The sequence below is a fragment of the Streptomyces sp. NPDC018964 genome (genome assembly GCF_044390325.1).
Taxonomy (GTDB): domain Bacteria; phylum Actinomycetota; class Actinomycetes; order Streptomycetales; family Streptomycetaceae; genus Streptomyces.
In genome coordinates this window covers 23407-79565 of sequence record NZ_JBIRYZ010000029.1, presented here as the reverse complement: position 1 = coordinate 79565, position 56159 = coordinate 23407, and the positions used below count along the sequence as shown (strand labels likewise).

The window sequence follows — 56159 nt, the reverse complement described above, 5'->3', positions numbered from 1 at the left end:
CTACGACGGTGCGCGACGCTCCTGGATCGAAGATCCGGCTGGGTGTCCCGCCTGAGGCGCCGACCGGAGCCGGACACGGGACTCAGCACTCCGGCAGATTCTACAGGGTGGTCAGGACCGTTTCCGACCGAGGTGCTTCCTGGTCCACTCCACCGCGTCCGCGTACCGCGCCTCCGCGCCGTGCCGGGTGGGCTCGTAGTACTCGCGGTCCTTCAGGGCGTCCGGCGCGTACTGCTGTGCGGCGATGCCCTCGGGCAGGTCGTGCGGGTAGGTGTAGCCCTTGCCGTGCCCGAGCTTCGTCGCGCCCTTGTAGTGGCTGTCCCGCAGGTGGGAGGGCACGGGACCGGCCAGTCCCTTGCGTACGTCGTCCAGGGCGGCGCCGATCGCGGTGGTGGCGGCGTTGGACTTGGGGGCGAGGGCGAGGGCGATGGTGGCGTGGCTGAGGGTGAGGGCGGCCTCGGGGAAGCCGATCATGGCGACGGCCTGGGCGGCGGCGACGGCGATCGGCAGCGCGTTCGGATCGGCGAGTCCGATGTCCTCGCTGGCGGAGATCATCAGGCGGCGGGCGATGAAGCGGGGGTCCTCGCCGGCCTCGATCATGCGGGCCAGGTAGTGCAGGGCGGCGTCCACGTCGGAGCCGCGGATGGACTTGATCAGGGCGCTGGCGACGTCGTAGTGCTGGTCGCCGTCGCGGTCGTACTTCACCGCGGCCCGGTCGACCGTCTCCTCCAGCGTGGCCAGGGTTATCTCCGGCTCGCCCTTGTCGAGCGCGGCTCCCGCGGCGGCCTCCAGGGCGGTCAGCGCGCGGCGGGCGTCGCCGCCGGCGATGCGCAGGAGGTGGTTCTCGGTGTCCCCGGGAAGGGTGACGGCGCCCTTCAGGCCCCGCTCGTCGGCGAGGGCGCGCTTCAGCAGGTCCCGGATGTCGTCGTCGGTGAGCGGTTCGAGGGTGAGGAGGAGGGAGCGGGAGAGCAGCGGGGAGATGACCGAGAAGTAGGGGTTCTCGGTGGTCGCCGCGATCAGGGTGACCCAGCGGTTCTCCACGGCCGGTAGCAGGGAGTCCTGCTGGGCCTTGCTGAAGCGGTGGATCTCGTCGAGGAAGAGGACGGTCTCCTGGCCGTACCCGCCGGAGGCGCGGCGGGCGCCGTCGATGACCGCGCGGACCTCCTTGACGCCCGCGGTGATCGCCGACAGTTCGACGAAGCGCTTGTTGGTGGCCTTGGAGACGACGTAGGCCAGGGTCGTCTTGCCGGTGCCGGGCGGGCCCCAGAGGATCACCGAGGAGGGTCCCGCGGGGCCCGACGCGCCTTCGCCGACCAGTCTGCGCAGGGGCGAGCCCGGCTTCAGCAGGTGCTGCTGGCCCACCACCTCGTCGAGGGTGCGCGGGCGCATCCGGACCGCCAGGGGGCTGCCGGTCGGGTCCTTCTCCTGGCGTTCTTCTGCTGCTGCGGTGAACAGGTCGGGCTCCACGCTGAAACCCTAAGGCACCGCACCGACAGCCCGGGGCGGGCGGTCAGCTGGTCCAGAAGTCCCACCAGCGGGTCAGGATCAGCATGCCGATGATGCCGATGTGCAGGACCGGCATGACCCAGGTGAACTCGCCGAAGAAGCTCTTCAGCCAGCCCGGGGCGGGCAGGAAGCCCTGGCGGACGTTGAACGACGTCACGTACCAGAACATGATGATCGTGGCGACCCAGGCCAGGCTGCACCACAGGCACAGGGCGTTGATCCGGTACAGGGACTGGAACATCAGCCAGGCGCAGAAGCAGACGCCGAAGAGCGTGCCCGCGTTGAAGGTGAGCCAGTACCAGCGCGGGAAGCGGGCCCGGGCGAGCAGGCTCATGCCGACGCAGACGACGATGCCGTAGGTGACCAGGCCGAGCATCGGGTTGGGGAAGCCGAAGACGGAGGCCTGGTCGCTCTCCATGACGCTGCCGCAGGAGACGACGGGGTTGAGGCTGCACCCGGGGACGAACGTCTCGCCCTTGACCTTGGCCTCGAGCAGCTTGAACTTGTCGAGCGTGATCACCCACGCGGCGAGCACACCGGCGGCGCCGGTGATCACCAGGAGCAGGGCGAACGCCCGGCTCGCGCCCTCCGTGCGCGGCGCGGAGGCGGCCCGCTGCGGTGCGGCCGGGGGTTCGGGATCCATGTCGACGTCCCTGACTGTCGTCTTGCTCATCACGCCGATTCCGTCACTGGGGTGTGGACCTGCTTCGGGCAGGGGCCATTGTGCCGTACGGAGCTGTGGTCCGCCGTTGAGCGGACATAAGAACGTACCGGTGTTCGCCCGTGAGCGTGCGGTTTCGGCCGATGTCCGTGGGACGGCCGTACACACGCTCCCCTCGGGCCGTCCTGCCGGGTGAAGCAGCCCGTGCGCGTCGACGACGAAGGCGCCGGTGCCCCGCGCGGGCATCCGGCGCCTTCCTCCACGGGCGAGGGGTCAGCCGAGCCGTGACTCCAGCTCCGCCACGATCTCGTTGACGCCGACCGCCGTCTGCTCGCCGGACTCCATGTCCTTGAGCTGGACGACGCCCTCGGCGAGGTCGCGTTCGCCCAGCACCAGGGCGTAGCGGGCACCCGAGCGGTTGGCGGCCTTCATCGCGGCCTTGAGGCCCTTGCCGCCGTAGGAGAAGTCCGCCGCCACACCGTTCTTGCGCAGTTCGGTGACCTTGGCGAACAGCACCCGGCGGGCCTCGTCGCCGAGCGGGACGGCGAACACGCTGGTGGTGGCGGGGAGTTCGAGATCGACGCCCTCCGCCTCCAGGGCCAGCACGGTGCGGTCGACGCCCAGGGCCCAGCCGACGGACGGCAGCGCGGGGCCGCCGATCATCTCGGACAGGCCGTCGTAGCGGCCGCCGCCGCCCACCGCGGACTGGGAGCCCAGGCCGTCGTGGACGAACTCGAAGGTCGTACGGGTGTAGTAGTCGAGGCCGCGGACCAGCTTGGGGTCGTCCTCGAAGACCACGCCCGCCGCCGTGATCAGCTCGCGGACCTCCTCGTGGTACGCCTTGCAGGCGTCGCAGAGGTAGTCGCGCAGCAGGGGCGCGCCGGTGAGCTGCTTCTGCACCGACTCGCGCTTGTCGTCCAGGACGCGCAGCGGGTTGATCTCCGCGCGGCGCAGCGTGTCCTCGTCCAGGTCGAGGCCGCGCAGGAAGTCCTGCAGCGCGGCCCGGTACACCGGGCGGCACTCCTTGTCGCCGAGGCTGTTGAGCAGGATGCGGAAGTTCCGCAGGCCCAGCGAGCGGTACGCCTGGTCGGCGAGGATGATCAGCTCGGCGTCGAGCGCCGGGTCCTCCGCGCCGATCGCCTCGGCGCCGACCTGGGAGAAGTGGCGGTAACGGCCCTTCTGGGGGCGCTCGTAGCGGTAGTAGGAGCCGGAGTACCAGAGCTTGACCGGGAGGTTGCCCGCCTTGTGCAGGTTGGCCTCCAGGGCCGCGCGCAGCACGGAGGCGGTGCCCTCGGGGCGCAGGGCGAGCCGGTCGCCGCCCTTGGTCTCGAAGGCGTACATCTCCTTGGTGACGATGTCGGTGGACTCGCCGACACCGCGTGCGAACAGCTCGACGTTCTCGAAGCCGGGCGTCTCGATGTAGCCGTAGCCGGAGCCCCGCAGCGGGGCGGCGATGGCCTCGCGGACGGCGAGGTACTTGGCGCTGTCCGGCGGGATCAGGTCGTACGTGCCCTTGGGGGCCTTGAAGGTGCTCACGGAAGTCTCTCGTCACATTCCTCGTCGGGGAGCCTCGGTGGTGGCTCCCTGGCCGGCGGCCACCTGCCGCAGATACGGGTTGGTGGCGCGCTCCTGGCCGATGGTCGTCTGGGGGCCGTGGCCGGACAGCACCACGGTCGAGTCGTCGAGCGGCAGGCACACGCGGGCCAGGGACTCGAGCATGTCGTCCATGGAGCCGCCCGGCAGGTCGGTGCGTCCGATGGAGCCGGCGAACAGCAGGTCGCCCGAGAACATGACCGGCGGGACGTCCGCCGCCTCGGGCAGGCCGAAGGTCACCGACCCCTTGGTATGGCCCGGCGCGTGCGCGACGGAGAACGTGAGGCCCGCGAGGTCCAGCCGCGTGCCGTCGGTGAGTTCCCTGACGTCGTCCGGCTCCCCCACGGTCAGCTCGCCCATCAGCGGCATGCCGATGGCGCGGCCGATGCCCTTCTCGGGGTCGCGCATCATGTACCGGTCCTCGGGGTGGATCCAGGCCGGCACGTCGTGCGCTCCGCAGACCGGGACGACCGAGGCGACGTGGTCGATGTGGCCGTGGGTGAGGACGACGGCGACGGGCTTGAGCCGGTGCTTGCGGACCGCCTCCGCGACGCCGTCGGCGGCCTGGTGGCCGGGGTCGATGATCACGCACTCCTCACCGGCGGCGGGGGCGACGAGATAACAGTTCGTCCCCCAGGCCCCGGCGGGGAACCCGGCAATGAGCACGATCGTCCTTCGTTGTGTCGATACGAGAGGCTTGCGACGGGGCTGCGCCCGCCGTCAGAGCCTACCGGCGCTGCCGATTCCTCAGCGAACCCATATACGGTACGGGGCACACGCAGGCGGTCGGCTCACCGCACGCACGCACGCGTACCGGCCGGCACACGAGACGCATGAGGAGAGAACCCGGTGGTCAGCCAGGAACAGCGGCGGCGTCAGCTCGCCCGGGAGAAGTTCTTGCGGCAGCAGCAGCGGCGCACCGAAGCGCGGCGCAAGTCGCGGATCCGCAACTCGGTGGTCGCGTCCGTGCTCGGTGTGGTCCTCGTGGGCAGCCTCGCGCTGTACACGACCGGGACGCTCAAGCAGGACGACGACAAGACCAACGCGAACGCGGAGGTCACGCCGAGCGCCTCGGCGCCGAGCAAGGCGCCCGACCCGTGCGACAAGCCCGCGGAGGGCAAGGTCAAGTCGGAGACCTGGAAGAAGGAGCCGGCGGTCACCATCGACAAGTCGGCGGACTACACCCTGAAGCTGGACACGACCTGCGGCGGGATAGACGTGGCGCTGAAGGCGTCGGCGGCCCCGCACACGGTCAACTCGTTCGACTTCCTGGCGAAGAAGGGCTACTTCGACCACAGCAAGTGCCACCGGCTCACCACGAACGGCATCTACGTGCTGCAGTGCGGTGACCCGACGGGCACCGGCACCGGCGGTCCCGGCTACACGATCCCGGACGAGAACCTGAAGGACAAAAGCCTGAAGGACAACATCTACCCGGCGGGCACGGTCGCGATGGCCAACACCGGGCAGAAGGACAGTGGCGGCAGCCAGTTCTTCCTGGTCTACCAGGACAGCCAGCTTCCGCCCAGCTACACCCCGTTCGGCACCATCTCGGACGCCGGCATGAAGGTGCTGAAGAAGATCGCCGACGCCGGGGAGAGCACCGGAGCGGGTGACGGGGCGCCCAACGCGACGGTCGTGATCGACAAGGCGACCGTCACCAAATCCTGATCCCCAACTGCGAAATTTCGGTCGCGCGGGATGCGGACAGGCATCCCGTCGGTCGCCTATGTTGGCCGTGACGAAACTGTGGACGATGCCCGGGGGAGCTTCGAGGCCCCCTCGACGGCATCATGTGGAGGAGGCGCTGTGAGCAGCGACCCGTGGGGCCGCGTCGACGAGACGGGGACCGTGTACGTGCGTACGGCCGACGGCGAGCAGGTCGTCGGTTCCTGGCAGGCCGGCTCCCCCGAGGAGGCGCTGGCCTACTTCGAGCGCAAGTACGAGGGCCTGGTTGTCGAGATCGGCCTCCTCGAGAAGCGAGTGAAGACCACCGACCTGTCGTCCAAGGACGCCCAGACCGCGATCGGGCACCTGCGCGAGCAGGTGGACGCGCACCACGCGGTCGGTGACCTGGACGCCCTCAGGGCCCGGCTGGACAAGCTCGTGGAGCTGGTGGAGACGCGCCGCGAGGAGCGCAAGGCACAGCGGGCCAAGCAGTCCGACGAGGCGCGTCACGCCAAGGAGGCGCTGGTCGCCGAGGCGGAGGAGCTGGCGCGGTCCGACCAGTGGCGGGCCGCCGGTGAACGGCTGCGGTCCCTGGTGGACACCTGGAAGGGTCTGCCGCGGCTGGACCGCAAGTCGGACGACGAGCTGTGGCACCGGTTCTCGCACGCGCGGTCGGCGTTCTCCAAGCGGCGCAAGCAGCATTTCGCGCAGCTGGACGCGCAGCGTGAGGACGCCCGCCAGGTCAAGGAGCGGCTGGTCGCCGAGGCCGAGTCGTTGTCGAACTCGACGGACTGGGGGGCGACGGCCGCCCGCTACCGCGAGCTGATGGCGGAGTGGAAGGCCGCCGGCCGCGCCCAGCGCGAGCACGAGGACGATCTGTGGAACCGCTTCCGCGGCGCCCAGGACGTCTTCTTCGCCGCCCGCGGTTCGGTCTTCGCCGAGCGTGACGCGGAGCAGGCGGAGAACCTCAAGCTCAAGGAGGAGCTGGCCGAGGAGGCCGAGAGGCTCCTGCCGATCACGGATCTGAAGGCCGCGCGGGCCGCGTTCCGCGGGATCAACGAGCGCTGGGAGGCCATCGGCCATGTGCCGCGGGACGCCCGCCCGAAGGTCGAGGGCCGGATGCACACCGTGGAGCGGGCCCTGCAGGAGGCCGAGGAGGCCGAGTGGCGCCGGACGAACCCGGAGGCGCGCGCGCGTGCCGAGGGTCTCACCGGTCAGCTCCAGGCCGCCGTGGACAAGCTGAGGGGCCAGGCCGAGCAGGCCAGGGCGCAGGGCAACACCGCCAAGGCGGAGAAGCTCGAGCGGGAGCTGGAGGGCCGCCAGGCCCTGCTGGACCAGGCCCTGAAGGGTCTGCAGGAGTTCGGCGGCTGACCTCTCGCACGACACACGGAAGGGGGCTCCCGCACCGAGGTGCGGGAGCCCCCTTCCGTGTGTCCGTCGTCCGCTAGGTGCGGTTGCGGGCCGAGGTGACCCGGTAGACGTCGTAGACGCCCTCCACGCCGCGTACGGCCTTCAGGACGTGGCCGAGGTGCTTGGGGTCCCCCATCTCGAAGGTGAAGCGGGAGGTGGCGACGCGGTCGCGGGAGGTCTGGACGGCCGCGGAGAGGATGTTGACGTGCTGGTCGGACAGGACGCGCGTGACGTCCGACAGCAGCCGGGACCGGTCGAGGGCCTCGACCTGGATGGCGACCAGGAAGACCGAGGACTGGGTGGGCGCCCACTCGACGTCGAGGATCCGCTCGGGCTCCCGGGACAGCGAGTCGACGTTGACGCAGTCGCTGCGGTGCACCGACACGCCGCTGCCGCGGGTGACGAAGCCGATGATCGGGTCGCCGGGCACCGGTGTGCAGCAGCGGGCCAGCTTCACCCAGACGTCCTCGACGCCCTTGACGACGACACCGGGGTCGGCGCTGGAACGGCGCTTGCGGCCGCGGCCACGGGCCGGCGGCACCGACTCGTCGATCTCCTCGGTGGCCGCCTCCTCGCCGCCGAGGGCCTGGACGAGCTTCTGCACGATGTTCTGCGCGGAGACGTGGCCCTCGCCGATCGCCGCGTACAGCGCGGAGATGTCCGAGTAGCGCATCTCGTGCGCCAGCGTGACCAGCGAGTCGCCGGTGAGGATGCGCTGGATCGGCAGGTTCTGCTTGCGCATCGCGCGGACGATGGAGTCCTTGCCCTGCTCGATGGCCTCGTCGCGGCGCTCCTTGGAGAACCAGGCGCGGATCTTGTTGCGGGCGCGCGGCGACTTGACGAAGCCGAGCCAGTCGCGGGAGGGTCCGGCGCCGGCCGCCTTGGAGGTGAAGACCTCCACCAGGTCGCCGTTGTCGAGGGTCGACTCCAGCGGGACCAGGCGGCCGTTGACCCGCGCCCCTATGGTGCGGTGGCCGACCTCGGTGTGGACGGCGTACGCGAAGTCCACCGGCGTGGCACCGGCGGGAAGCGCTATGACGTCACCCTTGGGGGTGAAGACGAAGACCTCGTTGCGGGACAGGTCGAAGCGCAGCGACTCCAGGAACTCGCCGGGGTCCTCGGTCTCCTTCTGCCAGTCGAGGAGCTGCCGCAGCCACGCCATGTCGTTGATGGCGTCCTTGTCCTTGCCGGACGACTTCGGCGCGTCGGTGCGGATCTTGGAGGCGCCGGCGACGGCCTCCTGCTTGTACTTCCAGTGCGCGGCGATGCCGTACTCGGCGCGGCGGTGCATGTCGAAGGTGCGGATCTGCAGCTCGACGGGTTTGCCGCCGGGGCCGATGACCGTCGTGTGCAGCGACTGGTACATGTTGAACTTGGGCATCGCGATGTAGTCCTTGAACCGGCCGGGGACCGGGTTCCATCGCGCGTGCACCGTGCCGAGGGCCGCGTAGCAGTCGCGGACGGTGTCCACGAGGACGCGGATGCCCACCAGGTCGTAGATCTCCGCGAAGTCACGGCCGCGGACGATCATCTTCTGGTAGACGCTGTAGTAGTGCTTGGGGCGTCCGGTGACGGTCGCCTTGATGCGGGCGGCGCGCAGGTCCTGCTGGACCTCGTCGGTGACGATGGCGAGGTACTCGTCGCGCTTGGGGGCGCGCTCGGCGACGAGGCGGACGATCTCGTCGTACATCTTGGGGTAGAGGATCGCGAAGGCGAGGTCCTCGAGCTCCCACTTGATGGTGTTCATGCCCAGGCGGTGGGCGAGCGGCGCGTAGATCTCCAGGGTCTCGCGCGCCTTCTTCTCCTGCTTCTCGCGCTTGAGGTAGCGCATGGTGCGCATGTTGTGCAGGCGGTCGGCGAGCTTGATGACCAGGACGCGCGGGTCCTTGGCCATGGCGACGACCATCTTGCGCACGGTCTCGGCCTGCGCGGCCTCGCCGAACTTGACCTTGTCGAGCTTGGTGACGCCGTCGACGAGGAGGGTGACCACGTCGCCGAAGTCGCGGCGCAGGTCCTCCAGGCCGTACTCGGTGTCCTCGACGGTGTCGTGCAGCAGTCCGGCCATCAGGGTGGCCGGGTCCATGCCCAGCTCGGCGAGGATGGTGGTCACCGCGAGCGGGTGCGTGATGTACGGGTCGCCGCTCTTGCGCTTCTGGCCGCGGTGCCAGCGCTCGGCGACCTGGTAGGCGCGCTCGATCTGGCGGAGCGTGGCGTTCTCGATCTTGGGATCGTTGCTGCGCACGATCCGCAGCAGCGGCTCGAGGACCGGGTTGTACGGGTTCGCGCGCTGGACGCCGAGCCGGGCGAGGCGGGCGCGGACGCGGTTGGAGGAGCCGGAGCGCGGCTGGCCGGTGTTGGGGCGGGCCAGGGTGGCCGAACGCTCGGGAGGGGCCGGCTTGGGGCGCGGCTGCTCGGGCTTGTCGACGGGCGCCGACTGGGCATGCTGGACCGGCCCGCGCGTGTCGTTCTTCGCGTGGGGCGCGCTCGGCGCGGGCTTGGCCGCGGCCGCCGAGGCGGACTCGGGCTTGGCGGCGGTCAGGTGCTGGGCCTCGTCTGGCAAGAGGGCTCCTCGTGCGCGATCCGGGTCCCCCGGTCAGGCTCCGGACACCCCATGGTAGCGATCCCGTGGCCGCGGATCGCCTGCGGGCGGTCGTGAGGACGGTCTGCCCCGGAAACACCCGAGGCGGACACCGGATTCCTCCGGGCCCACCCGAACGGTGTCCCCCGTACCCGATCCGCGCACATTGCCACAGGCCGGACGGCGAACAACGCCCCCGAAGAACGGTCTGCCCCCGGAAACACCCGAGGCGGACACCGGATTCCTCCGGGCCCACCCGAACGGTGTCCCCCGCACCCGATCCGCGCACATTGCCACAGGCCGGACGGCGAACAACGCCCCCGAAGAACGGTCTGCCCCCGGAAACACCCGAGGCGGACACCGGATTCCTCCGGGCCCGCCCGAGCGGTGTTCCCTGTCCGCGGTTCGCGTGCGGCACCGCTGGTCAGACCGTGAGCAGCGCCTCCAGCGGGGCGCCGGCCAGGGCCGGCTCCAACCGGGCTCGGCCGCCGAGGAAGCCGAGCTCCATCAGTACGGCCAGGCCCGCCACCTCGGCGCCCGCCCTGCGGATGAGCTGGACCGACGCCTCGGCGGTGCCGCCGGTGGCGAGGACGTCGTCGACCACCAGGACGCGGTCGGCGGCGTTCAGGTCCTCGGCGTGCACCTCGATCTCGGCGGAGCCGTACTCCAGGTCGTAGGCCTGGCTGAGGGTGGCTCCGGGGAGCTTGCCCGCCTTGCGCACGGGGATGAAGCCGAGGCCCGCGCGGACGGCGACCGGGGCGCCGAGGATGAACCCACGGGCCTCCAGGCCGACGACCTTGGTGGCGCCGGTGGCGCGGGCGATGTCGGCCAGGGCGTCGCTGAGCGCGGCGAACGCCGCCGGGTCCGCCAGGAGCGGGGTGATGTCCTTGAACATCACGCCCGGTTCCGGGTAGTCCGCCACGTCCCGGATGCGGCTGAGCAGCAGTTCCCTGATCCCCGTCATCGGCGCTTCCCGGAGGAACGGCCCCGGCCGCGAGTGGGGGCGGCCGACTGGTCGTGCGGGCCGACGACCGCGGGTGCGGCGTCCTCGGACTCGTCGCCGTAGTCCTCGTCGGTGACCGGGGACTCCTGCGTCCCGCCCGCGGCCGCGCCCTGGGCGCGCTTGGCCAGGACGCGCTTCTTCAGGGACTTCATCGACGGCTCGAGCTCCTTGAGATCGGCCACGAGCGGGGTGGCGATGAAGATCGAGGAGTACGCACCGGCGGCGAGGCCGACGAACAGCGACAGCGAGATGTCGTTCAGCATGCCGGCGCCGAGGACACCGCCGCCGATGAACAGCAGGCCGCCCACCGGCAGCAGCGCGACCACCGTGGTGTTGATGGAGCGGACCAGGGTGCTGTTGATGGAACGGTTGGCGATCTCGCTGTACGTCCAGCGGGTCTGCTTGGTGATGTCCCTGGTCTGTTCCTTGAGGCTGTCGAAGACGACGACCGTGTCGTACAGCGAGTAACCGAGGATGGTCAGCAGACCGATCACCGTGCCCGGTGTGACCTCGAAGCCGACGAGGGCGTAGATGCCGACGGTGATGGTGATGTCGTGGATCAGGGCGACGAACGCGGCGAGTGCCATGCGCCACTCGAAGGCGATCGCCAGGTAGATCACGACCAGGATGAGGAAGATGCCAAGGCCCTGCCAGGCCTTGTTGGCGATCTGTTCGCCCCAGCTGGGACCGACCAGTTCGGCGTTGATCTGCTCGCCGTCGACCTTGAGGTCCTCGGCGAGCGTGTCCTTGATCTTGTCCGACGTGTTGGTGTCGATGCCCGCGACCTGGATGCGCAGGCTGCCGTCACCGAGCTGCTGGACGATCGCGTCGTGGCCGGAGGCGTCCTCCGCGTACTCCTCGGCCTGGGCGACCGAGACGCTCATGTTCTTCGGGGTGGTGAAGACCGCTCCGCCCTGGAACTCGATGCCCATGTGCAGGCCGCGCACCGCCAGGCCGACGATGGCCGTGATGGTGATCAGGATGGAGATGCCGTACCAGATCTTGCGGTTCTTGACGAAGTCGTAGCCGACCTCGCCGTGGTGCAGTCGGGCGCCGAGGGTGCCGAGCTTCGACATCTCTCACGCCTCCTTCGTCTGGGCAGGGGCGGAGGGACGGCGGGTACGGCGCAGGGGCGGCTTCGCGCCCAGCGCCTTCGGGTCGAGACCGGACCACTTGTGGCCGCTCGCGAAGAACTTCCGGCGGGCCATCAGCGTGAGCAGGGGCTTGGTGAAGAGGAACACCACCACGACGTCGAGCACGGTGGTCAGACCGAGCGTGAACGCGAAGCCCTGGACCTTGCCCACGGTGACGATGAAGAGCACCGCCGCGGCGAGGAAGGACACGAAGTCGGAGACCAGGATGGTGCGCCGGGCGCGCGGCCAGGCCCGCTCCACGGAGGGACGCAGGGTGCGGCCCTCGCGGATCTCGTCCCGGACCCGTTCGAAGAACACGATGAACGAGTCCGCCGTGATGCCGATCGCGACGATGGCACCGCACACGGCCGGCAGGTTCAGCGCGAAGCCGATGGTCGGGCCGAGCAGCGACATGATCACGTAGGTGAGGGCCGCGGAGACCAGCAGGGAGGCGATGGCGATGAAGGACAGGCCGCGGTAGTAGACCAGCAGGTAGATGATGACCAGGGCGAGGCCGATGGCGCCGGCGATCAGACCGGCCTTCAGCTGCTCGCCGCCGAGCGCGGCGGTGACGGTGGTGACGCTGTCCTCGCGGAAGGTCAGCGGCAGGGCGCCGTAGGACAGCATGTTGGCCAGTTCCTGCGCCGACTGCTGGTTGAAGTTGCCGGAGATCTCCGCGTTGCCGCCGGTCAGGGCCTGGCTGACGTACGGGTCGGAGACGACCTCGTTGTCCAGGACGATGGCGAACTGGTTCTGCGGCGACTGGTTCTGGGCGAGCTGACCGGTGATGTCGGCGAACTTCTTGGCGCCCTTGTCCGTGAAGTCCATGGTGACGACCCAGCCGGCACCGGTCTGGGTGTTCAGGACGGCGCTGGCCTCGTCGACGTCCGTGCCGTCGACCGCGGCGGGGCCGAGGATGTACTTCTGCCACTGGCCCTGGGAGTTCTGGCCACAGGCCACGGTGGAGTCGGTGGACTTGGAACCGTCACCGGCCTTGGCGCGGACGCTCTCCTTGGTGCAGTCGAGCGCGGCGTACTGCGCCTGGAGCTTGCTGTCGGCGTCGCCGGAGGTGCCGCCGGTCGCGGACGGGGAAGGGGCTGCCTCGTCCTCGGCCGTGCCGCTCGGGGAGGCGGACGGCGTCTCGTCGGCCTTCAGGGCGTCGGTGACGGCACGGCCCTGGGTGGTGGCGCTCGCCGACGGGGAGGAACCGTCGGTCGCCTTCTCCGAGGCCTTGTCGGTCGCCTTGTCCTTGTCGGTCGCCTTGTCCTCGTCGGAGTCCTGTGCCGAGCCGTCGCCGGTCGCGCTGGGCGTGGGCGCGGCGCCGCCGCCGGCGAGCTCGGTGGCGATGACGGGACGGAAGTAGAGCTTGGCGGTGGTGCCGACCTGTTCCCGGGCCTGCTCGGAGTTCGTGCCCTTGGGAATGTTGACGATGATGTTGCGGTCGCCCTGCGTCTGGACCTCGGCCTCCGAGACACCGAGACCGTTGACACGCCGCTCCATGATGGAGACCGCGGTGTTCATGTTGGTCTTGTTGATCGCGGACTCCTGGCCTGCCTCGGGGACCGCCGCCAGCGTGATGCTCGTACCGCCGGCCAGGTCGATGCCGAGACGCGGAGTGGTGTGCCCGGAGGCGAACATCCCTCCGGTGAGCGCCACGATGGCGATCAGGATCAGAGCGAGCGAGCGCCACGGCTTACTCGTGGCGCTCGCGTTCCGTCCCTTTTTGGCTGCTGCCACCTTCTCGTACTCCCTCTCGGGCCGCCTCGCGCCGGATCGGCGGGCGGGCGGCCATGACATGGTGTCGGGACTCCGTGCGAGTCGGGCATGTCCCGGGGCGCGCGGGCGGCACCCGCGCGCCCCGGGCCACGGCTACTTCGCGTCGGAGTCGCCGTCGGACTTCTTCGACTGTGCGTCCGCCTTCACTTCGTCGGCGTCGGCCGGCTCGTCGGCCACGTCCTTCTTGCCGAGGTCGACGGGCGTGTCGTCGGAGGCGGCGGCAGCGTCGGAGGAGTCGTCGGTCTCGGTGAGGGAGGAGGCGTCGTCGGGAACGGCGTCGGCGTCGGACTTCAGGTCGTGCTCGATGCCGTGGACGATGCGGTTGTACTCCTCGTCGCTCAGGACGGCACCGATCGAGTTCTTGGCGAACAGCAGCTCCACACCCGGGCCGGCGTCGAGGAGGACCGTGTCCTCACTGACCTCCTTGACCGTGGCGTACATGCCCCCGATGGTGCGGACGCCGGAACCGGGCTGCATCTGGTTCCGCATGTCGATGGCCTGCTGCTGCTTCTTCTTGGCCGACCGGGTCATCAGGAACATGGCCCCGATGAGCACGATGAACGGGAGGAGGGTCACGAGACTCACGGGTCGGAACTTCCTTCACACGACCGCGATGGTGAACGGCCTGATGGTTGGGGGGTATGTGCTGCCGTCTACAAGGGCGGCATCGGCGGAGTCTAAGCGAGTCCGCGCGCAGGGAACAACGCTCAGCATCGCACCGGGGTTCCTGCCTGGGCCAACGTCCTCGCCGTCACGCCCCGAACAGGTCCCCTTGTCCGTTTCCGGGGGTCCCTGAGCGGGGCGGCGTGAGGCCGAGATGCGCCCATGCCGCAGGGGTGGCGACCCTCCCGCGCGGGGTGCGGGCGAGCAGCCCCTCCCGTACGAGGAAGGGTTCGGCCACCTCCTCCACGGTCTCACGTTCCTCCCCGACCGCGACGGAGAGCGTGGACAGGCCGACGGGTCCGCCGCCGAAGAGCTTCAGCAGGGCCTCCAGCACGGCCCGGTCCAGCCGGTCGAGGCCCCGGGAGTCGACCTCGTAGACGGCGAGGGCGGCCGCGGCGATGTCCTCGGTGATCAGTCCGTCGGCCTTGACCTGCGCGTAGTCCCGGACGCGGCGCAGGAGGCGGTTGGCGATGCGGGGCGTGCCGCGGGACCGGCCGGCGATCTCCGCGGCGCCGGCCGGGTCGATCTCCACGTCGAGGAGGCTCGCCGAGCGATGGACGACCCGCTCCAGTTCGGCGGGCTCGTAGAACTCCATGTGCGCGGTGAAGCCGAAGCGGTCGCGCAGCGGGGGCGGCAGCAGGCCGGCCCGGGTGGTGGCGCCGACCAGGGTGAAGGGGGGCAGTTCGAGGGGGATGGCGGTGGCGCCGGGGCCCTTGCCGACGATCACGTCGACGCGGAAGTCCTCCATCGCCATGTAGAGCATCTCCTCGGCGGGCCGGGACATGCGGTGGATCTCGTCGAGGAAGAGGACCTCGCCCTCCTGGAGGGAGGAGAGGATCGCCGCGAGGTCACCGGCGTGCTGGATGGCGGGGCCCGAGGTGATGCGGATGGGGGCTTCCATCTCGGCGGCGATGATCATCGAGAGGGTGGTCTTGCCGAGGCCGGGGGCTCCGGAGAGCAGCACGTGGTCGGCGGTGGCCCCCCGGGCGCGTGCGGCGCGCAGCACGAGGTCGAGCTGCTCGCGGACCTTCTCCTGGCCGATGAACTCGCCCAGGTCCTTGGGGCGCAGGGCGGCCTCGACGGCCTGGTCCTCGCGGTCGGCGGACGCACCGACGAGCCGCTCCTCGGCGGAGGTGTCGGTGGTGTCGTCCCAGTTCATGTGCGTGTGCCTCAGCTCTTCGTACGGGCCAGGGGGCGCGGGCTATCGGGCGCGGTTGAGTGTCTGCAGGGCCGCCTTCAGCAGCTGCCCCACCTGCGGGGTACCCCCGGCGGCCTCCGCCTGGGGGGCCACGGCGGACACGGCCTCGTCGGCCTCGCGGGTCGCGTACCCGAGGCCGATCAGGGCGGCGTGCAGCTGGTCGCGCCAGCCGCTGGTGACCGGTGCGCCGACGGCGGGGGCGCCGAGCGGCTCGCCGAGGCGGTCCTTGAGCTCCAGGAGCAGCTTCTGGGCGCCCTTCTTGCCGATGCCGGGGACGGCGGTCAGCGCCTTCTCGTCCCCGGTGGCCACGGCTCTGCGCAGGGCGTCGGGGGTGTGCACGGCGAGCATCGCCTGGGCCAGCCGGGGGCCCACGCCGCTGGCGGTCTGGAGCAGCCCGAAGACCTGGCGCTCGTCGTCGTCGGCGAAGCCGTACAGGGTCAGGGAGTCCTCGCGGACGACGAGGGAGGTGGCGAGTTTCGCGGGCTGTCCGACGCGGAGCGTGGAGAGCGTGTTCGGGGTGCACTGGACGGCCATGCCGACCCCGCCGACCTCGACCACCGCGGTGTCGGGAGCGAGGGCGGCGACCGTGCCGCTGACGAAGGCGATCATGTCGTACGGCCTTTCGATGCGCGCGGGGCGTGTGGTGTGCGGGGGGTTCTGGAGGCGTGCAGGGCGGCGGCCTGCTGGAGCCGGTTCTGCGCGGGGGCGCGCCAGATGTGGCAGATGGCGAGCGCGAGGGCGTCGGCGGCGTCGGCGGGCTTCGGCGGCGCGTCCAGCCGCAGCAGCCGGGTGACCATGGCGCCGACCTGGGCCTTTTCGGCGCGGCCCGAGCCGGTGACGGCGGCCTTGACCTCGCTGGGCGTGTGCAGGACGACGGGGATGCCGCGGCGGGAGGCGCACAGGATGGCGACGGCGCTGGCCTGGGCGGTGCCCATCACCGTCCGCACGTTGTGCTGGCTGAAGACGCGCTCCACGGCGACGACCTCGGGCCGGTGCTCGTCCAGCCACTGTTCGAGGCCCTGCTCGACGGCGACGAGCCGGTGGCCGAGGTCGGCGTCGGCCGGTGTGCGGACGACGCCCACGCCGAGCATGGTGAGCGGCCGCCCGGCGACGCCCTCGACGACGCCGACACCGCACCGGGTCAGCCCCGGGTCCACCCCCAGTACGCGCACGTGCCGGCCCTTTCCCTCGATCACCTGTTCGTGCAGGCTATCGGGTGCCACTGACAGAGCGGCGGGCCGGCGGAAGTGTCCCGCCGGCCCGCCGAGCAGTGGACGCGTTACGCGTCGACCTTCTCCATGATCTCGTCGCTCACGTCGAAGTTGGCGAAGACGTTCTGCACGTCGTCGCTGTCCTCCAGCGCGTCGATGAGCTTGAAGATCTTCTTGGCGCCCTCCTCGTCCAGCTCGACCTGCATGGTCGGGACGAAGTTGGCCTCGGCGGAGTCGTAGTCGATCCCGGCGTCCTGCAGGGCGGTGCGCACGGCGACCAGGTCGGTGGCCTCGCTGAGCACCTCGAAGTTCTCGCCGAGGTCGTTGACCTCCTCGGCGCCCGCGTCCAGGACGGCGGCGAGGACGTCGTCCTCGGTCAGCTCGCCCTTGGGGACGATCACCACGCCCTTGCGGTTGAACAGGTAGGACACCGAGCCCGGGTCGGCCATGGAGCCGCCGTTGCGGGTCATCGCGACGCGCACGTCCGAGGCCGCGCGGTTGCGGTTGTCGGTGAGGCACTCGATGAGCACCGCGACACCGTTCGGACCGTAGCCCTCGTACATGATCGTCTCGTAGTCGGCGCCACCGGCCTCGAGACCGCCACCGCGCTTGATGGCGGAGTCGATGTTCTTGTTCGGCACCGACTGCTTCTTGGCCTTCTGGACGGCGTCGTAGAGCGTGGGGTTGCCGTCCAGGTCGACGCCGCCCATCCGCGCGGCGACCTCGATGTTCTTGATCAGCTTCGCGAAGAGCTTGCCGCGCTTGGCATCGATCACGGCCTTCTTGTGCTTCGTCGTGGCCCATTTAGAGTGGCCGGACATCTGCCTGTCTCCTTCGCGTAACCCATCTCTGCAACGAACGCAGGAATCCTACAAGGACTCGGCCGCCCGGTACGCGCGCACCATGTCGACGAAGAGGCCGTGCACGCGGTGGTCGCCGGTCAGTTCCGGGTGGAACGACGTGGCCAGCGCGTTGCCCTGGCGGACGGCGACGATGTGGCCGTCGTGCTCGGCGAGCACCTCGGTCCCGGCGCCGACGGACTCCACCCAGGGGGCGCGGATGAAGACGCCCTCCACGGGAGGGCCCTCGACTCCCCTGACGTCGACCGCGGCCTCGAAGGACTCGTTCTGCCGGCCGAAGGCGTTGCGGCGCACGATCATGTCGATGCCGCCGACGGTCTCCTGGCCCGAGCGCGGGTCGAGGATCTTGTCGGCCAGCATGATCATGCCGGCGCAGGTGCCGTAGACGGGCATGCCCTCGCGCACACGCGCGCGAAGGGGCTCCATCAGGCCGAAGAGGACCGCCAGCTTGGAGATCGTGGTGGACTCCCCGCCGGGGACGACCAGGCCGTCGACCTCGGCGAGTTCCTCGGGACGCCGGACCGGCCTGGCCACGGCGTCGGCCGCGGCCAGGGCGACGAGGTGCTCCCGTACGTCGCCCTGGAGGGCCAGGACACCGATGATCACGGTCACCAGCCGCGGTTGGCGTAGCGCTCGGTCTCGGGGAGGGTGTCGCAGTTGATGCCGACCATGGCCTCGCCGAGGTTGCGGGACGCGTCCGCGATGATCTTCGGGTCGTCGTAGAAGGTGGTCGCCTTGACGATGGCGGCGGCGCGCTTGGCCGGGTCGCCGGACTTGAAGATGCCGGAGCCGACGAAAACGCCCTCGGCGCCGAGCTGGCGCATCAGCGCGGCGTCGGCCGGGGTGGCCACACCGCCGGCGGAGAACAGCACGACAGGGAGCTTGCCCAGCTCGGCGACCTCCTTGACCAGCTCGTACGGGGCGCGCAGCTCCTTGGCGGCGGCGTACAGCTCGTGGTTGTCGTAGCCGCGCAGGCGGGCGATCTCGTTCTTGATCTGGCGCAGGTGGCGCACGGCCTCGACGACGTTGCCGGTGCCGGCCTCGCCCTTGGAGCGGATCATGGCGGCGCCCTCGGCGATGCGGCGCAGGGCCTCGCCCAGGTTGGTGGCACCGCAGACGAACGGGGTGGTGAACGCCCACTTGTCGGAGTGGTTGACCTCGTCGGCCGGGGTGAGGACCTCGGACTCGTCGATGTAGTCGACGCCGAGGGACTGCAGCACCTGGGCCTCGACGAAGTGGCCGATGCGGGACTTGGCCATCACGGGGATGGAGACGGCGTCGATGATGCCCTCGATCATGTCCGGGTCGGACATCCGGGCCACGCCGCCGTCCTTGCGGATGTCGGCGGGGACCCGCTCCAGGGCCATGACGGCGACGGCGCCGGCGTCCTCGGCGATCCTGGCCTGCTCCGGCGTGACGACGTCCATGATCACGCCGCCCTTGAGCTGTTCGGCCATGCCGCGCTTCACGCGAGCGGTGCCGGTCTCGGGACCCTGGTTTTCGGAGAGCGTGCTGGACACGAATGACCTCACTGAGGGGAAGGAGGGGGTTTCTGCAGCACTGAGGAAACGTGAACGGACCAGGCCACAGCAAGGGCCAATGAGAAGCCGGTGGATCCTTTTCGGTCGGCGGCGATCCGGCCGGGTGGCCGGATCCCTCCGTTACGCGGCCCGCTCGACCAGGGCGGCCGGCGGCTCGTCGTCCATCTCGAAGGCCATCGGGAAGGGCGCGTGTCCCGCCAGCCGGAACCAGCGCACCTTGCGGTGCCGTCGCAGCGCCCGTGCCGCCCGTACGGCGTCGTTGTGGAAGCGGCGGGCCATCGGCACCCTGCGCACCGCCTCGGCGAGCTCCAGGGCCGCCTCCTCGCCCCCGGGCGCCTCCCTGACCGCGTCCACCTGCTGCGCGTCGCCGAACACCGCGCGCAGTGCCTGGCTGAGCTCGCTCTCCGCGACCTCGCGCTGCTCCTCGACCGCCTGCCGCGCGGCGTGCGCGGCCTCGTAGAGCACGATGGACGCGGCGGGGTCGAGCACGCCCGAGGTGGCCAGTTCCTGGGCCACCGAGGCACGGCGCAGCAGCTGGGCGTCGAGCGCGGCCCGGGCGGCGTCGATACGGGCGTGCAGCCGGTCCAGGCGTCCAGCGGTCCAGCTCAGATAGAGGCCGACGGCGACGAGGGCGACGAGGATCCAGATGAGGGTTGCGGTCACGGGCGGCAAGGCTAGTACCGCCGGCCGCGGATCCCGCCCCTGGGGCCGGGCGCCTCCCGCCCGGCCGTCAGTCCCGCGCCAGGCCCAGCCGGGCCCTCAGCCCCGTCGCGCGGTCGTCCGTCGCCACCGCCGCCGCGCCCGCCGTCACCGTCTCGTAGACCGACAGGATGTCCGCGCCGACCGTCGACCAGTCGAAGCGGCGGACGTGGGCGCTGCCGCGTTCGCGGAGCTCCGCGCGGCGTTCCGGGTCCTCCAGGAGCCGTACCGCCGCCCGCGCGAGCGCGTCCGGGTCCTCGTTGGCGAACAGCTCGCCCGCCGCTCCCCGGTCGAGGACCTGCGCGAACGCGTCCAGGTCGGAGGCGAGCACCGGCGCGCCCGCCGACATCGCCTCGACCAGGATGATGCCGAAGCTCTCCCCGCCGGTGTTGGGCGCCACGTACAGGTCGACGCTGCGCAGGAAGCGGGCCTTGTCCTCGTCGCTGACCATGCCGAGGAACTCCACGCGCGGGCGCAGCTCGCGCGGCAGCGACGCGACCGCCTCCTCCTCGTCGCCGCGCCCGGCGACCAGCAGCCGCGCCCGCGGCCGGGCGGCGAGGATCTTCGGCAGGGCCTTCATCAGCACCGGCAGGCCCTTGCGGGGCTCGTCGATGCGGCCGATGAAGCCGATGGTGTCGCCCTGCCACTCCGGTCTGGGCTCGGCCTTGGCGAAGAAGTCGACGTCGACGCCGTTGGGGATGACCACCGCGTCGCCGCCCAGGTGCTCGACGAGGGTGCGGCGGGCGTACTCGCTCACCGCGATCCGCGCGCTGATCTTCTCCAGGGCGGCCTGGAGGATCGCGTACGCGGCGATCATCGCGCGGGAGCGCGGGTTGGAGGTGTGGAAGGTGGCGACGATCGGCCCCTCGGCCGCCCAGCAGGTCAGCAGGCCCAGCGAGGGCGAGGTCGGCTCGTGGATGTGGACGACGTCGAAGGCGCCCTCGTGCAGCCAGCGCCGTACCCGCGCGGCGGACAGGAAGCCGAAGTTGAGCCGGGCCACCGACCCGTTGTAGGGCACCGGCACCGCGCGGCCCGCCGAGACGACGTACGGCGGCAGCGGGGTGTCGTCGTCGGCCGGGGCCAGGACGGACACCTCGTGGCCGAGGCGGATGAAGTACTCGGCCAGGTCGCGGATGTGGAACTGGACTCCCCCGGGCACGTCCCAGGAGTACGGGCAGACGATGCCGATCCTCACGAGGTCCCCTCCCGGTCCCGCCCGGGGGCCTTCGCGGGGTCCCGCGCGGGATCGAGATCCCTCAGCCACAGGCGTTGCAGCATGTGCCAGTCCTCCGGATGGTCGGCGATCCCCGTGGCGAAGGCGTCGGCCAGCGCCTGTGTCATGACAGACGTCTTCTCGACGCGCGTGCCTGTCCCGGGGACCTCGACCGGCGGATGGACCCGGCCCCGCATCACCGGCGAGTCGTCGTACCAGAGGGTCACCGGCAGCAGCCGGGCCCCGGTCTGCTGGGCGAGCAGGGCGGGACCGGCCGGCATCCGGGCGGTCTCACCGAAGAAGTCGACCTCGACGCCGGAGGAGGACAGGTCGCGGTCGGCGACCAGGCAGACCAGTCCGCCGTCGCGCAGCCGCCGGGCCAGGGTGCCGAAGGCGGAGCCGCCGCTGTGCGGCAGCACCTCCATGCCGAGGCCCTCGCGGTAGGCGACGAAACGGTCGTACAGCGTCTCCGGCTTCAGCCGCTCGGCGACGGTGGTGAACGGTATGCCGAGCTTCGTGGTGACCCAGGCGCCGGCCAGGTCCCAGTTGGCGAGGTGCGGCAGCGCCAGGACGACGCCCTTGCCGGCCGCCATGCCGTCGGTCAGGTGGTGGAGGTCCTTGACGTCGACGCCGTCCGCGATGCGCCCGGGGCTCCAGGAGGGCAGCCGGAAGGACTCCATCCAGTAACGCAGGTACGACCGCATGCCCGCGCGGGAGAGTTCGGCCAGCCGCTCCGGGCCCGCGTCCGGCACGACGCGCGCGTAATTGCCCTCCAGCCGGAGCACGCCCTTGCCGCGCCGCTTCCACGCGAGGTCGGCGATGGTCCGGCCGAGGCGCGCGGCGACCGGCTCGGGGAGTTTCCTGACGGTGCCCCAGCCGGCGCCGTACAGGGCGTCGGCCAGCCGCTCCTGGGCGCTCACGTCGCGGCCTCGCTCCCTCGGGCCTCCTGCCGCTCGGCGGCCTCCGCCTCGGCGGACTCGCGGCGCACGGTGACCACCCGCTGGATCAGCGTGACCAGGCTGCCGACGGCGACGATCCACAGGGCGACCGGCAGCAGGTACTGGATGCCGGGTACACCGAACGCGTGCAGGCCCGCGAGACCTGCCGCGACCAGCGAGACCACCAGCCGTTCGGCCCGCTCGACCAGACCGTTGACGGCGACCGGCAGGCCGATCGACTCGCCGCGCGCCTTGGTGTACGACACCACCTGGCCGCTGGCCAGGCAGAAGATCGACACCGCGCACAGGGCGATGTCGTCACCGCCCCCGGCGTACCAGAGGGCGAAGCCGCCGAAGATCGCCCCGTCGGCGACCCGGTCCAGGGTGGAGTCCAGGAAGGCACCCCAGCGGCTGGAACGGCCCAGCTGGCGGGCCATGTTGCCGTCGACCAGGTCGGAGAAGACGAACAGCGTGATCACGACCGTGCCCCAGAAGAACTCGCCCCTGGGGTAGAAGACCAGCGCGCCCGCGACCACTCCCGCGGTGCCGATGAGCGTGACCGTGTCGGGGCTGACCCCCCGCCGGATGAGAAACGCGGCGAACGGTGTGAGGACACGCGTGAAGAATGCACGCGCGTACTTGTTCAGCATGGCCTTCCCGACGGTCGGTGGGGCCGCGCGGCCCCTGCTGGCCACCCGGCGGGCCCAATCGTAGCCACGCGCACACGCGGGCGGCCGCGGGGCACCCGTACGCCCGTACGAAGGCGGGCCCCGCCCGGCGGATCGGATGCCGCGGGCGAATCCCGTCACAGGACCCTGAGAGGGGAGCGATGCTCCAGGCGACGCACCGCGTGTGCGCCGTTCTGCCTGCGGAATCGCTTTCCTCGTCGTCCGCGCGGCAGGTACCGGCAGCCGCCGGGCGGATGCGCCGACAGCACCGGCGGATCGTGCCGGGGACGCGCTCTCCCCCGGGTACCCCGGCCACGCTGTCGTCACGCGCCGGCTCCCCCACGCCCGGCTCCGCCCGCGCGGTGGGACTCCCCCGCCCGGCACCACCCCGTCATCCCGCCCACCCCGGCCGCGGGGCACCGCCCTGAGCAGGGCCGGACGCCGGGATCACGTCCTTCGTATGGACGCGCCGTGAAGGGAGTGGAAAGCTCGAAGGACCGCGGGCGTCGCCGGAGCCGCACCGCACGCGGATTCCGCGGGTCCGCGCCCACAGTGACCTCACCGTGCACGGGAGGCAGGATCATGGGCGACAAGGCGCACACACACCCCGGAGCCGCCGGCAGGGCGCAGGCGGCCGGCCATCCCACGTCCGTACGGAATGTGGTGCTGGTCGGCCACTCCGGATCGGGCAAGACGACCCTGGTGGAGGCCCTCGCGCTGACCGCGGGGGCGGTGAACCGGGCGGGCCGCGTGGAGGACGGCGGCACCGTCTCCGACTACGACGACATCGAGCACCGGCAGCAGCGCTCCGTACAGCTCTCCCTGGTGCCCCTCGAATGGGACGGCATCAAGGTCAACCTCCTGGACACCCCCGGATACGCCGATTTCGTCGGAGAGCTCAGGGCCGGTCTGCGGGCGGCGGACGCGGCCCTCTTCGTCGTCTCGGCCTCGGACGGTGTGGACGGCTCGACCCGCATGGTGTGGGACGAGTGCGCGGCGGTCGGCATGCCGCGCGCCATCGTCGTCACGCACCTGGAGGCGGCCCGCGCGGACTTCGAGGAGATGACCCGCGTCTGCGCGGAGACCTTCGGCGGCGACGACCCCGACGCCGTGCTGCCGCTGTACCTGCCGCTGCACGGCCCGGAGGGGCCCGACGGACACGCGCCCGTGACGGGCCTGACCGGACTGCTGTCGCAGAAGCTGTTCGACTACTCCACCGGCGAACGCAAGGAGTCCGAGCCCGGCGAGGACCAGCTGCCGCGGATGGAGGAGGCCCGCGGCCGGCTCATCGAGGGGATCATCGCCGAGAGCGAGGACGAGACCCTCATGGACCGCTACCTCGGCGGCGAACGGATCGACGTCGGGACGCTGGTCGAGGACCTGGAACGGGCGGTCGCGCGCGGGGTGTTCTTCCCCGTCCTGGCCGCCGCTCCCGCCGCCGACGGCGCCCGCCAGGGACTCGGCACGGTCGAGCTGCTCGAGCTGATCACCGGCGGCTTCCCGACCCCGCTGGAGCACGGCGCCCCGAGCGTGACCACCGTCGACGGCAGGCCGCGCGAGCTGAAACCGTGCGACCCGGACGCCCCGCTGGTCGCGGAGGTGGTGAAGACCTCCTCCGACCCGTACGTCGGCCGGCTCTCCCTGATCCGGCTCTTCTCCGGCACCCTGCGCGCCGACCAGACCGTGCACGTCTCCGGACACGGGCTCGCCGACCGCGGCCACGAGGACCACGACGTCGACGAGCGGATCGGCGCCCTGTCCACGCCGTTCGGCAAACAGCAGCGGCCCGTCTCCCACGTCATCGCGGGCGACCTCGCGTGCGTGGCGAAGCTCAGCCGCGCGGAGACCGGGGACACCCTGTCCGCCAAGGACGACCCGCTGCTCATGGAGCCGTGGGACATGCCCGACCCGCTGCTGCCGCTGGCCATCCAGGCGCACAGCAAACCCGACGAGGACAAGCTCTCGCAGGGCCTGTCCCGGCTCGTGGCCGAGGACCCGACGATGCGGCTGGAACAGAACCAGGACACCCACCAGGTGGTGCTGTGGTGCCTGGGCGAGGCGCACGCGGACGTGGCCCTGGAACGCCTGCGCAGCCGCTACGGCGTCCAGGTCGACGTCGTACCGCACCGGGTGCCGCTCAGGGAGACGTTCGGCGGCAAGGCGTCCGGGCGCGGCCGGCACGTCAAACAGTCCGGCGGACACGGGCAGTTCGCCATCTGCGAGATCGAGGTGGAGCCGCTGCCGAACGGCTCCGGCATCGAGTTCGTCGACAAGGTGGTCGGCGGCGCGGTGCCGCGCCAGTTCATCCCCTCCGTCGAGAAGGGCGTACGGGCCCAGGCCGGCAAGGGGGTCGCCGCCGGACATCCGCTCATCGACGTGCGGGTGACCCTGCTGGACGGCAAGGCGCACTCGGTGGACTCCTCCGACGCCGCGTTCCAGACGGCCGGCGCGCTGGCCCTGCGGGAGGCTGCCGCGGACGCGAAGATCCACCTGCTGGAGCCGGTGGCCGAGGTGAGCGTCCTGGTCGGCGACGACTACGTCGGCGCCGTGATGAGCGACCTGTCCGGCCGCCGCGGCCGGGTGCTCGGCACCGAGCAGTCGCCCGGCGGACGCACCCTCGTCAAGGCCGAGGTCCCGGAGATCGAGATCGGCCGGTACGCCGTCGACCTGCGCTCCCTCTCGCACGGCACCGCCCGCTTCAGCCGCCGGTACGCACGGCACGAACCCATGCCGGCGCACGTGGCGGAACGGGTCAAGGAGGAGGCACGTGCCGCCTCGTAGCCGACGCCGGGCGCCCCCGGAAGGACCCGGCGGACGCCCGCGTACGCGCCGCGCGCCACAACCGTTTCGGAATGCTTCACTTCGTGGTGGCGGACGGCTTCGGCCGTCCGCCGACGGACGACGGCGGGTACGGATACGCTGAATACCTGATCAACAGGTGTGCGCAGCAGGGAAGTCGGGAAGGCCGCAAGACGACAGTCGCGGCGATCGGGGGCGGGAATGACCGTTGAGAGCGGTTACGCGGAGTTCTTCGGTCCGCAGGTGCCGCGTACGGGCGACGAGGGGCAGACGCCGACGTTCGCGCTGGCCTCGGCGGCCTATCGGGACAACGAGGCCGAGGAGATACTCAAGGCCGACAGCGAGTGGCACAAGTCGGCCGTCAGCAAGCCGAGGTTGAAGCTGTTCCGGCCGAACCTGGGCGAGGCGTTCTCCCGGGCGATCATCGACCGGATGCTCGGCGCCGGCCGCGCGCCGCTCATCCAGTCCTTCGGCATCCAGCCCCAGGTGGTGGTCGAGCACTCGCTGGCGGCGCACCGCATCCGCCGCGAGCGGGACAACTGGCTGAGCGCCGTCATGGTCCTGTGCGGGCTGCTCTTCCTGCCGGGCCTGCTGGTGTGGCTGCTGGTCTTCCAGATCCGCACGACGATGGCCAGGCGGGAGGACAAGCGGGCCGGCCTGCTGGCCACCACCCTGCTGGTCGCGGTGGGCGCCCTCGCCGTGCTGTTCCTGATCCGCATGCCGTTCGGCGGGTTCTGGGGCTGGTACGCGCGCGCGTCGGTGGTCGCCCCGGTGGTGGGCTGGTTCTGGGCCAAGCGGATCTGCGAGCGCACGGCGAGGGACCTGCGGGAGCGGTGGAGCAGCCTGCTCTCCGGCAGCAGCGTCGGCGCCAAGGTGCCCGAGGCGGTGCCGAGCAGCCCCGGCGAGACGGCGGCCGAGCAACTGCGCCAGTCCCTGGCCCGGCTCAGCGCCGAGCAGCAGTCCAACTCGGTCTTCTACGCCGGGCCCAAGGGCATACTCGGCATGGGCACCCGCTGGGGCAGCTGGCAGCTCGCCGAGGACCTGGTGCCCGCCGACCCGGGCCGGGAGATCAACCCGTTCCGCAGCTGGGACGTCATCAAGGCCATCCACGACCGGCTGCGGATGCTGGAGCGCGGGCCGCTGCACACCGGAGGCTTCACCAAGCCGTCGGTACGGCACTGGATCGTCACCCCGATCGGGGAGAACGCCGGAGGGGTGTCGCGGCCCGAGGGCGCGGACGTCGAGGCGTACCAGATCAAGCCGCACGCCATACAGGAGATCTGCAACAAGCAGCAGTTCGGCGCGGGCGACCGGCACTACCTGGGCGTGCAGTGGGCGCTGTGGGACGGCCAACTGGTGATCACCATGCTGATCACCGTGACCGTGCTGCACGAGACGCTGCGCATCGAGGTGACCGGACACGCGCTGGGGCCGGTGCACTCGCTGTTCACCAGCGGGCCCGCGGCCAAGGAGAAGGAGGTCCAGAAGTCGATCAGGTTCTGGGAGACCCGGAAGGTCAAGCTCCCGCTGGTCGACGCGGACGAGGTGGTGCGCCTGGCCGCCCGGGCGCCGCTGACCTGGTACCCGCCGCTGCTGTACTGGCTGGGCGGCAAGCTGAGCCTGCCGGAGCCGTTCGGTCTGCGGCACGTGTGGGCGGACAAGCCGTGGCGGCACCGGTTCATGGCGGACGACGCGTTGCGGGCGGCCACGCCGGTGCTGCGGGTGGTGCACTCGGCGGCGATCAAGGTGCTGGAGGAGAACGGGGTGGACACCACGAAGTTCGGTGCGCGGTCGTCGTCCCTCAGCGCCGCGGTGCAGGAGGCCGCGCCCAAGAAGGCCGACGTGTACGACGCGTAGGCGTCACGTAGGCGGGTTGCGGCTGGGCGGGGGTGGGTGCGCGGCTCGGCGCTGACGAGGTGCCTCCCCCACTCTCGGCTTCGCTCGAGCGGGAGGTACCCCCGTCGCCCACCCGTGCCGCCCTGGGGGTACCTCCCAGGCTCTTGAGGCACTGGGGAGGCACGACTGCCCGCAGTTACGTCGGCCAGGCCTCCGACAGCATCTTCCTCGTGTCGGCCAGAAGCTGCGGCAGCACTCTCGTGTGGCCGATCACAGGCAGAAAATTGGTGTCGCCACCCCAGCGGGGCACGATGTGCTGGTGAAGATGGGCGGCGATGCCCGCGCCGGCCACCGTGCCCTGGTTCATGCCGAGGTTGAAGCCGTGCGCGCCGGACGCGGTACGCAGGGCCGTCATCGCCTGTTTGGTCAGCTCGGCCAGCTCGGCCGTCTCCGCGTCGGTGAGATCCGTGTAGTCGGCGACATGCCGGTAGGGCACAGTCATCAGGTGGCCGCCGTTGTAGGGGTAAAGATTGAGCACCACGTACACCTGCTCGCCCCGCTTGATAATCAGACCATCTTCGTCGGACTTGGCCGGGAGGGAGCAAAACGGGCAGCCCTCGCCGGCATCGGGGCTGCTCGGCTTGTTCTCACCCTGGATGTAGGCCATCCGGTGAGGCGTCCAAAGACGCTGGAACGCGTCGGGCGTTCCCACTCCCCACTGCTGCTCCGGCTCACTCGTCATGAGATGCAGCATATGGCGTCGGTTCCGCGAGTATGAAAAGGCCCCCGGGACATTCCCTTCCCGGGGACCGATCCCCGCGCATGCGGGGAGCAACAGCACCTTCGTGTGTCCGACAACGGGTATGAACGGACCATCCCCGCGTTGGCGGGGAGAGCGTCAGACCTGAACCCGACGCTCCACCACATCAACGAGCTTCGCCAGCGCCTGGTCACGCGGAATGCCGTTCTCCTGCGAACCGTCGCGGTAGCGGAACGACACCGTGCCCGCGTGCATGTCCTCGTCACCGACGATGATCATGAACGGGACCTTCTGCTTCTGCTGCGTGCGGATCTTCTTCTGCATCCGGTCCGAGGAGGAATCCACCTCGACGCGCAGCCCCTTCCGCCGCGCCTCGCCCGCGAACTCCTCCAGGTACTGCACATGGGCGTCACCCACCGGGATGCCCACCGCCTGGACCGGGGCGAGCCACGCCGGGAACGCGCCCGCGTAGTGCTCCAGGAGCACCGCGAAGAAGCGCTCGATGGAGCCGAAGAGCGCGCGGTGGATCATGACCGGGCGGGTCTTGGAGCCGTCCGCGGCGGTGTACTCCAGGTCGAAGCGCTCCGGCAGGTTGAAGTCGAGCTGGATGGTCGACATCTGCCAGGTGCGGCCGATGGCGTCACGCGCCTGGACGGAGATCTTCGGGCCGTAGAAGGCGGCACCGCCCGGGTCCGCCACGAGCTCCAGGTTCTGCTTCTCGGCGACCTGGCGCAGCGTCTCGGTGGCCTCTTCCCATGCCTCGTCGGTTCCGACGAACTTCGTCTCGTCCTTGGTGGACAGCTCCAGGTAGAAGTCGGTCAGGCCGTAGTCGCGCAGCAGGTTGAGGACGAAGGTGAGCGTCTTGTCGAGCTCCTCCGACATCTGCTCGCGGGTGCAGTAGATGTGCGCGTCGTCCTGGGTGAAGCCGCGGGCCCGGGTCAGGCCGTGCACGACGCCCGACTTCTCGTACCGGTACACGGTGCCGAACTCGAACAACCGCAGGGGCAGTTCACGGTAGGACCGCCCGCGCGCGTCGAAGATCAGGTTGTGCATCGGGCAGTTCATGGGCTTGAGGTAGTAGTCCACGCCCTCGTCGAGCTGCATGGGCGGGTACATGCCGTCGGCGTACCAGTCCAGGTGGCCCGAGGTCTCGAAAAGCCGCCCCTTCGTCGCGTGCGGGGTGTAGACGAACTCGTAGCCCTCCTCCTCGTGCCTCCTACGGCTGTAGTCCTCCATGACCCGGCGGATGATGCCGCCCTTGGGGTGGAAGACGGCGAGGCCGGAGCCGATCTGCTCAGGGATGGAGAACAGGTCGAGCTCGGAGCCGAGCTTGCGGTGGTCGCGCTTCTCGGCCTCGGCGAGGAACTCCAGGTGGGCCTTGAGCTCGTCCTTGGTGGGCCAGGCGGTGCCGTAGATGCGCTGGAGCTGCTTGTTCTTCTCGCTGCCGCGCCAGTACGCCGAGGCGTTGCGCATCAGCTTGAACGCCGGGATGTTCCGGGTGGTGGGCAGGTGGGGGCCGCGGCAGAGGTCCTTCCAGCACAGCTCGCCGGTCTTGGCGTCCAGGTTGTCGTAGATCGTCAGCTCGCCGGCGCCGACCTCGACGTCCGCGCCGTCGTCGTGCGAGGCGGAGCCCTTGAGGCCGATCAGCTCCAGCTTGTACGGCTCGTCGGCGAGCTCCTCGCGGGCGGCCTCGTCGGTGACCACGCGGCGGGAGAAGCGCTGGCCGCGCTTCTGGATCTCCTGCATCTTCTTCTCGATGGCCTTGAGGTCATCGGGGTGGAAGGGCTTCTCGACGTCGAAGTCGTAGTAGAAGCCGTCCTTGACCGGCGGGCCGATGCCCAGCTTGGCCTCGGGGAACAGCTCCTGCACGGCCTGGGCCATGACGTGCGCGGTGGAGTGGCGCAGGATGTTGAGACCGTCCTCGGAGGAGATCTCGACTCCCTCGACGGTCTCGCCGTCCTTGACCTCGTAGGCGAGGTCCTTGAGCTCACCGGCCACGCGCGCGGCGATGACCGAGCGCTCGCCGGCGAAGAGCTCGGCGGCCGTAGTGCCCGTCGTCACCACGCGTTCTTCCCGCTCGGAATCGCGTTGGATGATCACACGGACGTCTGACACCGGTCTCTCCTGACTGAAGGCTGTGGTCGCGGCGCCATACCGGAGCGCACGCATGGGTGCGATCGTACCGACCCCGGACCGCCCACCGCGAAATCATTCCCCGCCGCAGGCCTCCTCGAAGAAGCCGAGGTCTTCCTGGAGCGCCTTCATCAGACGGTCCCGCTCCGCGTCGTCGACCTGTACGGGCACCACCTCGCCCGCCCCGGTGAGGCGCCGGAAGCCGCCCCGGCTCTCCAGCCTGCCGTGCACCCGGACCGGCAGTCCGACGAGGTGGGCGTGCCCGGCGATGCGGTACGCCTCCTCCTCCAGGGCGATCCGGACGTGCGGGACCTCGGCGCCGGCCAGCACCCGCAGCCGTACGGTGCCCGCGCCGCGCGGCCCCGACCTGCGCATCCGCACCACCGTGCCGGTGATCCGCACCGGCACGGACGGCTCGGCCCGGAGGTAGCGCAGGCCGGCCTCGCGCAGGGCGGGCAGGTCGCCGGGGGAGAACTCGACGGGCTCGGCCGGGGCCGCGCAGCCTTCGGGGACGCCGGCGGCCGGCGCCCATTCCACGGCGATCCGGGCGCCTTCCGAGCCCTGTACCAGGGCGACCAGCGCCTCGGTCAGTTCGTGGCTGACCCCCGCCTCCACGGCGGAGTCGAAGGCGTCCATGCCGCCGGTGGCCCGCCGGTAGTCGACGGCCTCGCGGGCGGCGTGCAGCGCCTGGTGCAGGCATACGGCGAGCGGGCGGCCGGTGGCGACGGGTACGAACGCGGTCAGCCGGCGGCCGTCGGGCGCGGGGCCGACCAGGACGTCCGCCAGGGTGGCGGCGGCGGCGCGCCGGTGCCGGGCGCCGTGGTAGCCGGCCCGTGCGCGCGTGGTGAGCGCGGCGGCGAGCAGCACGGCGCGGGCGGCGGTGCGCAGCCGCTCCTCGACGGTCCAGGGGGTGGCGTCCCCGGGGCCGGACGGCACATCGCGCCACCAGCGGATCTCGTCGCTGGGGACGGCGAGGGCGAGGAGGACCTCGCGGGCGGAGGGCGTGCCGCCGCGGGTCAGGGCGAGCAGGGCCTCGCCGAGCAGGTCCTCGCTGTCGGGGAAGGCACGGCTCTCGGGCACCAGCAGGCTGGTGCCGGAGCCGCCCGGTCCGGGCGGTGTCCAGCGGCCGTAGCGGCCGGGGGCGCCGCCGCGCCGCTGCCAGCCGTGCCGCCGCAGCAGGGCGGTGAGCACGGCCGGGTCGACCGCGCCGGGCTCGGGCGGCGCGGCCTCCCAGGTGGCGTCGGCGGGATGGGGACGCACGGGCCTCAGGGGTTCGTCTGTCGAGCGGTGCGTCACGGTGTCCCTCCCGTCCCGACCCGCGTCATGATCTCGCACAGCGCCCGGTCGTCGAAGATGCGTGAGGTGGGTATCCGCACGGTCGTGCGGCGGCGGCCGGTGACGGGCTGTCCGGCGAGGTTGGTCCAGTAGCAGCAGTGCCTCAGGTCGAGCCGGTCGTGGCCGGCGCGCAGCCACTGGTCCCGCGAGCGCGGGACGATCATCACCACGAGGATCTTGTGCACCGACACGGGCGTGCGGGCGAGTTTCGTCAGGTGGTCGTTGTCGAGGGTGAAGGAGAAGAAGCGGCCCGGGGGGTCCGGAGGGATCTGGTACGTGGCCTTGAGCTGCACCTTGATGGTCACCTCGTCGTCGACGGTGTGTCCGGGCGCGCTGTGGCTGACGTGCCAGTCGATGCCGTTGTCCGGGAACGGCTGGGACAATGAGCAGCCGGCCGCGGCCGCGACGGCGTGCAGATAGCCGACCTGCAGTGTCTCCATGCAGGCGGTGGTGGCGAGAGAGCCGCGAGCGGGTGCGGCGCGCTCCGGCAGCAGCCCGCCCCGCTCGGGCTGCGCTATGGCCATGGCCAACAGCCTTCCCAACTGGTGTATCCCCGCTGCGGACCGCTGAACTGCGCGGACCCGTACTCCTGTTGTCTCCTTCCGGCGTACGGCGCAAACAGGCCGGGTATCACCGTTTCGGGCAGCGGACGGTGCGTCGACTGCCGAGGGTGAACGAGGGGTTGTTGGGTATGGCGTGCTGGTACGAAGGGCCGTTGGCCGCTTTCGACACGGAGACGACGGGTGTGGACGTCGAGACCGACCGGATCGTGTCGGCCGCCCTCGTCGTGCAGGACGCGCCGGGCACCCGGCCGCGGGTGGTCCGTTGGCTGGTGAATCCGGGGGTGCCGGTGCCGGCCGGGGCGACGGAGGTGCACGGGCTGACGGACGATCACCTGCAGCGCCACGGCCGTTGGCCGGCGCCGGTGATGTACGAGGTCGCGGAGGCCCTGGCGGAGCAGGCCAGGGTGGGCCGCCCTCTGGTGGTGATGAACGCGCCGTTCGATCTGACGCTGCTGGACCGGGAGTTGCGCCGGCACCGCGCGTCGTCGCTGGGCCGCTGGACGGAGCGGGCGCCGCTGCTGGTGCTGGACCCCTGGGTGCTCGACAAGCACCTGGACCGCTACCGCAAGGGCCGGCGCACGCTGAGCGACCTGTGCGCGCACTACGGGGTCGCCCTGGAGGGGGCGCACGACGCGGCGGCGGACGCGATGGCCGCGCTGGAGGTGACCCGGGCGGTGGGGCGGCGTTTCGCCTCCCGGCTGGAGCGGCTCTCCCCCGCCGAGCTGCACACCCTGCAGGTGGTGTGGCACGCGGCGCAGGCGCGGGGGCTCCAGGCGTGGTTCGCGCGCACCGGTGCGGAGGAGGTGGTGGACCCGTCGTGGCCGCTGCGTCCGGATCTGCCGACGGCGGCCTGAGGGCGCCCCGGGGATGAAAGAAGCCGGTCCGTCGGGGACGGACCGGCTTTCCCGGTGGGCGATACTGGGTTCGAACCAGTGACCTCTTCGGTGTGAACGAAGCGCTCTCCCACTGAGCTAATCGCCCGGGAACGCACTGAACAATACAGGTCCGGGGAGGGTTCCTTCAAACCGCTTCCAGGTGGGCGGCCAGGCCGCGCCGGCCGGCCCGCATCATCAGGGCGTGGTTGGCGCGGAGGACGGGCCGTCCCGGCACGGCGAGCAGGCGCAGCAGCGGCTTGCGGACGTCGACCTCCTGCTCGTAGTGGACGAGGCAGCCGTGGGGTCCCAGGCGGGTGACGGTCCAGCGGGCCCAGCCGTCGATGTCGCCGGACAGGCCGGCCTCCAGGATCCCGGTCTCCGGGTCGCGGCGGCCCTCCCGCACGGTCGAGGTCAGGTCGTACGGCAGGAGGGAGCGGATCGTGACGATCCCGCTGGTGTCGTCGAGCCGGGTGACGTCCCGTACCTGGGGCCACCACAGGGGGTAGTCCTCGATCCGCTCCAGGGTCCGGTAGACCACGGGGGCGGGCGCGGACAGGGTCCACAGACTGCGGAAGCGGTGATGGTTCCAGTCCATGGACGTCGTGTTCCCGTCCGCGCCCGTGATGTGCCTACGGCATCCGGTCCCCCAGCAGCGACAGCAGCTCGATGGCGGCGAGGCCGTAGAGCGCGGTGTCGTTGGTGGACACCCAGGTGGCCTCACTGCCGGCGACCAGGGCGGTCGGGCCGTTCACCTTCTCGGTCTTCCAGGGGGCCGACTCCTTGTAGCCGTCGGAGTTGTAGAACTTGTCCCAGGCCCGCTCGGCGAGCTTCTGGTCACCGGTCCGTACGGCGGCGTAGGCGTCGAGGCGGGAGTGGCCCTGGAAGAGGATCAGGCTGCCGAAGTGGGAGCCGTAGCGTGCCGCCTGTTCGGCCTTGGTGGCGTTGAAGTAGCGGCAGTAGTCGTAGTACGCCTCGTTGAACTCCGGCATGTCGACGAGGTCGATGAGTTCGGCGCAGAGTTCGTTCAGGCCGAAGACGGCCGACAGGTGGGAGACGCCCACCACGGGTTCGTCCGCGATCGCGAACTTCCCGGTGTCGAGGTCGTACAGGCCGGTGCCCTGGACGAAGCCGTTGGGCTGGGCGGCGATGGTCTCCATGGTGGACAGGACGCGGGCCCTGGCCTTCTCCCACTTGGGGCCCTTGCGTTCCCACTCGGTGAGCCAGGCGGAGACCAGTCCGCTCCAGTCGGTGCCGAAGCCGATCGACAGGGCGTTGCGGTCCGGTGTGTACGGCTCGGTGCGGATCTTGCGGATGGGGTCGAGGGCGAGGAAGGTCTCGTCGGAGTCGACGCATGCGTGCATGAGGTCGCCGACGCGTTCGTCGGCGGTGAGGAAGTAGTAGTAGCGGCGGTAGGTGGTGTTGGCGATGCGCTGCTGCTTGGCGCTGTCGGCGTAGTGCTGGACGCCGTGGCGGGTGCCGAGGCCGGCCCACTCGCCGATGTGGTAGACGTCGACCTCGCCGGTGTGGCGGGTCATCGCCTCGGCGAAGCGGAAGATGTCGGCGCGGCCGGAGCGCAGGTACGCGTACCAGAGCCACAGGTCGGGTGAGAGTTCGGAGTTGTCCCAGGCGTAGCCGCCGACGTCGTAGCGCCACTGGTGCCGGACGGTGTCGTAGGTGTGCATGATGTCGCCGTAGTCCCAGAAGCCGTACCAGCGGCGCTGCTCCACCTGGTCCTTGTAGTAGGTGAAGAGGAAGTCGAGGTGGTCCTCGATCTTCGCCTTGGCGGGGGTGGAGCGGTCCGGTTCGGAGAAGAGGCCCTTGCCGAAGACGCCGGCGTCGATCAGCTGCTTGGGCGGGGCGGCGAGTTGCGGGAGGACGCGGACGGCCTCGACCTGTTCGGCGAGCTTCTCGGCGCTCGGGGTGGAGTCGTTGGCCCAGAAGAGGAGTTCGGAGGTGCGGGCGATGCCGTACGGGGTGCCGAACCCGGGCTCGTAGTCCTCGTAGGTGATGTTGAGGCCCTCGAGCTGTTCGGGGAAGGTGTCCTGGCCCATACCGTCGTGGTAGAAGCGCAGGTCCATGGGCTGGGCCTCGGGTGACCAGAGCCAGAGGGTGACCTCGGCCTCGTCGGTGTGGGCGTCGCGGATGTCGAGCTGGGCGGGGTGCTTCTCCCAGAAGTCGCGCAGTCCGAAGGAGAGGCCGCCGCCGACCCCGCCGACGTAGCCGAAGCCGGAGGCGCGCCGGCCGCCGCCGGCGCCGATCCAGCCGTGGCCCTTCTTGGTGCGCTTGCGCACGGTGAAGCCGTCGGCGGAGAGCTGGGAGAGGGTGTAGTCGCCCCATTCCGGGATGTACTGCAGGCGGGTGGTGACCCGCTGGTCCCAGGTGGCGGGGTCGGGGAGCTTCTCGCCGGCGAACTGGGCGGCCTGGACGGCGGCACCGGGGTCGCGGCGCAGTCCGGTGATGCCCTTGACGGCCTCGCGGAGCAGGCCGGTGCCCTCGCCGCCGAGGCGGATGTGGCGGTCGTAGGACTCGTCGCGCAGGGGGACGGTGAAGCGGACGCCGAGACCGCGGATGAAGTCGCCGCTGGCCTTGCCGGGCTCCTGCTTCCCGTCGTAGGTGATGGTGTGCACCATGCGGAAGGAGTCGGCGCCGGCGTAGAAGTAGAGGCGGACGGAGAAGGGCAGCAGGTTTTGGTGGCCCTTGCGGTGCTTGCCGTCGATGCGGACGACCGCGCGGACGGGGCCGTCCTGTTCGACGGTGACGTCGGTGACGGCGCCGTCGAAGCGTTCGGTCCTGACGGTGGTCTGGTCGCCGTCCTCGTACTCGGGCTGGCGCAGGACGACGAGGCGGCCGTCGCGGGCGATCTCGGTCGAGCCGCGACGGACCGATCTGACGATCGTGGAGCCGGACGTGCCGATCCTGGCGGTGATGACGCCGGTGGAGACGTCGATGGTGCCGCCGCGCCGGTCGACGGTGACCTTCTTCTCGGGCGCGGCGGGTGCCCCGGTGGTCAGGGTGAGCTTGCCGGAGCCCGAACTCACGGCGTGCGCGGTCCACTTGAGGGAGCCGTCGGGCCAGTAGGCGAGCGGCCAGGACTGGACGGGTACGGATTTCCCGTCGGCGTCGGTCAGTGCGAAGGTCTGGTCCTCCTGGTGGACGCCCTTGGGCCAGGGCACGCCGACGGTGGAGCCGGGGGCCGCGCCGAGGCCGCCGTCCTCCAGCCAGTCGAGGGTGACCGGGTCGGCGTCGGCGGCTTCCGCGCGGGGCGCGGCGGCGGCGTTCTGGGTTCCCAGGGCCCAGCTGAACTGGGCGGCGGCTCCGGCGACGGTGGCCGCCTTGAGCAGGGATCTGCGGGGGATGGGGGACATGGCCTTTCCTTTCCGTTGCGACACCGCAAGGTGATGTCAAGGGCATGACAGACGGAGGTCCGGCGCCGGAGCACCGGCCTCGAGAAGGGGCACCGCCCGTCAGCGGTGCCGGTACCGCTCCTCCACGGCGACGGCCGCCGCCGCGACGGCCCCCAGGACGGGGACCGCCAGCGGCGGGACGAACCCCGCGGACAGGGCCACGACGGCCAGTCCGCAGACGACCAGGAAGGACCCGGCGGGGTCGAGCACGGTCCGCCGCCCGGCGTCCGCGAGCAACGTCCGCCAGGTGGTGCCGGGCGCCCAGACGGCGGCCGCCCGCAGCAGGGCCACGGCGGCCCCGATCAGCGCGAGGACACCGACGGCCCCGACGAGCGGCCCGCCGGGGAGTCCGGCCCGTACGGCCAGGACGTCCACCCACACCGCGGCGGCCACCGCCCACCCGGCGAGCCCTACGGCCCACCCACCGCGCACGGCCGTGCGGAAGTCCAGGACGAACTCCCGCAGGCCGCCGCCCTGGTGGGTGGTGCGGCGCCGCAGGTGCCGCGCGCCGGCGGCGAAGGCCGCGGGGTAGGTGACGACCCCGAGGCAGGCCACGGCGATCCACACGCCGGTGAGCAGGCACTCGGCGAAGACCGCGAAGCGCTCGCCGAACACGGACTCCCTGCGCGTGGTACGGGCCTTCACGCGTGCTTGCGCCATGGTGACCGCCTCAGCCCTTCAGTCCGGAGGTCGCCATGCCGTCGATGAGGTAGCGCTGGAAGGCCATGAAGAAGGCGATGACCGGCACCAGCGCCACCAGCGACATCGCGATCATGCTGCCGTAGTTGGAGACGCCCTCCTGGTCGCGGAACATCATCAGACCGAGCGAGACGGTGTACTTCTCGGGGGTGTTGAGGTAGATCAGCGGCCCCATGAAGTCGTTCCAGGCGTTGATGAAGGTGAAGATCGCGCTGGTGATGATCGCGGGCCGGCTCAGCGGCAGCACGATCGACCAGTAGGTGCGCAGGTGCCCACAGCCGTCGAGCTTGGCGGCCTCGTCCAGTTCCCTGGGCAGTCCGCGCATGAACTGCACCATCAGGAAGACGAAGAAGGCCTCCGTGGCCAGGAACTTGCCCGCGACCAGCGGCACCAGGGTGTCGGTGAGCTCCAGGTTGCGGAAGAGCACGTACTGCGGGATGAGCAGCACGTGGTAGGGCAGCAGCAGCGTGCCGATCATCAGCGTGAAGAGCAGGTTCCGCCCGGCGAAGCGGATCTTGGCGAAGGCGTACGCGGTCAGCGAGCTGGACAGCACGACACCGGCCACGGCGAGGAGCGCGTACACCAGCGAGTTCCAGAAGAAGCTGCCGATGGAGATGCCGGAGATGCCGTCGGCGAGCCCGGAGAAGTTCGCCCAGACCGGCTCGGTGGGCAGCAGGTCGAGGCTGGCGATGATGTCCTTGCTCGGCTTGAACGAGGCGCCGACCACCCAGATCACGGGATAGAGGACGACCGCGAGGACGAGGAGCGCGCCCACGTGCCAGGCGATCGATCCGAGGCGCCGCCGTCCGCCGGCGGTGGGCAGGGCGGGGCTGGTGGCACTGGTCACTTGGCGGCCTCCTCGTAGTGCACCCACTTCTTCTGCGACCAGAACAGGACCGCCGTCACGAGCGCCACCGCGACCACCAGCGTCCAGGCCATCGCGGAGGCGAAGCCCATCTGGGCCTCCTTGAAGCCCTTCTGGTAGAGGTAACAGGTGTAGACGAGCGTGGCGTCGGCGGGCCCGCACCGGGTGTCGGAGACGACGTAGGCGGAGCCGAACACCTGGAACGCGTGGATGGACTCCAGCAGCACGTTGAAGAACAGCACCGGGGAGATCATCGGCAGGGTGACGTTCCAGAACCTGCGCAGCGGTCCGGCACCGTCCATCTCGGCGGCCTCGTACAGCTCCTGCGGGACCTGCTTGAGGCCGGCCAGGAAGATGACCATGGGGGCGCCGAACTGCCAGATGCTGAGGGCCACCAGGGCGTAGATGACGTAGTCCGGGTTGCCGATCCAGCCGCCCACGTCGAGACCGAAGACCTTCTGGGTACGGTCCACGACCGCGTCGTCGGAGAACAGCGCCCGCCACACGAAGCCGACGGAGACGCTGGCGCCGATGAGCGAGGGCATGTAGAACGCGGCCCGGTACAGGCCCTGGCCGCGCCGCTTCTGGGCGAGCAGCAGCGCGACGCCGAGCGCGAGCAGCAGTTTCAGGGGGGTCGCCACGACGACGTACTTGAGGGTGACCTCGACCGACTTCTGCCAGCGCGGGTCCTGGAACATCGTCGTGAAGTTGTCCAGGCCCACCCACTGGGGCGGCGTGAACAGGTTGTAGCTGGTGAACGCGTAGTAGAGCGACGCGATCATCGGCCCCGCCGTGAGCAGCAGGAACCCCGCGATCCACGGCGACATGAACAGGTAGCCCGCGAGGGTCTCGCGGCGCCGCCCGTGCCGCCCGGCGGCGGGGGCGGCGGGCCGCTTCCCGGCCGGGCGCGCGGGCGCTTCCTTGACGAGCGTCATGGTGGTACGTCCCCTCAGCCGGCGAACGCGGCCTTGGCCTCGCCGAACAGCGCCTTGGCGGCGTCGGCCGGCTTGGCCTTGCCCTGGGCGACCTCGCCGCCGATGCGCAGGAACGCCGCCTCGATGACGTCGGCGCCCGACGGGTGCGGGGTGATCTCGCCGAGGACGCCGGCCGCGGCGACCTCTTCCTCGTACGCCTTGACGCCCTTGTTGTTGTCGTCGGTGGGCGTGAACGCCTCGTACTGTTCGGTGGTGGCGAGGATGCCGCGGTCGTAGCCCATGATCTTGCCGACCTCGGGGTCGTGGACCATGAAGTCGATGAACTGGGCCACTTCCTTGGGGTGCTTGGTCCCCGAGAAGCCGCTCAGCATCAGCGAACCGAGGTACTGGCCGGTGGCCTTGCCGTCCGTGGTGGGGATCGGGGCGAGCCCGTAGTCCGACTCGCCCTCGCCCTCGTAGCGGATGGAGAAGTTGTCCCAGGTGAACTCGGACGCCGCGAGGCCCGCGGAGAGCGCCGACTTGGGCTTGACCTGCTCGACCTTCTTCGGGTCGGCGACGAGCCCGGACCGCACGCGCTTGTAGCCGTCCTCCCACCACTGCGTCAGGTCGTCCTCGGTGAAGCCGAGATCGGTGTCGGTGAAGAAGGCCTTGCCGTTCTGGCGCAGGTAGAGGTCGTAGAGGTACATGATGCTGAAGTAGCCGGTGTCACCGGCGATCTTCAGCTTGTCCTGGATCGTCTGCAGCGCGTCGAAGTACTCGTCCCAGGTCCAACCGAACTTCGCCTCCACCCCGGCCTTCTCGAAGGCCTTGAGGTCGATGACGAGCGACATGGTGTTGGCGCCGACGGGGACGGCGATCTGCTTGCCGTCGACCTGACCGTTGGCCAGGACGCCGTTGCGGAAGTTGTCCAGGCTCAGATTTCCGGCGTCCGCCTGCGACTTGAGGTCCAGCAGAACACCGCGCTTGTCGTACTTGCGCAGGAAGCCGACCGCATTCTGGAAAACGTCCGGCGGATTCCCTCCGGAGGCCTGGGTCTGGAACTTCTCCCAGAACGCCTCGTAGTCGGTGAATTCAGGCTTGATCTTGATCTTCGGGAACTTCTTCTCGAAGAGTTCGATCGTCTTCTTGATGGCGATGGTGCGCGGCTCGCCACCCCACCACGCGTAGCGGAGCGTCACCGTCCCGTCCCCGGATCCACTGCCGCCGCCGCACGCGGTGGCCGTCGCGCCCAGCCCCGCGACAGCCAGCGAGGCCCCCGCCGCTTTGAGGATCGCCCGCCTCTCCACATTCCCACCCTGCTGCATATGAGCCTCCCCAGCGACGTTCGCTTCCGCCTCATGAATCGTTTCAAGTAAGCGCTTGCTGGCACAAGTTACGGAGGGCCTACGGGCACGTCAATGATTCGGACAGGAATTCATGGGCGCCGCGCCCCGGCACCGGCGGCGGCCGTCCCGCCCGCGGGGCCCCGCCCGACCGCGAACGCCGAGGTGGAGGCCCCGTGACCGACCGATCGAACGCGACGGGGCCGGCCGGGAGAAGCACGGCGGAAGGTCACGGTTGGATGAAGGCGACCGGAAGCGGAACGTCCCGGAGACACGGGAGGAGGCCGCGCCCGGCTGCGCCCCGCCGCGAACGCGCGACACCGGCCGCACACGACGAGGCGGCCCGGCTCACCATGGGTGAGCCGGGCCGCCTGATGATCCGGTGGGCGATACTGGGTTCGAACCAGTGACCTCTTCGGTGTGAACGAAGCGCTCTCCCACTGAGCTAATCGCCCGGACGCAGGAAGAACATTACCCCATGTCAGGGGGTGCCCGTGACCCGTGGGGAGCGGTGCGCCCGCTCCCCGCCTCCCGTCACTGGTCCTCGATCTTCCAGGGGAGCACGAGGCCGAACTTCCACAGGTAGGCCCCGGCCAGACCGGCCGCGATCACCACGCCGACCGAGGTCAGGATGATGTTCCGGCGCCGGACCCTGGGGTCCAGGGCCCGCTGGGCCGCCTCGGTGACCTTGCGCTTGGTCCAGCGCAGCACCAGCTGGGCCCAGACGAACTCGGTCGCCCAGATCGCCATACCGCCGAAGATCACGACCCAGCCGGGGCCGGGCAGCACCAGCATCGCGGCACCGGCCGCCACCACCGCGAGGCCGACTATGAAGACGCCGACCTGCCAGCTCAGGTGCAGCGCGCGGCGCGCCCTGACGAACTCCGGCGCACGCGATCCGAGCCCCCGCTCCTCACGGTTCTCGCTCTCGTCCACCGTCACCCCGTGGGCCGCCACCACCGCGGCCTCGCCAGCCTTGTCACTCCCCGTGTTCATACAGCCAAACACTACCCGAGCGAAACACATCACCGGAATGGTCGCAGGGCGCGAACGATCTCTCGGCCGGAAGAGTTACGTAAACCAACGCAAAACACTCAGAGGGGTTTACAACGGCACCGTAGGTGGCATGTCGATTTGGCCGACGTGCGAATCCCCGAGCGCACACTGAGCGAAAGGCCCTGGCGCTTATGAACACCACGGTCAGCTGCGAGCTGCACCTGCGCCTCGTTGTGTCGAGCGAGTCCTCCCTGCCTGTCCCCGCAGGCCTGCGGTACGACACGGCCGACCCCTACGCCGTGCACGCCACCTTCCACACCGGAGCCGAGGAGACCGTCGAGTGGGTGTTCGCCCGCGACCTCCTCGCCGAGGGGCTCCACCGCCCCACGGGCACCGGTGACGTCCGTGTCTGGCCGTCGCGCAGTCACGGTCAGGGCGTCGTCTGCATCGCCCTGAGCTCACCGGAGGGGGAGGCCCTGCTCGAGGCCCCGGCAAGGGCCCTGGAGTCCTTCCTGAAGCGCACCGACGCCGCCGTGCCGCCCGGTACGGAACACCGGCACTTCGATCTCGACCAGGAGCTCTCGCACATCCTGGCGGAAAGCTAGGCGAGGCTCACGAAGCCGCCCGGCGCCGTCGACTCGGGGAGACGGCTCGGGCCCGGACAGCCGCATACGGACAGCCGCATACGGCTCACACACAACGGCGCCGACACCGCGGGGTTCCGCGGGCGGCGCCGTTGCGCTGGGCGCCTCCGGGCCGGTACCGGCCAGACGGGTGATCGGGAACGACGGCCGAGGTCCGCGCGTTGCATTCGAAGCCATGTGCGGATCGGGGAGGTGCGGAGCGCGCCGGAGCCACTACCATCGGCCAGCATCGGCGGGCGTCCGCCCGACCCCCAGGCCAGGGAGCGAACTGTGCTGATCACCCATGACACCCGGTGCGCGCTCGACACCGTGGTGGATCTGGTGAACTCCGCGCCGGAGGACGACACGACACCGGAGGGGCTGCCGGACGTCGCGGCCCTCGAGGAGTTCGTGCGGCAGCACGAGATCAGCGAGGTCGGGGTGCTCACGGAGCTCGACCTGGCCGCGGTGCGCAAGATCCGCGGCCGGTTCGCGGCGGTCTTCGCCGCTCCGGACGCCCGCGCGGCCGCCGCGCTGATCAACGAGCTGGTCGCGGCCGCGGGCACCACGCCCCGGCTCACCGACCACGACGGCTACGACTGGCACGTGCACTACTTCGCGCCCGGTGCCTCCGTGGCCGACCACCTGGCCGCCGACTGCGGGATGGCGCTGGCGTTCTTCGTGGTCGCCGGGGAGCAGGAGCGGCTGCGCCGCTGTGAGGCCCCGGACTGCCGGCACGCCTTCGTCGATCTCTCCCGCAACCGCTCGCGCCGCTACTGCGACAGCCGCACCTGCGGCAACCGTCTGCACGTGGCCGCCTACCGGGCGCGGCGCAAGGAGGCGGCGGGCTGACCTCCCGGGGGCGCTCCTCGGGCGGCGGAGCAGCCGTTCGATGCCGTGCCGACGCGGTCCCGACGGGTGACGCCGGGTACCGCGGGTACGGCTCACAGCCACAGCAGATCGTGCAGGGCAGCCGTGAGCAGCAGACACCCGATCACCGCCAGGAAGATCATCAGCGGTGGCTGGGAAAGGGCGAAGAGGCATCCACGCGGCTCGTCCTGCTGCGGCGCGGCATCGCTCTGTGTCGTGTCCAGCATCTCGCGGTGATGATGACGCATCGGGAGCACCCGACGCGATCAACACTCACGGAGTGCGTGCGTGTTCGCCGATTCCGCGATCTACGGTTCGGGTTGTGATCACTTCCGGGCGCTCCGGGACGCCCTGTGACGTTTCTGCCGGTCGCACACGCATTCACCCACGGTGCGCCACCGTCATATGCCGTGCTTCTTGAGGATGGCCTCGATGTCGCTGAAGTCGTCCTCGCCCCGGGAGGCTGGAGCGGGACGGGCCGCCGGACGGGCTCCCTGGCTCAGGGAGGGCGCGGAGGCCCCGGGTGCCACCGCCTCGGGGCGTGCCGCAGCCCGCGCGGCCTTGCGCTCCTTGCGGGTGCCGCCGCGCCGGCGCTCCACGGTGCGGGTGGTCGCGAACAGCACCCAGGACAGGCCGAGCACTCCGAAACCGGCCCATGCCGTCGGGCTGAAGGCGGTGTCGGCCAGCCATTCGACGGCGCCGGTCATCACCAGGCCCAGGGGGACGAGCGAGTAGGCGGCGATGCGGGCGGCCGTGAGGAAGCGTTTGCGGTAGGCCGTGATCACCGCGATGCCCAGGCCTGCCGCGGAGACGGCGGAGCAGACGGTCTCGGCAATCATCCGGTCCTCCAGGCAGGTGGGGCGCTGTGGCGCTTCGTCCCTTCCATCCTGCACCTGCGGGGCTCCGCGGGGCCATGTTCCGGCCGGACATCAGGGACATCTCCGGGTCGGCACTCCTCCGCGGGTGCCGGTGAGCCCCCTCCCCGGTCCCAGGTCCCGGGCGGGCCCCGGCCTCGGGCCCGGGTCCGCTCCGGAGCGTCCTGCCTCCGATTGGGTGGCGGGCGGCCCGGCTGGGAGACTGTGACCATGAACGACTCCTCCCCCGCCCGTCCCGCCGCCCCCGTCCTCGACGTCTGGTGCGAGCTGCAGTGTCCGGACTGCCGCACCGCCCTCGACGACCTCCGTGCCCTGCGGGCCCGTTACGGCGACCGCCTGGAACTGCGGCTGCGGCACTTCCCGCTGGAGAAGCACAAGCACGCCTTCGCCGCCGCCCAGGCCGCCGAGGAGGCGCTGGAGCAGGGGCGGGGATGGCCGTACGTCGAGGCCGTGCTGGAACGAGTCGAGGAGCTGGACCGCCGGGGAGAGGGCTTCCTCGTCGAGGTCGCCCGGGAACTCGGTCTGGACGCCGAGGAGTTCGACACCGCGCTGATCGACGGACGGCACATCCTGATCGTGGACGCGGACCAGGCCGAGGGCAAGGCGATCGGGGTGACGGGCACCCCGACGTACGTCATCGGCGGTGAGCGCCTCGACGGCGGCAAGAGCCAGGAGGGCCTGCGCGAGCGCGTCGAGGAGATCGCGGACCGGCTGCTGGCCGGGCAGGAGGGCTGACCCCGGGCCCCGCGGGGTCCCGCCCGCCGTCACAGGAGCGGCTTGTACATCGAGTACTGCGTCGTGCCGTAGCCGAGTGAGTCGTAGAGCCGCTCGGCCGGGGTGTTCCCGGCGAACACGTTGAGGCCTATGAGCCGGTTGCCCGCGGCGACCGCCTGGGCCTCGGCGAGCAGCATGAGCGCGCGTCCATGCCCCCGGCCGCGGTGGGCGGCGTCGGCCTCGACGTCGAAGACGTAGGCCCGTTCCCCGCGCACCGACAGCCACAGGGTGCCCACGGGGGTGCCCTCGTGTTCGAGGACGCTGAAGAGCATGTCCTCGGTGGCGCGGCCGTCGGGCAGCAGCGCGGCGTGGTCGTCCGCCGCCTTGGCCCGCGCCTCGGCCTCCGGTACCCCGCGCCGGATCCAGTTCCCCGCGTAGTCCTCCCGGCCCCTGGCCGACCAGGGCCCGAACTCGTCCTCGGTCATGGGCCGGGCCACGCTGCCCTCCGGAAGCACGGGCGGGGTGTCCGCGAGGGTCTTCTCCATGGTCCGGTTGCGCACGACGTAGCCGAGCGCCGTGGCGAGCCCGAGGGCGGCCCGGGCGTCGGCGGGGACCGTCACCTCGATGCGGCGGCACCCCCAGCCGCGCGCCACCTCCTCCGCGGCGAGCGCGGCCACCGTGCCCCGGCCGCGCCTGCGGTCCGGCTCCTCGATGCGCAGGCTCGTGATCCGGGCCACGGCATCGCCGAAGACGGGATGCGTGCCGAGGTGGACCGCCCCGACGGGACGGCTGTTCACGCACACCTGGTAGCGGCGTGAGCGCGTGCCGTCGGGATTCCGCTGAAGCGGCTCGTCCGGCCGCAGGGTGGTGGTCATCGAAGGTTTCCTACCCGTCTTCCCGTCGCCCGCCACCGCCCTTGTCCGAGGGCCCTGTGGCCCTGTGGTCCTGTGGGCTCGCCTCTTGCGTCCGCGTCCCGGATCGGCCGGATTCCGGGTCCGTCACGGATCGAGGTCATCCGTCACGGATCGAGGTCGGTCCCGGAGCGCTCGTCGAAGATCCGCATGGCCTTGGCGGTCACCGGGCCGGGGGCGCCGGGCAGTTCGCGGCCGTCGACGCGGTGCACGGCCTGGACGTCGCGCAGGGTGGAGGTGAGGAAGACCTCCTCGGCCCGTTCCAGCACGTCCAGCGGCAGGTCGGTCTCCTCGGCGCCGGTCCACTCGACGACGAGGGCCCGGGTGATGCCGGCGAGGCAGCCGGAGGCGAGCGGCGGGGTGTGGAGTCGGCCGTCGAGGACGACGAAGACGTTCGACCCGGTGCCCTCGCAGAGCCGTCCCACGGTGTTGCCGAACAGCGCCTCGGACGCGTCCCGCTCACGGGCGCGGGCGAGGGCGACGACGTTCTCGGCGTACGAGGTGGTCTTCAGGCCGGTGAGCGCGCCGCGTTCGTTGCGGGTCCAGGGGACGGTGATCACAGAGGTGGAGTCGGGGCGGCGGGTAGTCTCCCCGAGCGCGACCACGAGGGTCGGGCCGTGCTCGCCGCGGTCGGAGCCGAGCGGGCCGTGGCCGCCGGTGTAGGTGAGGCGCAGCCGGCCGAGCGGCATCGGGTTGGCCTCGAGGACGGCGGCGCAGGCGCGGCGCACCTCGTCGAGGTCGGGGTCGGGCAGTCCGAGCCCGCGGGCCGAGCGGGTCAGCCGGTCGAGGTGCCGGGTGAGCGCGAACGGACGGCCGTCCACGGCCTTCACCGTCTCGAAGACGCCGTCGCCCACGGTCAGTCCGTGGTCGAAGACGGAGACACGGGCGGACTCGGTGTCCCGCAGCCCGCCGTCGATCCAGATCCTCACCGCTGGGTCCCTCCGATCGTCTCGTACGTTCCCGACGCTACCGCGAGCAGCCGGGAGGCCTTCAGTTCGGTCTCCCGCCACTCCCCTTCGGGGTCGGAGCCCCAGGTGATCCCGGCGCCGGTGCCGAACCGCAGGACGGCGTCACCGCCCGCGGTCCGGTCGATCCAGAAGGTGCGGATGCCCACCGCGAGCACGCCGGTGCCGCGGTCGGCGTCGACCCAGCCGACGCCGCCGCAGTACGGGCCGCGGGGCGCCGTCTCCAGCGCGTCGATGATCCGCAGCGCGCTGGACTTGGGCGCGCCGGTGACGGAGCCGGGCGGGAAGGCGGCACCGAGCAGCTCGGGCCATCCCGCGCCGCCCCGCAGCTCGCCCCGCACGGTCGACACGAGGTGGACGAGTCCGGGGTGCTTCTCGACGGCGCACAGGTCGGGCACGGTCACCGTGCCGGTGTCGCAGACCTGTCCGATGTCGTTGCGGACCAGGTCGACGATCATCACGTTCTCGGCGTAGTCCTTCTCCAGCAGGTCGGCCTCGGTGCGCCCGGTGCCCTTGATCGGCCCGGACTCTACGACCCGCCCCTCCCGCCGCAGGAACAGTTCGGGTGACGCGGTGGCGATCTCCACCCCGTGACCGGGCAGGCGAATCGTTCCGGCATACGGCGCCGGGTTGCCCCGGGCGAGCAGGGCGGTGAGGGCGTCCACGTCGGCGCCGGACGGCACGGGCGCGGACAGGACGCGGCAGAGGTTCGCCTGGTAGACCTCGCCGGCGGCTATGCGGTCGCGGATGCGGCGTACGGCTGTCGTGTACGCGTCACGGTCGAGCGAGGAGGTCCAGTCACCGGCCGCCGGCCCCCGCCAGGCCCCCGGCACGGGGGCGGGAACCGGCTGCTCCCGGACCTCCCGGAAGCGGGCGCAGGTCAGCCGGCCCTCGAAGTCGGCGGCGACGGCCCAGAACCCCGTGGAGTCCAGGGCGGCGGGGTCGTCGGTGACGTCGAGGAGACCGGTGGCGACGCGGTCACCGAAGCGGGCGAGAGGAGGCAGGTCCGGCACACGACGAGTCTATGGCGGGCACGGTTCCGGTGACCTGGGCGTGTCCGTGAGCGGGCGCAGCGCAGCACGCTGCACAAACGGGTTTTTGTACTGGCCCCGGAATCCGCTAGAGTTCAGTTCGTCGCCGGGACGCGCAAGCCGACCGAAACGACAGGCGGACGTAGCTCAGTTGGTAGAGCGCAACCTTGCCAAGGTTGAGGTCGCGAGTTCGAGCCTCGTCGTCCGCTCGAAGGAAGAGGGGGCTTCCCGGTCCCCTACACTCCTGGTGGAGTGGCCGAGAGGCGAGGCAACGGCCTGCAAAGCCGTCTACACGGGTTCAAATCCCGTCTCCACCTCCAAGGACGATTAGCTCAGCGGGAGAGCGCTTCCCTGACACGGAAGAGGTCACTGGTTCAATCCCAGTATCGTCCACTGGATCTTCGGATCCTGGATCTCCGGATCCTCCGCGCGATTAGCTCAGCGGGAGAGCGCTTCCCTGACACGGAAGAGGTCACTGGTTCAATCCCAGTATCGCGCACGCAGTACGCACGACCCGCTCCACGGAGTGATCGTGTTCCCGAGGACGATTAGCTCAGCGGGAGAGCGCTTCCCTGACACGGAAGAGGTCACTGGTTCAATCCCAGTATCGTCCACACCGCCCGAAGCCCCCGGTCCTCCGACCGGGGGCTTCGTCGTGCGCCCGTCAGCTGGAGAAGAGCATGTGCCCGAAGCTCTTGTGCCGGTGGTGACCGTGGTGGCCGTGGCCGGCGTGCGGGGCGCCCCAGGCGGGAGCCGGGGCGGCCGGGTAGGCCTGCGGGGCGGCGGGCGGGGCCGGCGGCGCGGGCTGCGACCACTGGGCCTCCAGCCGGGTCAGCGACTCCAGCTCGCCGTAGTCGAGGAAGATGCCCCGGCACCCGCTGCACTGCTCGATCTGGACACCGTTGCGGTTGTAGGTGTGCATCGGTGCATGGCACTTCGGACACTGCATGATCGGTTCAACTCCTGGCCGGTCGTTCCTGCTTCGCGTATCGCCTGGACAGACTCTGTCCGGCTACGGGTCGGTTGCACCCTACGTCGGGAAACTTCGGCTCACCCCGTCGGGGAGGCGGGGCTGACGGAACCCATGCGTGCGCAGGCGTCGACCAGTGACCGCTCCACCTCGTCCAGGGGCCGGCCGGCCACGACGGCCTTGGTGACGGCGCGGGCCGCGGTCTGGACGGTGAGGGCGCGGGCCGGGACGTCCAGCGCGGTCCAGGGGTCGCCGTCGGACGGCACGGCCGGGCCGCCGGCCGCGCGGTAGGCGGTCAGGAAGCGGTGCCACTCGTCGGGGGTGAGCAGTCCGCAGGCGTACCAGGCCGCCGGACGGGCCAGGTCCCACGCCGGTACGCCCGTGCCGAGGTCGTCGACGTCGATGAGCAGCCAGGGGCCGTCGGGCGCGGGATGGCGTACGAGCTGGCCGAGGTGGAGGTCGCCGTGGCAGAGGGTGACGGTGTCCGGCATGGGGGTCTCGCCGCGGGCCCAGGGCGGGAGGGCGGTCCAGGCCCGCAGGACGGGGGCGGTGGCGGGGTGCCGGGGGGCGGTGGTGCGGAGGAGGGCGATGGCGTGGGCGGCCTTGGCGGGGCCGCGCATGGGGGGTACGGCGGTGGGGGCGGGGGCCTGGTGGAGACGGGCGAGGAGGGTGGCCGCGGCCTCCCAGGGGGCGGCGTCCGGGTCGTCCGGGTCCACGGGAGTGCCGTACGGCCAGTGGGTGACGAGTCGTCCGTGCAGCTCGGCGGGTGTCGGGGTGAGCGGGGAGAGGAGGATGCCGGGGAGCCGGGCGGCCACGGTGAGACGGACGGTCAGCCCGGTGGGGTCGGCGTCGGGGGCGTGGGCCTTGGCGACGGTGCCCGCGTGCCGTACGACGGTGGCGTCTTCGCGGGCGGCGAGGGTGGCGGTGGTGCAGCGGCAGGTGTGGGGGCTCGCGTGGGCCGTTGCCGTGACGTGGGCCGTCAGGGCGGGGAGGAGGTCCGTGGTCACGGGGTGAGGGTACGGGCGGTTTTGGTCGCGGGGTTGCACGGTCCGGCGGCGACGGGGTACCGGTGCGCCCACCCGGACGGTGGGGTTGGGCGGTACACGGTGCGGTGGCTGGGCAGGGGTAAGTCACGCACCCGGCGTGTGCACGTGCGCCGCGTGGGTGCGGGCCGGGGGTGTTCGCGCAGCCCGGTGCGGGCGGGGTGCCGTCGCGCCCACCCGTGCCGCCCTGGGGGTACCTCCCAGGCCCTCAAGGCACTGAGGGAGGCACGATTGCCCGCGGATGGCGGATGGCGGATGGCGGCCTGCAGGGGCACGGAGCGCGGGCAGAGCAATGCCGGCGCAGCTCCCCAGCTGCGCCGGCATTTTGCCGTCCGCCGCACCCCCGTCCCCACGGGGTTTCATGGGTGGATGTCCCCGCCCGGACCGCTCTTCCGGGCCTGGGGTCGCCGTTCAGCGCCCCAGCATCTCACCCACGGACGACGCCTGTGTGGCCACCGTCTCCCACCCGTCGAAGACGAGGAGGAGCAGGACCGCCAGGGGAAGGGCCATCAGCGTCGCCACCAGCGGATGGCGACGCCCCTCGCCGCGTTCCCGCGTGCGGACCAGTGTCCGCGGTGCCGTGTACGCCATGGTCCCTCTCCTGACCGTTTCTGTTGTCGTTGACAGCGGCGGGCGTCTGACCTCGGGGGACGAGTGCTGCACCCGCCGCTTGACCTCAAATCTAGGCGCCGGGCCCTCCCCCGGCGTCATGCCCTCGTACCGATTGCCGGGCCTCCCGGAGGATGAGCACCTCCCGCCGGTGTACTCCCCTGGGTGGAGACGGAGTCCTACGCCTCGGGGACATCCCCGAAGGGCCGCCCGCTCTGCCCCGTTTTCTCCGAGCGGTCCTCCCGCGGCACCGGCTGCTCCACCAGCGCGAGCACCCGGTTCGCCATGAACCGGGCCGTCCGCACCACGGCCCCGGTTCGGGTGACTTCGCTCACTTCCACCACCCCCCGCCGCACCGCCGTCTCCACCCGGCGCCCGGCCCTGCTCGCCACCACCTCGTACGTGCGCGTCGTGTCCCCCGCGTCCACGACGATCTCCACACGGTCACCCTTCATGCGATCAATCCCCCTTCGCCGTCGGGTGGTTGGGATCACCGGCCGCGCGAACCAGGTTTGCCCGCGCGCTCCCTGACCACTCTTCAAGTCTCCCACCCCCCACTGACAATCCACCGCCCCGAGAGGGCGCGGCCTCTGCGCGCGGGCGGCCGTGGAAACGTAAGCTGTGGCACGTCACAGGACCGGGCAGCGGGGATGAACATGGCGATGATGCGCCTGAGGCGCGAGGACCCGCGCGTCGTCGGCTCTTTCAAGCTCCACCGACGGCTCGGCGCGGGCGGGATGGGCGTGGTCTACCTGGGCTCCGACAAGAAGGGGCAGCGGGTCGCGCTGAAGGTCATCCGGCCCGACCTGGCCGAGGACCAGGAGTTCCGCTCACGGTTCGCGCGCGAGGTGTCGGCGGCCCGCCGCATCCGCGGCGGCTGCACGGCCCGGCTGGTGGCCGCGGACCTCGACGCGGACCGTCCCTGGTTCGCCACGCAGTACGTGCCGGGACCCTCGCTGCACGACAAGGTCGCCGACGAGGGGCCGCTCGGCGCGGCCGACGTCGCCGCCGTCGGCGCGGCCCTCTCCGAGGGGCTGGTCGCCGTGCACGAGGCCGGTGTGGTGCACCGGGACCTCAAGCCGTCCAACATCCTGCTGTCCCCGAAGGGGCCGCGGATCATCGACTTCGGCATCGCGTGGGCGACCGGCGCGTCGACGCTCACGCACGTCGGCACGGCGGTCGGCTCGCCCGGTTTCCTCGCCCCGGAGCAGGTGCGCGGCGCGGCCGTCACCCCGGCCACGGACGTGTTCTCGCTCGGCGCCACGCTCGCGTACGCGTCGATGGGCGACTCGCCCTTCGGGCACGGCAGTTCCGAGGTGATGCTGTACCGCGTGGTGCACGAGGAGGCCCAACTGCGCGGCGTCCCGGACGCCCTGGCCCCCCTCGTCCGCGCGTGTCTGGCGAAGAACCCCGAGGAGCGGCCCAGCACGCTCCAGCTGTCGCTGCGGCTCAAGGAGATCGCCGCGCGGGAGGCCCAGGGCCTCGCCGACGTGCGTCCGCCGGCCCCGCGCGACGCCGGGACGGAGCGGCCGACCGGACGCCTCGCGGACACCTACCCGGAGCGGGCGCAGCGCCGGCAGGGCGGTCAGGGAACCCCGCCGCCGCGCGGACGCGGCCCCGCGCCCAGGAACACCGGCTCGTCCCCCGGACGGAACAACCGGAGCGTGCCTCCTTCGCGGAGCGGCGGCCCGCGCGACAGCTCCCCGCACGGAGGCGCTCCGTCCCGCAAGGGGCCGCGTCCCACGCCGGCGTCCCGGAACACCACCCGGTCCGGTACCGGCACCGGTGCCCGTCGTCCGGGGCCCCGGACGACCGGGACCGGCCTGCGGCCGGCCAATCCGCGCCTGCTCAGGCAGCGGCTGTTCGTGTTCGTCGTCGTGACGCTGGTGGTGGCGCTGGGCATCGCGCTGGTGCAGGGCTGCCAGGGCCCCGGCTAGGGACCCGGCGACCACGGCGTCCGGGCCGCTACTCCCGCGGACGCCCCGTGGCCACCGCGTAGAAGGCGACCGCCGCGGCGGCTCCCACGTTGAGGGAGTCGACGCCGTGCGACATCGGGATGCGGACCCGTTCGTCGGCGGCGGCCAGGGCCCGGCCGGACAGACCTGATCCTTCGGCGCCCAGCATCAGAGCCACCCGGTCCATGCGGTGCGGTGCCACCTCGTCCAGGGCCCGGGCCCGCTCGTCGGGGGTGAGGGCGAGCAGCCTGAACCCGGCCTCGCGCACCGCCTCCAGTTGTCCGGGCCAGGTGTCCAGGCGGGCGTACGGCACGGAGAAGACCGCGCCCATGGAGACCTTGACGCTGCGGCGGTAGAGGGGGTCGGCACAGTCCGGGGAGAGCAGGACGGCGTCCATGCCGAGGGCCGCCGCGGAACGGAAGATCGCGCCGATGTTGGTGTGGTCGTTGACCGACTCCATGACGACGACGCGGTGGGCGGTCCGGAGCACGTCGGCCGCCGCGGGCAGCGGTGTGCGCTGCATGGAGGCGAGCGCGCCGCGGTGCACGTGGTAGCCGGTGACCTGTTCGGCGAGCGCGGGGTCGACGACGTACACCGGGGCGGTGGCCCGGTCGATGACGTCGCGCATGACGTCGACCCACTTCGCGGACAGCAGCATCGACCGCATCGCGTAGCCCGCTTCCCCGGCGCGCCTGATGACCTTCTCGCCCTCGGCGATGAACAGGCCCTCGGCGGGTTCGCGGCGGCGGCGCAGTTCGACGTCGGTCAGGCCGGTGTAGTCGTGCAGCCGCGGGTCGGCGGGGTCGTCGACGGTGATGAGTCCGGCCATGTCACGCCGTCCCGCGCGGGCCCACGGCGACGACCTCGCCGATGACGATGACGGCCGGCGGCCTGACTTCCTGGGCGACGACCGTCTCGGCGACCGTGGCGAGGGTGGCGTCGACGCGGCGCTGGGCTGCCGTGGTGCCCTCCTGGACGAGGGCGACCGGGGTGTCGGGGGACTTGCCGCCGGCCATCAGGGTCTCGGCGATCCGGCCGATCTTGTCGACGCCCATGAGGACGACGAGGGTGCCGGTCAGCTTCGCCAGGGACGCCCAGTCGACCAGGGAGCGCTCGTCGTCGGGGGCGACATGGCCGCTGACCACGGTGAACTCGTGCGCCACGCCGCGGTGGGTGACGGGGATGCCGGCCGCGCCCGGGACCGAGATGGAGCTGGAGATGCCGGGGACGACGGTGCAGGGGATGCCCGCTTCGGCGAGCGCCTGGAGTTCCTCCATGCCGCGGCCGAAGACGTACGGGTCTCCGCCCTTGAGCCGGACCACGGACTTGCCCTGCTTGGCGTGCTCGATCAGCGCGTTGTTGATGGCCTCCTGGGCCATGAACCGGCCGTAGGGGATCTTCGCCGCGTCGATCACCTCGACGTGCGGCGGGAGTTCGGCGAGCAGGTCGCGCGGGCCGAGCCGGTCGGCGATGACGACGTCGGCCTCGGCGAGCAGGCGGCGGCCGCGCACGGTGATCAGGTCCGGGTCGCCGGGGCCTCCGCCGACGAGGGCGACGCCGGGGGTGCGGGTGCGGTGGTGCGGGGCGACCAGGGTGCCGTCGCGCAGGCCCTCGACCACGGCGTCGCGGATGGCGGCGGTGTGGCGGGGGTCGCGGCCGCGTGCCTTCGTCGTGAGGACGGCCACGGTGACGCCCTCGCTGGAGCCGGTGGCAGGGGTCCACGCCGTGGCCGCGTCGGCGTCGTCCGAGCGGACACACCAGACGCGGTGTGCTTCCGCCTCGGCGGAGGCGCGGGTGTTCGCCTCGGGGTCGCTGGTGGCGATGAGGGCGTACCAGGCCTGCGCGAGGTCGCCCTCGGCATAGGGACGGCGGTGCCAGGTGATCTCGCCGGCGTCCGCCATGGCCTCCACGGAAGGGGTGGCCGCGGGGGACACCAGGTGGATGTCGGCACCGGCGGCGATCAGGGCGGGGAGGCGGCGTTGGGCGACCTGGCCGCCGCCGAGGACGACGACCCGGCGGCCGGTGAGGCGGAGGCCTACGGGGTAGGCGGGGTGTTCGGCCATGCGGGACGGCTCCTCTTGCGGCGTGCGGTAGCCCTGACGTGCGAATTTTAATGGTGCGGGGGTTTCGGCGGGTCCGGTGTCCGGTGGGTGGGCGAGGGGCGCCGGGTGCCGGCTGCGGGGTGATCGTGCCCACCCGTTCCGCCTGGGGTACCTCCCGGGCCCTCAAGGCACTGGGGGAGGAACGACCGCCCACGACCACCGGCACGCCGACTGGGCGCCCGACGCCACCCCTGACCACCCCGGCCTCGAAGGGGCGCCCCTTACTTCTCGGTGACGCCCGCCGAATCGAACGTCGCCACCTCGTGCATGGCCCGTGCCGTGCTCTGCACGAGCGGAAGGGCCAGGAGGGCGCCCGTGCCCTCGCCGAGGCGGAGGTCGAGGTCGACCAGGGGGCGCAGGCCCAGTTTGTTGAGGGCGGCGACGTGACCGGGCTCGGCGCTGCGGTGGCCCGCGATGCAGGCGGCCAGGACCTCGGGGGCGATGGCCCGGGCCACCAGGGCGGCGGCGCCGGCGCTGACGCCGTCCAGGATCACCGGCGTGCGCAGCGACGCGCCGCCGAGGAGCAGGCCGACCATGGCGGCGTGCTCGAAGCCGCCGACGGCGGCCAGCACGCCGACGGGGTCGGCCGGGTCCGGCTGGTGGAGCTCCAGGGCACGGCGGACGACCTCGGTCTTGCGGGCGAGGGTCTCGTCGTTGATGCCGGTGCCGCGGCCGGTGACCTCCGCCGGGTCGGCGCCGGTGAAGACGGAGATGAGGGCGGCGGACGCGGTGGTGTTCGCGATGCCCATCTCGCCGGTGAGGAGGGCCTTGTTGCCGGCGGCGACCAGGTCGCGGGCGGTCTCGATGCCGACCTCGATGGCCTTCTTGGCCTCCTCGCGGGTCATCGCGGGCCCGGTGGTCATGTCGGACGTACCGGCGCGGATCTTGCGCGGCAGCAGACCGGGGGTGGCCGGGAGGTCGGAGGAGACGCCCACGTCGACGACGCAGACCTCCGCGCCGACCTGGGTGGCGAAGGCGTTGCAGACCGCTCCCCCGCCGAGGAAGTTGGCCACCATCTGCGCGGTGACCTCCTGCGGCCAGGGGGTGACGCCCTGGGCGTGCACCCCGTGGTCCCCGGCGAAGATCGCGACGGCCGCGGGCTCCGGAATGGGCGGCGGGCACTGGCGGGACAGGCCGGACAGCTGGGCGGAGATGATCTCCAGCATGCCGAGCGCCCCGGCCGGCTTGGTCATGCGCTTCTGCCGCTCCCACGCCTCACCGAGCGCCTTGGCGTCCAGCGGACGGATCTGTGCGACGGTCTCGGCGAGCAGGTCGTGGGGGTCCTCTCCGGGCAGGGCACGACGGCCGTACGTCTCCTCGTGCACGACCCAGGACAGCGGGCGGCGCTTGGACCAGCCGGCCTGCATCAGCTCGGGCTCGTCCGGGAACTCGTCGACGTAGCCCACGCACAGGTAGGCGACGACCTCGAGGTGCTCGGGGAGTCCCAGCGCGCGGACCATCTCGCGCTCGTCGAAGAAGCTGACCCAGCCGACGCCGAGGCCCTCGGCGCGGGCGGCGAGCCAGAGGTTCTCCACCGCGAGCGCGGAGGAGTACGGCGCCATCTGGGGCTGGGTGTGCCGGCCGAGGGTGTGCCGGCCGCCGCGGGTGGGGTCGGCGGTGACGACGATGTTCACCGGGGTGTCGAGGATGGCCTCGATCTTCAGTTCCTTGAACTGCTTCGCCCGGCCCTTGGGGAGGGACTTGGCGTAGGCGTCGCGCTGGCGCACGGCCAGTTCGTGCATGCTGCGCCGGGTCTCGGCGGAGCGGATGACGACGAAGTCCCAGGGCTGCGAGTGGCCGACGGAGGGCGCGGTGTGGGCGGCCTCCAGGACGCGGAGCAGCACCTCGTGCGGGATGGGGTCGCTGCGGAAGCCGTTGCGGATGTCCCGGCGTTCGCGCATGACCTTCAGTACGGCCTCGCGCTCGGCGTCGGCGTAGCCGGGGGCGGCCGGACCGGTGGGCCGCGCGGCTTCCGCGTCCACGCCGGCGCCCCGGGTGTCGAGGTCGTCGGGGCTCTGCGCGGGTTCGGCGTCCGCCTCTCGCGGTTCCCCGGTGGGGACGGCCACGCCCTGGGGCGGGGTCGGCGCGGGGTGCGGGGTGGCGGGCACGGTGCCGTCCGCGGGGACGGGCTCCCCCACGGGCCGGGCCGGCCCGGGCTGCGGGGGGACGGTGCCGGTCAGGGGGGTGGCGGGAGTCTGCTGGGGGCCCTGGACCGGGGCCGTTTCGGACTCGGGCGCGCCCTGATCGGTGACGGGAACGGCGTCGGCCGCCTCGTCCGCGGCACGGGGTGTCTCCGGGCCCACGGCGGCCGGGGCCTCGGGCGTGGGGGTCTCCGGGAGGGCTTCGTCACCCGTCGTCCCGGGAGCGGGTGCGGCGGCTTCGGCCGTGGTGCCGTCCGCTTCCGCAACGGGAAGCACGGTGGGGTCGGCACCCGGCGCGGGAACCTCCGGAGAAGCCTCGGGCGTCGGGACGTGCTCCGGAGCGAGACCCTCCACACCTGCGGGGGTTTCGGCCACAGTGCCGTCCGCCTCCGCGGCAGGAAGCACGACGGTGTCGGCACCCGGCGCGGGAACCTCCGGGGAAGCCTCGGGCGTCGGGACGTGCTCCGGAGCGAGACCCTCCACACCTGCGGGGGTTTCGGCCACAGTGC

General features: G+C 71.5%; 51 protein-coding genes and 7 tRNA genes. 14 read left to right on the top strand and 44 right to left on the bottom strand.

Annotation, left to right across the window (positions count from 1 at the left end; translation table 11 throughout):
- Positions 1 to 111 precede the first annotated feature (111 nt).
- From ACH5AO_RS32855 to ACH5AO_RS32840, 4 genes are all read right to left on the bottom strand, one after another.
- The gene (locus tag ACH5AO_RS32855; RefSeq protein ID WP_398931090.1) at positions 112 to 1467 is read right to left on the bottom strand and encodes a replication-associated recombination protein A; all 1356 of its coding nucleotides are present in this window, start codon (positions 1465 to 1467) and stop codon (positions 112 to 114) included.
- A 43-nt stretch (positions 1468 to 1510) separates the two neighbouring features.
- Complete coding sequence (locus tag ACH5AO_RS32850) at positions 1511 to 2179, bottom strand: vitamin K epoxide reductase family protein (protein ID WP_398931088.1); 669 nt, start codon at positions 2177 to 2179, stop codon at positions 1511 to 1513.
- 261 nt (positions 2180 to 2440) lie between these two features.
- Positions 2441 to 3703: a histidine--tRNA ligase gene (gene hisS / locus ACH5AO_RS32845; RefSeq protein WP_398931086.1), complete on the bottom strand. Its 1263-nt coding sequence runs from the start codon at positions 3701 to 3703 to the stop codon at positions 2441 to 2443.
- 12 nt (positions 3704 to 3715) lie between these two features.
- Entirely contained in the window at positions 3716 to 4426 is a 711-nt protein-coding gene (locus ACH5AO_RS32840; RefSeq protein ID WP_398931084.1) for an MBL fold metallo-hydrolase, read from the bottom strand.
- Positions 4427 to 4609: 183 nt separating this feature from the next.
- Here ACH5AO_RS32840 and ACH5AO_RS32835 point away from each other — a divergent pair, with 183 nt between their 5' ends.
- A complete protein-coding gene (locus ACH5AO_RS32835) occupies positions 4610 to 5431 on the top strand; it encodes a peptidylprolyl isomerase (RefSeq protein WP_398931081.1) in 822 nt (273 codons plus the stop codon).
- Between the two features lie 138 nt (positions 5432 to 5569).
- A complete protein-coding gene (locus ACH5AO_RS32830) occupies positions 5570 to 6799 on the top strand; it encodes a DUF349 domain-containing protein (RefSeq protein WP_398931079.1) in 1230 nt (409 codons plus the stop codon).
- Positions 6800 to 6872: 73 nt separating this feature from the next.
- Here the strand turns inward: ACH5AO_RS32830 and relA are convergent, their stop codons facing one another.
- The 15 genes from relA to pgsA form a co-directional block, all read right to left on the bottom strand.
- A complete protein-coding gene (gene relA / locus ACH5AO_RS32825; RefSeq protein WP_361746192.1) occupies positions 6873 to 9398 on the bottom strand; it encodes a GTP pyrophosphokinase in 2526 nt (841 codons plus the stop codon).
- A gap of 442 nt (positions 9399 to 9840) precedes the next feature.
- A complete protein-coding gene (locus ACH5AO_RS32820; RefSeq protein ID WP_398931077.1) occupies positions 9841 to 10380 on the bottom strand; it encodes an adenine phosphoribosyltransferase in 540 nt (179 codons plus the stop codon).
- Positions 10377 to 11495: a protein translocase subunit SecF gene (gene secF, locus ACH5AO_RS32815; protein WP_398931075.1), complete on the bottom strand. Its 1119-nt coding sequence runs from the start codon at positions 11493 to 11495 to the stop codon at positions 10377 to 10379. Before secF ends, ACH5AO_RS32820 begins: the two co-directional genes overlap by 4 nt.
- Positions 11496 to 11498: 3 nt before the next feature.
- Entirely contained in the window at positions 11499 to 13289 is a 1791-nt protein-coding gene (gene secD, locus ACH5AO_RS32810) for a protein translocase subunit SecD (RefSeq protein ID WP_398931073.1), read from the bottom strand.
- Between the two features lie 132 nt (positions 13290 to 13421).
- Positions 13422 to 13913: a preprotein translocase subunit YajC gene (gene yajC, locus ACH5AO_RS32805; protein WP_398931071.1), complete on the bottom strand. Its 492-nt coding sequence runs from the start codon at positions 13911 to 13913 to the stop codon at positions 13422 to 13424.
- 166 nt (positions 13914 to 14079) lie between these two features.
- Complete coding sequence (gene ruvB, locus ACH5AO_RS32800) at positions 14080 to 15150, bottom strand: Holliday junction branch migration DNA helicase RuvB (protein WP_398931069.1); 1071 nt, start codon at positions 15148 to 15150, stop codon at positions 14080 to 14082.
- A 42-nt stretch (positions 15151 to 15192) separates the two neighbouring features.
- Positions 15193 to 15798: a Holliday junction branch migration protein RuvA gene (gene ruvA, locus ACH5AO_RS32795; protein ID WP_398931067.1), complete on the bottom strand. Its 606-nt coding sequence runs from the start codon at positions 15796 to 15798 to the stop codon at positions 15193 to 15195.
- The gene (gene ruvC / locus ACH5AO_RS32790) at positions 15795 to 16361 is read right to left on the bottom strand and encodes a crossover junction endodeoxyribonuclease RuvC (protein ID WP_398931143.1); all 567 of its coding nucleotides are present in this window, start codon (positions 16359 to 16361) and stop codon (positions 15795 to 15797) included. The genes ruvA and ruvC overlap by 4 nt, the downstream gene beginning before the upstream one ends.
- A gap of 107 nt (positions 16362 to 16468) precedes the next feature.
- Positions 16469 to 17221, bottom strand: coding sequence for a YebC/PmpR family DNA-binding transcriptional regulator (locus ACH5AO_RS32785; RefSeq protein ID WP_371237189.1), 753 nt, complete (start codon positions 17219 to 17221; stop codon positions 16469 to 16471).
- A 48-nt stretch (positions 17222 to 17269) separates the two neighbouring features.
- On the bottom strand, positions 17270 to 17875 hold the full coding sequence (gene pdxT / locus ACH5AO_RS32780; RefSeq protein WP_398931141.1) for a pyridoxal 5'-phosphate synthase glutaminase subunit PdxT: 606 nt from the start codon (positions 17873 to 17875) through the stop codon (positions 17270 to 17272).
- Positions 17869 to 18780, bottom strand: coding sequence for a pyridoxal 5'-phosphate synthase lyase subunit PdxS (gene pdxS / locus ACH5AO_RS32775; RefSeq protein WP_030867670.1), 912 nt, complete (start codon positions 18778 to 18780; stop codon positions 17869 to 17871). Before pdxS ends, pdxT begins: the two co-directional genes overlap by 7 nt.
- A 141-nt stretch (positions 18781 to 18921) precedes the next feature.
- Positions 18922 to 19464 (bottom strand): hypothetical protein, encoded by a 543-nt coding sequence (locus ACH5AO_RS32770; RefSeq protein WP_217130013.1) that lies wholly within the window; start codon positions 19462 to 19464, stop codon positions 18922 to 18924.
- Between the two features lie 67 nt (positions 19465 to 19531).
- The gene (locus ACH5AO_RS32765) at positions 19532 to 20695 is read right to left on the bottom strand and encodes a glycosyltransferase family 4 protein (protein WP_398931064.1); all 1164 of its coding nucleotides are present in this window, start codon (positions 20693 to 20695) and stop codon (positions 19532 to 19534) included.
- On the bottom strand, positions 20692 to 21633 hold the full coding sequence (locus ACH5AO_RS32760) for a phosphatidylinositol mannoside acyltransferase (protein WP_398931062.1): 942 nt from the start codon (positions 21631 to 21633) through the stop codon (positions 20692 to 20694). Before ACH5AO_RS32760 ends, ACH5AO_RS32765 begins: the two co-directional genes overlap by 4 nt.
- Positions 21630 to 22301 (bottom strand): phosphatidylinositol phosphate synthase, encoded by a 672-nt coding sequence (pgsA, locus tag ACH5AO_RS32755; RefSeq protein ID WP_398931139.1) that lies wholly within the window; start codon positions 22299 to 22301, stop codon positions 21630 to 21632. The genes ACH5AO_RS32760 and pgsA overlap by 4 nt, the downstream gene beginning before the upstream one ends.
- Positions 22302 to 22901: 600 nt before the next feature.
- Between pgsA and ACH5AO_RS32750 the strand changes: the two genes are divergently transcribed.
- The gene (locus ACH5AO_RS32750) at positions 22902 to 25100 is read left to right on the top strand and encodes an elongation factor G-like protein EF-G2 (RefSeq protein ID WP_398931060.1); all 2199 of its coding nucleotides are present in this window, start codon (positions 22902 to 22904) and stop codon (positions 25098 to 25100) included.
- Positions 25101 to 25319: 219 nt separating this feature from the next.
- Positions 25320 to 26975, top strand: a complete 1656-nt coding sequence (locus tag ACH5AO_RS32745; RefSeq protein WP_398931058.1) for a hypothetical protein — start codon at positions 25320 to 25322, stop codon at positions 26973 to 26975.
- A gap of 175 nt (positions 26976 to 27150) precedes the next feature.
- Here the strand turns inward: ACH5AO_RS32745 and ACH5AO_RS32740 are convergent, their stop codons facing one another.
- The 4 genes from ACH5AO_RS32740 to ACH5AO_RS32725 form a co-directional block, all read right to left on the bottom strand.
- A complete protein-coding gene (locus ACH5AO_RS32740; RefSeq protein ID WP_398931056.1) occupies positions 27151 to 27696 on the bottom strand; it encodes an HIT family protein in 546 nt (181 codons plus the stop codon).
- A gap of 156 nt (positions 27697 to 27852) precedes the next feature.
- Positions 27853 to 29829: a threonine--tRNA ligase gene (thrS, locus tag ACH5AO_RS32735; protein WP_398931054.1), complete on the bottom strand. Its 1977-nt coding sequence runs from the start codon at positions 29827 to 29829 to the stop codon at positions 27853 to 27855.
- 93 nt (positions 29830 to 29922) lie between these two features.
- A complete protein-coding gene (locus ACH5AO_RS32730; protein ID WP_398931052.1) occupies positions 29923 to 31143 on the bottom strand; it encodes a hypothetical protein in 1221 nt (406 codons plus the stop codon).
- A complete protein-coding gene (locus ACH5AO_RS32725; protein ID WP_398931050.1) occupies positions 31140 to 31706 on the bottom strand; it encodes a DUF4365 domain-containing protein in 567 nt (188 codons plus the stop codon). Before ACH5AO_RS32725 ends, ACH5AO_RS32730 begins: the two co-directional genes overlap by 4 nt.
- A gap of 167 nt (positions 31707 to 31873) precedes the next feature.
- Between ACH5AO_RS32725 and ACH5AO_RS32720 the strand changes: the two genes are divergently transcribed.
- Positions 31874 to 32599, top strand: coding sequence for a 3'-5' exonuclease (locus ACH5AO_RS32720; RefSeq protein WP_398931048.1), 726 nt, complete (start codon positions 31874 to 31876; stop codon positions 32597 to 32599).
- Positions 32600 to 32654: 55 nt separating this feature from the next.
- On the opposite strand, the gene ACH5AO_RS32715 is transcribed toward ACH5AO_RS32720, so the two are convergent.
- From ACH5AO_RS32715 to ACH5AO_RS32675, 9 genes are all read right to left on the bottom strand, one after another.
- A tRNA-Val gene (locus tag ACH5AO_RS32715) sits at positions 32655 to 32726 on the bottom strand.
- 39 nt (positions 32727 to 32765) lie between these two features.
- Positions 32766 to 33215 (bottom strand): SRPBCC family protein, encoded by a 450-nt coding sequence (locus tag ACH5AO_RS32710; protein WP_398931046.1) that lies wholly within the window; start codon positions 33213 to 33215, stop codon positions 32766 to 32768.
- A gap of 34 nt (positions 33216 to 33249) precedes the next feature.
- Positions 33250 to 35985: a Tat pathway signal sequence domain protein gene (locus ACH5AO_RS32705; protein WP_398931044.1), complete on the bottom strand. Its 2736-nt coding sequence runs from the start codon at positions 35983 to 35985 to the stop codon at positions 33250 to 33252.
- A gap of 99 nt (positions 35986 to 36084) precedes the next feature.
- The gene (locus ACH5AO_RS32700; RefSeq protein ID WP_398931042.1) at positions 36085 to 36684 is read right to left on the bottom strand and encodes a hypothetical protein; all 600 of its coding nucleotides are present in this window, start codon (positions 36682 to 36684) and stop codon (positions 36085 to 36087) included.
- 10 nt (positions 36685 to 36694) lie between these two features.
- On the bottom strand, positions 36695 to 37570 hold the full coding sequence (locus ACH5AO_RS32695; protein WP_398931040.1) for a carbohydrate ABC transporter permease: 876 nt from the start codon (positions 37568 to 37570) through the stop codon (positions 36695 to 36697).
- A complete protein-coding gene (locus ACH5AO_RS32690; RefSeq protein ID WP_398931038.1) occupies positions 37567 to 38523 on the bottom strand; it encodes a carbohydrate ABC transporter permease in 957 nt (318 codons plus the stop codon). The genes ACH5AO_RS32695 and ACH5AO_RS32690 overlap by 4 nt, the downstream gene beginning before the upstream one ends.
- A gap of 14 nt (positions 38524 to 38537) precedes the next feature.
- Positions 38538 to 39827, bottom strand: coding sequence for an ABC transporter substrate-binding protein (locus ACH5AO_RS32685; protein WP_398931037.1), 1290 nt, complete (start codon positions 39825 to 39827; stop codon positions 38538 to 38540).
- A 401-nt stretch (positions 39828 to 40228) separates the two neighbouring features.
- Positions 40229 to 40300, bottom strand: a tRNA-Val gene (locus tag ACH5AO_RS32680).
- Between the two features lie 79 nt (positions 40301 to 40379).
- A complete protein-coding gene (locus ACH5AO_RS32675) occupies positions 40380 to 40841 on the bottom strand; it encodes a TIGR02611 family protein (RefSeq protein WP_398931036.1) in 462 nt (153 codons plus the stop codon).
- A 191-nt stretch (positions 40842 to 41032) separates the two neighbouring features.
- Between ACH5AO_RS32675 and ACH5AO_RS32670 the strand changes: the two genes are divergently transcribed.
- Entirely contained in the window at positions 41033 to 41446 is a 414-nt protein-coding gene (locus tag ACH5AO_RS32670; RefSeq protein WP_004002642.1) for an SsgA family sporulation/cell division regulator, read from the top strand.
- A 309-nt stretch (positions 41447 to 41755) separates the two neighbouring features.
- Positions 41756 to 42316, top strand: a complete 561-nt coding sequence (locus tag ACH5AO_RS32665) for a CGNR zinc finger domain-containing protein (RefSeq protein WP_398931035.1) — start codon at positions 41756 to 41758, stop codon at positions 42314 to 42316.
- Between the two features lie 92 nt (positions 42317 to 42408).
- Here ACH5AO_RS32665 and ACH5AO_RS32660 read toward each other — a convergent pair whose 3' ends face one another.
- Positions 42409 to 42582 (bottom strand): hypothetical protein, encoded by a 174-nt coding sequence (locus ACH5AO_RS32660; RefSeq protein WP_217130043.1) that lies wholly within the window; start codon positions 42580 to 42582, stop codon positions 42409 to 42411.
- Positions 42583 to 42735: 153 nt separating this feature from the next.
- Entirely contained in the window at positions 42736 to 43173 is a 438-nt protein-coding gene (locus tag ACH5AO_RS32655) for a hypothetical protein (RefSeq protein ID WP_398931033.1), read from the bottom strand.
- A 246-nt stretch (positions 43174 to 43419) separates the two neighbouring features.
- Here ACH5AO_RS32655 and ACH5AO_RS32650 point away from each other — a divergent pair, with 246 nt between their 5' ends.
- The gene (locus tag ACH5AO_RS32650) at positions 43420 to 43944 is read left to right on the top strand and encodes a DsbA family protein (protein ID WP_398931031.1); all 525 of its coding nucleotides are present in this window, start codon (positions 43420 to 43422) and stop codon (positions 43942 to 43944) included.
- Between the two features lie 29 nt (positions 43945 to 43973).
- Here ACH5AO_RS32650 and ACH5AO_RS32645 read toward each other — a convergent pair whose 3' ends face one another.
- From ACH5AO_RS32645 to ACH5AO_RS32635, 3 genes are all read right to left on the bottom strand, one after another.
- Positions 43974 to 44798 carry a GNAT family N-acetyltransferase gene (locus ACH5AO_RS32645; RefSeq protein ID WP_398931030.1) on the bottom strand — a complete coding sequence of 275 codons (825 nt, stop codon included), beginning with the start codon at positions 44796 to 44798 and terminating at the stop codon, positions 43974 to 43976.
- Positions 44799 to 44941: 143 nt separating this feature from the next.
- Positions 44942 to 45763, bottom strand: a complete 822-nt coding sequence (locus ACH5AO_RS32640) for an aminotransferase class IV (protein ID WP_398931028.1) — start codon at positions 45761 to 45763, stop codon at positions 44942 to 44944.
- Positions 45760 to 46812: a chorismate-binding protein gene (locus ACH5AO_RS32635; RefSeq protein WP_398931026.1), complete on the bottom strand. Its 1053-nt coding sequence runs from the start codon at positions 46810 to 46812 to the stop codon at positions 45760 to 45762. The genes ACH5AO_RS32640 and ACH5AO_RS32635 overlap by 4 nt, the downstream gene beginning before the upstream one ends.
- A 154-nt stretch (positions 46813 to 46966) precedes the next feature.
- On the opposite strand from ACH5AO_RS32635, the gene ACH5AO_RS32630 reads away from it, so the two are divergent.
- The 5 genes from ACH5AO_RS32630 to ACH5AO_RS32610 all read left to right on the top strand — a co-directional run bounded on the left by ACH5AO_RS32630 (position 46967) and on the right by ACH5AO_RS32610 (position 47444).
- Positions 46967 to 47039 (top strand) — tRNA-Gly (locus ACH5AO_RS32630).
- Between the two features lie 37 nt (positions 47040 to 47076).
- A tRNA-Cys gene (locus tag ACH5AO_RS32625) sits at positions 47077 to 47150 on the top strand.
- Position 47151: 1 nt separating this feature from the next.
- Positions 47152 to 47223 (top strand) — tRNA-Val (locus ACH5AO_RS32620).
- A 34-nt stretch (positions 47224 to 47257) separates the two neighbouring features.
- Positions 47258 to 47329 (top strand) — tRNA-Val (locus tag ACH5AO_RS32615).
- Between the two features lie 43 nt (positions 47330 to 47372).
- Positions 47373 to 47444: transfer RNA gene (locus tag ACH5AO_RS32610), tRNA-Val, on the top strand.
- A 50-nt stretch (positions 47445 to 47494) separates the two neighbouring features.
- Here the strand turns inward: ACH5AO_RS32610 and ACH5AO_RS32605 are convergent.
- The 4 genes from ACH5AO_RS32605 to ACH5AO_RS32590 form a co-directional block, all read right to left on the bottom strand.
- Positions 47495 to 47779, bottom strand: a complete 285-nt coding sequence (locus ACH5AO_RS32605) for a zf-TFIIB domain-containing protein (protein ID WP_398931024.1) — start codon at positions 47777 to 47779, stop codon at positions 47495 to 47497.
- Positions 47780 to 47880: 101 nt separating this feature from the next.
- Positions 47881 to 48807, bottom strand: coding sequence for a phosphotransferase (locus ACH5AO_RS32600; protein WP_398931022.1), 927 nt, complete (start codon positions 48805 to 48807; stop codon positions 47881 to 47883).
- Between the two features lie 447 nt (positions 48808 to 49254).
- Complete coding sequence (locus ACH5AO_RS32595; RefSeq protein WP_351995698.1) at positions 49255 to 49434, bottom strand: hypothetical protein; 180 nt, start codon at positions 49432 to 49434, stop codon at positions 49255 to 49257.
- Positions 49435 to 49631: 197 nt separating this feature from the next.
- The gene (locus tag ACH5AO_RS32590) at positions 49632 to 49907 is read right to left on the bottom strand and encodes a hypothetical protein (RefSeq protein ID WP_398931019.1); all 276 of its coding nucleotides are present in this window, start codon (positions 49905 to 49907) and stop codon (positions 49632 to 49634) included.
- A gap of 195 nt (positions 49908 to 50102) precedes the next feature.
- On the opposite strand from ACH5AO_RS32590, the gene ACH5AO_RS32585 reads away from it, so the two are divergent.
- Positions 50103 to 51389 (top strand): protein kinase, encoded by a 1287-nt coding sequence (locus ACH5AO_RS32585; RefSeq protein WP_398931016.1) that lies wholly within the window; start codon positions 50103 to 50105, stop codon positions 51387 to 51389.
- 28 nt (positions 51390 to 51417) lie between these two features.
- Here ACH5AO_RS32585 and ACH5AO_RS32580 read toward each other — a convergent pair whose 3' ends face one another.
- From ACH5AO_RS32580 to cobT, 3 genes are all read right to left on the bottom strand, one after another.
- Positions 51418 to 52236, bottom strand: coding sequence for a TrmH family RNA methyltransferase (locus ACH5AO_RS32580; RefSeq protein ID WP_398931014.1), 819 nt, complete (start codon positions 52234 to 52236; stop codon positions 51418 to 51420).
- Between the two features lies 1 nt (position 52237).
- On the bottom strand, positions 52238 to 53470 hold the full coding sequence (cobA, locus tag ACH5AO_RS32575) for a uroporphyrinogen-III C-methyltransferase (protein ID WP_398931012.1): 1233 nt from the start codon (positions 53468 to 53470) through the stop codon (positions 52238 to 52240).
- Positions 53471 to 53730: 260 nt separating this feature from the next.
- The coding region (gene cobT / locus ACH5AO_RS32570; protein ID WP_398931010.1) for a nicotinate-nucleotide--dimethylbenzimidazole phosphoribosyltransferase at positions 53731 to 56159 on the bottom strand (2429 nt) is incomplete at its 5' end.

Coding starts and splice junctions, on each gene's coding strand:
- ACH5AO_RS32850 (WP_398931088.1), bottom strand. CDS start 2,179: ATGAGCAAGACGACAGTCAGGGACGTCGACATGGATCCCGAACCCCCG.
- ACH5AO_RS32820 (WP_398931077.1), bottom strand. CDS start 10,380: ATGACGGGGATCAGGGAACTGCTGCTCAGCCGCATCCGGGACGTGGCG.
- secF (WP_398931075.1), bottom strand. CDS start 11,495: ATGTCGAAGCTCGGCACCCTCGGCGCCCGACTGCACCACGGCGAGGTC.
- ruvB (WP_398931069.1), bottom strand. CDS start 15,150: ATGAACTGGGACGACACCACCGACACCTCCGCCGAGGAGCGGCTCGTC.
- ruvA (WP_398931067.1), bottom strand. CDS start 15,798: ATGATCGCCTTCGTCAGCGGCACGGTCGCCGCCCTCGCTCCCGACACC.
- ACH5AO_RS32785 (WP_371237189.1), bottom strand. CDS start 17,221: ATGTCCGGCCACTCTAAATGGGCCACGACGAAGCACAAGAAGGCCGTG.
- pgsA (WP_398931139.1), bottom strand. CDS start 22,301: ATGCTGAACAAGTACGCGCGTGCATTCTTCACGCGTGTCCTCACACCG.
- ACH5AO_RS32750 (WP_398931060.1), top strand. CDS start 22,902: ATGGGCGACAAGGCGCACACACACCCCGGAGCCGCCGGCAGGGCGCAG.
- ACH5AO_RS32745 (WP_398931058.1), top strand. CDS start 25,320: ATGACCGTTGAGAGCGGTTACGCGGAGTTCTTCGGTCCGCAGGTGCCG.
- ACH5AO_RS32740 (WP_398931056.1), bottom strand. CDS start 27,696: ATGACGAGTGAGCCGGAGCAGCAGTGGGGAGTGGGAACGCCCGACGCG.
- ACH5AO_RS32725 (WP_398931050.1), bottom strand. CDS start 31,706: ATGGCCATAGCGCAGCCCGAGCGGGGCGGGCTGCTGCCGGAGCGCGCC.
- ACH5AO_RS32720 (WP_398931048.1), top strand. CDS start 31,874: ATGGCGTGCTGGTACGAAGGGCCGTTGGCCGCTTTCGACACGGAGACG.
- ACH5AO_RS32710 (WP_398931046.1), bottom strand. CDS start 33,215: ATGGACTGGAACCATCACCGCTTCCGCAGTCTGTGGACCCTGTCCGCG.
- ACH5AO_RS32705 (WP_398931044.1), bottom strand. CDS start 35,985: ATGTCCCCCATCCCCCGCAGATCCCTGCTCAAGGCGGCCACCGTCGCC.
- ACH5AO_RS32700 (WP_398931042.1), bottom strand. CDS start 36,684: ATGGCGCAAGCACGCGTGAAGGCCCGTACCACGCGCAGGGAGTCCGTG.
- ACH5AO_RS32690 (WP_398931038.1), bottom strand. CDS start 38,523: ATGACGCTCGTCAAGGAAGCGCCCGCGCGCCCGGCCGGGAAGCGGCCC.
- ACH5AO_RS32685 (WP_398931037.1), bottom strand. CDS start 39,827: ATGCAGCAGGGTGGGAATGTGGAGAGGCGGGCGATCCTCAAAGCGGCG.
- ACH5AO_RS32675 (WP_398931036.1), bottom strand. CDS start 40,841: ATGAACACGGGGAGTGACAAGGCTGGCGAGGCCGCGGTGGTGGCGGCC.
- ACH5AO_RS32670 (WP_004002642.1), top strand. CDS start 41,033: ATGAACACCACGGTCAGCTGCGAGCTGCACCTGCGCCTCGTTGTGTCG.
- ACH5AO_RS32660 (WP_217130043.1), bottom strand. CDS start 42,582: ATGCGTCATCATCACCGCGAGATGCTGGACACGACACAGAGCGATGCC.
- ACH5AO_RS32655 (WP_398931033.1), bottom strand. CDS start 43,173: ATGATTGCCGAGACCGTCTGCTCCGCCGTCTCCGCGGCAGGCCTGGGC.
- ACH5AO_RS32650 (WP_398931031.1), top strand. CDS start 43,420: ATGAACGACTCCTCCCCCGCCCGTCCCGCCGCCCCCGTCCTCGACGTC.
- ACH5AO_RS32645 (WP_398931030.1), bottom strand. CDS start 44,798: ATGACCACCACCCTGCGGCCGGACGAGCCGCTTCAGCGGAATCCCGAC.
- ACH5AO_RS32605 (WP_398931024.1), bottom strand. CDS start 47,779: ATGCAGTGTCCGAAGTGCCATGCACCGATGCACACCTACAACCGCAAC.
- ACH5AO_RS32595 (WP_351995698.1), bottom strand. CDS start 49,434: ATGGCGTACACGGCACCGCGGACACTGGTCCGCACGCGGGAACGCGGC.
- ACH5AO_RS32590 (WP_398931019.1), bottom strand. CDS start 49,907: ATGAAGGGTGACCGTGTGGAGATCGTCGTGGACGCGGGGGACACGACG.
- ACH5AO_RS32585 (WP_398931016.1), top strand. CDS start 50,103: ATGAACATGGCGATGATGCGCCTGAGGCGCGAGGACCCGCGCGTCGTC.
- ACH5AO_RS32580 (WP_398931014.1), bottom strand. CDS start 52,236: ATGGCCGGACTCATCACCGTCGACGACCCCGCCGACCCGCGGCTGCAC.
- cobA (WP_398931012.1), bottom strand. CDS start 53,470: ATGGCCGAACACCCCGCCTACCCCGTAGGCCTCCGCCTCACCGGCCGC.